This window comes from Bacillus sp. AR2-1 (assembly GCF_008368755.1).
GTDB classification, from domain to species: Bacteria; Bacillota; Bacilli; order Bacillales; family Bacillaceae_G; genus Bacillus_A; species Bacillus_A wiedmannii.
Genome location: NZ_QORY01000018.1, coordinates 57,672 through 115,342, shown reverse-complemented (window position 1 = coordinate 115,342; position 57,671 = coordinate 57,672). Strand labels below are relative to the sequence as shown.

Genomic DNA, 57,671 nt, shown 5'->3' with positions numbered 1-57,671 from the left:
AATCTCTTTACTTACAACTTGGCTCATAGAGAATTCCTCTATTGCATTTGAAATGGGTTGCTGTATGTCCTCGACATGATATTCCGCGAGACCATATAGTTTTTCAGTATTCGTACTATACAACTTCTCTTTTTCATTCCATTTTTCAAGCCAATCATACGTATGCTGTTTCACTACAAATAAAAATAATTCTTCTTTACTTTTAAAGTGATAATAAATGCTTCCTTTACTTCGCTTTGTAATTTCACAAATCTCTTCCATAGATGTAGCTGCATAACCCTTCTGTGAAAACAGACTTTCTGCTTTATATGCAATTTCTTTCTTTATCTCTTCTGCACTTCTTCTCATATTTACACCTCTTTAAACCGACCGTTCAGTCTAATAATAACAAATTAAAAACCTCTATTACAAGAGGCTATATTCCTTATTTAAGAAAACGTACTTTCAAACCACGTTCGAATCATATGTATTATTCCAATTTTAAATCCTAATTTAACAAGAAATACGCCTCCCGCAGCTAATAAAAATAACACTACTTTCCCCTTATTTTTCACTTTCGGTTCCCTTTTCATTTCTATTCCCCTTAGTACGTTAAAAATATTAATCAAACGTTTGTTTAACTGTTTTTATGCATATGTAAGCCAACTAATCAAACGTTTGTTTAAAAAGAAATACGCCTATATAAGGCGCATTTTCATCAATCACCGCCACCTCCGCCGCCATCGCAGCTGCCTCCGCTATCTCCACCGAAAGATCCTCCACAATCATGTGAACCTCCATGCGAGCTATCATTATCAGATCCAGCAAAGAAAAATAATGGTGACGAACTGTTAGATGAATTATGAATGTTATTTTGTTTCGTAAGATTTACCTTCTTTTTGTTTGATCGAACTGCCGTTACGATCGTTCCAACTACAACAAATAATAGTATGACAATAATAAATTCCATATAAAAGCCTCCCTTAATCTTCGAATAATTGAATGGTTCTCTCTAAATTTTCAAGTGAAATGAAGCGCGATTCACGAAGGATCTCTTTTCCATTATAAAATAATAAAACTGTTGGCCCTGTAAACACTGCATAACGCCCCGCAATCTCTTGCATGTCTTGTAGTAATATTTCCACTTTCTCTACGTAATCATAATTCTCTAATAGACCATTTACTTTTCTTAGCATAACATCACAAACACCACAATTTTCCGTTTTAATAAAGAGCAGTACTAATTGTTGTTCTTCAATATGTGTCGCTAATTCTTCTATCGTTTCAAATTTATTCATCTTATCCCTCTTAGCGTAATTTACGAAATACTTTATCCTGATACATACGAAAAGCTGAACTCTCTTTAATCTTTCTCTTTTCCATTACCTGCTGAAAACGCAGCATTTTTGCCGTTAACTCTTCTTGTAATTTTTTTCTCTCTGCTTCATCATAACAGCACGCAATTAAGTCTTCTATTTTTAATATATCTTTTTGTAGTTCCATTTCTGGTGGAATCATACCCGCATTTTTTAAGGTTTTATAACTCATTCTAAGTTCTGGAGGTACCATTGAAAGGTCTTCTAATTGTAGTGGTTTTCCTTTTCCCGGAATATGATCAATGTCTCCATTCCGTATTGCTTGTCGAATTTTTTCTTCAGCAATGTTCAAAAAGACATCCACACCATTCGCTCCTTTACATATTTTTACTATTATTTTACATGATATTTTCTCATCTTGCTACGCTATTACAAATTGACTTCATACAATTTTTTCTCAAATTTAATTACAAGAAGCCTTTTCCTCCCTAATCAATATTTTATTTCCATGTGTAGTCTGTGTTAGAGCCATTTCATATTGAGAAAATCTTTTTGAATCAAATAAAGCGTTTACACTAAATCTTACATTTGCTACGATTTAATCACCCCCAGCTCCCTTGTATAGACTTCGTGATGTCTTATCATTTTTATCCCGCTTTAATGGGCAGTAAGACCCCCACCTCAAAATTTAGCGAAAGCAAAGAAGTTAGGTGGGGGATCAACTGCCCATAAAAGTCCGATTGGTGAGGGCTGATAATCAGTGGGGGATGAAGCCCCCCACTGATTAAAGTTTCACTTTATCTAGACGTTTCATACGTCTAGATTCACTTTGGTTTATTGGCGCATGCCTTTAAATATATCTTTTATTTTGAAAGGAGAAATGACTATGAGCTCCAAAAAATTCACACTGCTATTACTATCCCTACTACTCTTCTTACCTCTTTTTCTTACAAACTTTATTACTCCAAATGTTGCATTAGCAGATTCACCAAAGCAAGGTCAAAAAATTGTTGGGTATTTTCCTTCATGGGGCATTTACGGACGTAATTATCAAGTTGCAGACATTGATGCATCAAAGCTAACTCATTTAAACTATGCTTTCGCTGATATTTGCTGGAATGGAAAACATGGAAACCCTTCTACTCACCCCGATAATCCAAATAAACAAACGTGGAACTGTAAAGAGTCTGGTGTACCACTGCAAAATAAAGAGGTTCCTAATGGCACTCTCGTACTCGGTGAACCATGGGCTGATGTCACAAAATCTTATCCGGGATCAGGTACAACTTGGGAAGATTGTGATAAATACGCCCGTTGTGGAAATTTCGGAGAACTGAAACGATTAAAAGCTAAGTATCCTCACTTAAAAACAATTATTTCAGTTGGTGGCTGGACTTGGTCTAACCGCTTTTCTGATATGGCAGCTGATGAAAAAACAAGAAAAGTATTCGCTGAATCTACAGTAGCTTTTCTTCGTGAATATGGATTTGACGGCGTTGATTTAGATTGGGAATATCCGGGTGTTGAAACGATTCCTGGTGGTAGTTATCGTCCTGAAGATAAGCAAAACTTCACCCTACTCCTTCAAGATGTTCGAAATGCATTAACGAAAGCTACTGCAGAAGATGGGAAACAATATTTACTAACAATCGCATCAGGTGCAAGCCAACGTTATGCGGATCATACAGAGCTAAAGAAGATCTCTCAAATACTTGATTGGATTAATATTATGACATATGATTTCCACGGTGGATGGGAAGCTACTTCTAACCATAATGCAGCACTATACAAAGATCCAAATGACCCAGCAGCGGATACAAAATTTTATGTAGATGGTGCGATAGACATTTATACAAATGAAGGGGTTCCAGCGGATAAACTCGTATTAGGTGTACCTTTTTACGGACGTGGATGGAAAAGTTGCGGAAAAGAAAATAATGGGCAATACCAACCTTGTAAACCAGGTAGTGACGGAAAGCTCGCTTCTAAAGGTACTTGGGATGATTATTCTACCGGTGACACAGGTGTGTACGATTATGGTGATTTAGCAGCTAATTATGTTAATAAAAATGGTTTTGTTCGCCACTGGAACGATGTAGCGAAAGTACCTTATTTATATAATGCGACTACAGGCACGTTTATTAGCTATGATGACAACGAATCTATGAAATATAAAACAGACTATATAAAGACAAAGGGTCTAAGTGGCGCAATGTTTTGGGAACTAAGCGGGGATTGCCGTACAAGTCCAAAATATAGTTGCAGTGGACCAAAATTGCTTGATACGTTAGTAAAAGAATTACTTGGTGGACCTATTACTCAAAAAGATACTGAGCCCCCAACAAACGTAAAAAATATTGCTGTTACAAATAAAAATTCAAACTCCGTTCAATTAAACTGGACTGCATCTACTGATAACGTAGGAGTTACGGAATATGAAATTACTGCCGGAGAAGAGAAATGGAGTACAACAACAAATAGCATTACAATCAAAAACTTAAAATCTAATACCGAATACACATTTTCAATAATTGCAAAAGATGCTGCCGGGAATAAATCACAGCCTACTTCTATCATTGTAAAAACAGATGATACTGATACAACACCCCCTGGTGGAAATGGTAATGCTACCTTTTCAGTCACTTCAAATTGGGGAAGTGGTTACAACTTCTCGATTGTAATTAAAAATAGTGGAACGACCCCTATTAAAAACTGGAAATTAGAATTTGATTATAACGGCAATTTAACACAAGTTTGGGATTCTAAAATTAGTAGTAAAATAAATAATCATTACGTAATTACGAATGCAGGATGGAATGGTGAAATTCCTCCTGGTGGATCCGTTACAATCGGAGGGGCAGGAACAGGCACTCCCGCCGAACTTGTAAATGCATCCATTAGCGAAAACTAAGCGTAACCTCCATTAATTATTTCACTAAAGTTTGAATTTAGGTTTGAGTGCTCTATCCTAAATTCAAACTTTTAATGTTATGAAAAATCACCAATTATAATTACAATAACCTATTATAATTATAATTGGTTTCTAATATGAAGTTCGTGTGAAGTTCATCTGAATTTTACATGAATTTCCTTTAAGTTCTATTGTCTTCCCATACTAATCACATTATCCTTTACATATAGGAATTATTTTCATTCCATTTCAAACTATCTATATATACAAAGAAAGATAGTCGCCTATTAGGGAAAGGCATCTAAATATAAACATAACATAAGAAAAAGCACGCTTATAAGCGCACCATAAGAGTGCTTCTTCATACAATTCTCATGTAAGAGTTCTCGAAAATCATGTTAATCACAAAGAAAAGGCATTAGCTTATACAAGCTAATGCCTTTTCTTTATTCATATCGTTCAGCATCCCATTCTTCTATATTCCATACTTTTGTTATCCATGCTTCATAGAAAGAAGGCTCATGTGAGACAAGTAAAACTGTTCCTTTATATTGTTGTAACGCTTCCTGCAAAGACTTCTTTGTTTCTATATCCAAATGATTAGTCGGTTCATCTAAAATTAAAACATTGCTTTTCGTTACGATAAGTTCACATAAACGTACTTTCGTTTGTTCCCCGCCGCTTAATAAACGAATAGGTTTTAATACATGTTCTTCTTTCAATCCACACTTTGCTAATGCTTGGCGTACTTCTTTCTTTGTCATATCTGGTCGTTCTGCCCAAACTTTTTCTAATGGTGTTGTTTCTGAAGCAAACTCTTCCTGCGCAAAATAAGCAGGATTTACTCGTTCTCCAATAGAAATTGAACCGCTTAGCGGCTTTATTTGACCTAATAACGTTTTTAACATTGTCGTTTTTCCAATCCCATTATGACCAACAATCGCTATCTTTTCTCCTTTTTTCACTTGCAAATTCAATTCTGGACATAACGGAGAACTATATCCTATCCTTAGTTTTTCAGCCTGTAATATGCGACTAACTGGCTCCTCATAAACATTGAAATCAAAACGGGATCGAGGTACATGATTAACCTTTTCAATCCTTTGCATTTTCTCCAATACTTTCTCTCGACTTTTGGCCTGTTTCGCTTTTCGAATTTTATTTTTTTGAATAAATGTTTCTAACTGAGCAATTTCTTTTTGCTGTTTCGCATGCGCCGATTGTAATTGTTTCCTTTGCAATTGATAACTTTGCACAAATTTTTCATAATTTCCTACGTACCGCTTCACTTTCCGTTCTTCTAGATGATAAATAACATTCGTAATACTGTTCAAAAATACTTCGTCATGTGAAATGATCACATAAGCTTTTTCATACAGTCTCAAATACGATTGCAACCATTCTATATGGGCTGTATCTAAATAATTTGTTGGCTCATCTAGCAATAAAACATCAGCTTTTTCTAAAAGGAGCTTCCCAAGTAATAACTTTGTTCGCTGTCCTCCACTTAACTTTGAAACATCCTTTTTCAACCCTATTTCAAATAAACCTAAACCGATTGCTACTTCTTCAATTTCTGTATGAATTTGATAGAAATTAGAGCTTTCCAATATAGTTTGTAATTCTCCATACTTTACTAACAGTTTTTCTACTTCTCCTGCTCCATTCATTTCTTCAGCAATTTTTAACATTTCGCATTCAATCCTATACAAATTAGAAAATGCACTTTGTAAGTATCCTTCAATTGTTATCCCCTCTTGTAAATCCATATGCTGCTGTAAAAAACCTATCTTCACATGTGGAAACCATTCAATGTTTCCGTCATCATGTATAAGTTCTCCTGTTAAAATCCTTAACAATGTTGATTTTCCAATTCCATTTTTCCCAACTAACCCAACATGCTCGCCCTTTAATAGTCGAAAACACGCATTATATAAAATGGTTTTCTCACCATATGAATGACTTAAATTTTCTACTGTTAATATACTCATTTTTTTCTCTCCTCTACTTATGGTTCATAAGCTAAATAGAGAGCAACAGTAAAAAGCCTTATTTAATTGTGCATATAAAAAATGGGTAAGGTGAATACACCTTACCCATTACATATTATCGTAAAAAAGGATTAAGGTTCTTTACCTGCTGTCTTCAATTTAGCTTAATCGTTAAAAATGGGCAGACTTCTCCCGTATCAAGCTAAAACCATTTGAAGAACAGTTGATAAAGTCATTTTATCCTTTCACTCCTTTAACATTTGTTATATTAAGAGTATAAACTACTCTGTTATATTCTATTCTCTATTTTTTCTTTTGTTCCTTCTCATTCTTTTCATGTTCTATAAAAAAAAGCTCTTACCAGCAATTATATTTAAATCTGGTAAGAGCTTTTTCTATTTTTTCATATAAGGAGCTAATACTCTCAGAATTTCTTCCTTATCCTTCTTTAACTCAAGTGATGTTAACATATCCATCGTTCTTGGTCTAGGTAATTTCACTTGTACCTCTCCAACTATTGATGCTGGTCTTTGAGATAAAATAAATACGCGATCCGAAAGTAAGATTGCCTCATCTAAGTCATGTGTAACCATAACGATTGTTTGCTTCTCTTGGTGCCAAGAGTTTAAAAGCCAGCTATGTACTTCCATTTTTGTAAAGGCATCTAATTTTCCAAAAGGCTCATCAAGTAGCATAATTGGCTTTTCACATAAATATGTGCGCAAAAAACTAATTCTTTGACGCATACCACCAGACAATTCATCTGGATAATGGTCTGCATATTCATCTAGTTCAAATTGCTTTAATGCTTCCATTCCCTCTGTCAGCCTTTGTTTTTTCGGTTTCCCTTCGATTTCCAATGGAAGAACTATATTTTGCAAAGCTGATCGCCAAGGTAGTAATAAATCCTGCTGCGGCATATAACTTACAACATTTTGCTCTTGTACGTGCGTATCCTTATACGTTACATTTCCACTTGTTGGTTTCTCAACATTTGCAATCATATTTAATAATGTGCTTTTCCCGCAACCACTCGGTCCTACAAAGGAAACGAACTCTCCCTCTCGTATAGAAGCACTAATATTTGCTAATACATTCTTTCCATCAAAAGCTTTTACAATCTCTTTTATTTGTAATCCACTCATTTTTCACTTGGAAGGAACTCATTTGTAAAGGCATCTTTCACATCAATTTTCTTCTTAATAACTTTGTTATCATATAAGAAATTCATGTAATTCGTCCAAACTTCTTCCTTCTGTACTCCCCACGTTTTTGCATCATCTTGATATTTCGTACTTAACCATTTTTGACTTTCTTGTACTAATTCTTTATTCACATCTGGAACTGCTTTAATTAAAATATCAGCAGCTTCTTTCGGTTCTTTAATTGCAAAATTATAACCTTCTGTCGTTGCACTCATAAACTTTTTCACAAAGTCTTTATCTTGCTTCGTATGTTTTTCACTCGTAATAATAACAGGACTATAGAAATCAAGCGCTGGGTCTAAGTCTTTCACCATAATCGTATTTAACTCTTTTCCTTGGCGCTTCGCTTCAATTCCATCCCATCCGTAATATATCCATTCAAAGTCTGCATCACGACCGATTGATTTAAAGAAATCTGTTTGTCCTAAGATGATTTTTTCAACTTTATTAAAATCAGCTTGATGCTTCTCCATGATTGTCTTCAACGTCGCTTCTTCTGCTGGTCCTCCCCAGCCGCCGTAACGTTTACCTTCAAAATCTTTTGGTGACGTCATATTATCTTTTTTAAGTGATGCAAAAGCTGAAGTATTATGTTGGATGATTGCTCCTACAGATACAACAGGAATACCTTCCACACGAGCCAACGTTACATTTTCTTGTGCGCTTATTGCGAAGTCAGCTTTTCCGGAAGCTATCATTTGCTCCGCTGTCACATTATCACCTGGCTGAATAATCTCTACATCTAATCCTTGCTTTTTATAATAATCTTTCGTTTGCGCTACATATAGGCCAGTATGATTCGTATTCGGAAACCAATCTAATACTACTTTTACTTTTTGATCTTTACTTGCACTTTCTTCTTTCTTCGCCGGATTACATCCAGCTACACCTACTGCTAATAAGGCAGCCAGCATAACTTTTAAACCTTTTTTCATTTTCTGCCGTCCTTTCTATATATCCATGGTGCTGTTATTCTTGCCATAAACTCCACGATAAAATACAGACATAATGTCACCATAACAATAATTGCCGCCACACCAAATACTCGGGCTGTTAGAAAGGATTTTGTAGCTCTTGTAAGCATAACTCCTAACCCTTCGCTTGCACCGAGCCATTCCCCAATAATTGCTCCCATTACGCTATATGTAACTGCAATTTTTAAACCTGAGAAAAAGTATGGCAGCACTGCTGGAAACTTTACTTTCTGGTAAACTTGCCATTTCGTTGCCTTCATCGTTTGCAACAACTTCAACATATTTTTATCTACCGTTTGAAAACCTTCTAAAATGCTGAGCGCAATCGGGAAGAAACAAACGAGTATTACTACCATTACTTTCGGTAGCATTCCATATCCAAACCAAATAATAAATAACGGTGCAAGTACAACGATTGGAATCGTTTGCGAAATAACAAGCAACGGATTTATTAAAATACGAAATAAAGGGATAACATCCATAATAATTGCAATACTTGTCCCAATTAAAATCGCAAAAAACAGTCCGATTAGAACCTCTTGTAACGTTTGCATCGTATTCGGTAATAGTAAATCTTTCATTCCAATTAATTCTTGAACAATGGCAGAAGGCTTCGGTAAAATCCACGGTTCAATTTTAAATAATGAAACAGATCCTTCCCATATCGCTATGAGAAGGATAAGCCAAATTGTTGTAATTATTTTAGATTGCTTCTGGTTTTGCATATTCATCACGGTACTTCCAAACCTTTTCATCTATCGTTACACCAGTGCTTGGACGATAATGGATTTTAATAGAAGTAATCACTTCTTCTGCTCCAGCATCCACACAAGCTTGTTGCGCACGTTTAATGATATCAAGAAGTACATCTAATTCTCCTTCCAGCGTTGTTTCCATTGCCCCTACTTCATAACGAACTCCCGATTGTTGTACAACTTCAATTGCTTTATCAACAACAGAATACACATCTTTGTTCTTCGCTTGTGGTACTACTGAAAATGAAATTGTAACTTGTTGTGACATAGTAAAATCCCCCTTATAAAATGAAATATTAAAACAAGAAAAGGCTTTCCTACTGCGTAGGAAAGCCTTGTATGCAAGTTATTATAGAATAACATATGCTACATCACTTTAAGTAACTCCCTACGCTGGCATTATCCAGATCAGGTTGAGGGTCGATGTTTGTTTACATCCTCTCAGCCAATTGGCTCCCCGGTCCTTAATTCGTTTTCATTGTAGCATGATTTATTTTATTGAACAAACAAAAGCACGTATAATCATTGCATTTAACTTTTGAATTCCCCTATTAACTCTTGTAACTCCTGTGAAAGCCAGCTTAAAGAACTAGCTAATTCAGCAATATCTTGTACAGACATTTCCTGTTCTTTCATACTTTCTTCAATATTATTACTACTATTTGCATACTTATTTGCAATAAGTGATAGTTCATTTACAACACGAACAATATTTTGGCTATTTTTCAATATATCACTTGAATTGCTAGAAACAACTCTAACTTGATTTGTAACAGATTGTGCTGATTTTGAAATTTTTTCAAAGAAAGCACCACTACTTTGAAAAAGTTTAATTCCGGATTCTACTTCTTTTGAAGCTTTTTGTATTGAAACAACAGCTTCTTCCGTTTCAACTTGTGTTTCCCCTATTAATTTCGCTATATCTTTTGCTGATGCTTCCGTCTGCTCTGCTAATTTACGCACTTCATCAGCAACAACGGCAAATCCCTTTCCGGTTGCCTCAGCACGTGAAGCTTTAATAGAAGCATTTAAAGCTAGCGAATTCGTTTGATTTGAAATACCTGTAATTACATTTACAATATCACTAATTTCTTTTGATCTTGTTTCCAAAGAATGAATGATAGAAGATAAATCTTGTACTGCATTTTGTATTATGTTCATTTGATTAATCGTCTGTTCAATAACACCATTTCCTTTTACTGAATGATGCGTCGTACCTTCAGACTCTTTCGCCATTTGTTTTGCAATATTAGTTATCTCTTCCATCCTATCTTCCATTTCATATACAATACCTAAATACTTTGGTACTGAAGTTTCTTGTGATTGAACGCCAGCCCTTAACTCAACTATAGAACTTACGATTCCTTGGACTGCCATGCTATTCTCTTTCGTACTCACTGACAATTCTTGCGAAGATGAGGAAACCTGTTCTGCTGTCTGCTTCACTTTATCTATAATTCCTTTAAACTTCTCAATGGTATTATTAAAATACGCATTAATAATACCAATATCATCTGGTCTTTCCTCTAATTTAATACTTAAATCACCTTCACCGACTCTGCGCAATCCTTCACGTAAATCCCGCAATGGAGCAAGTGCGTTACGCACAATTAAGAATTGAATAAAAGTTGCAATTAAAACAGAAATACAAATAAACATTAAACCTTGTATAATGAACTTTTCTTTTGTACTAGGAACAATAGAAGCATCTACATCAGCTGCAACAAGTGCCACAATATTACCTTCTCCATCCTTAATTGGCTCTAATATCGTTACCCATGTTCCTAATGCGTCTTCATATACTTCTGTCATGTTTGCTTTTTTTGTGCTCATTACTTTATCATATGCTTTCATCCAAAGGTCTGGTTGTTTATAATATTCTCCCGGCCTTACTTCAACAACATTTGCTAAACCTGTAGATAAATCAATGATTTGTAGCTCACCTTTTTCATTTTTTTTCGCTCCAACAATATAGGTTTGTCCAACACTGTTCAATTCTTCCGTTGATTCATCTAATTTCTCTGTTAACTTCTCTCTCTTTTCTCTTTCTGCCGTTGGGTCTTTTGCAACATCTCTCAATATTTCTGCGTCTAATTTATGTAATACCGTATCTCCTGTTTCAAAAGAATGCCTTTCAAATATAGACATCATGCTATTTTGAAACATGTTAAAACTTAACGCTCCCATAGTACCGACAAGCGTCAAAATAACTAACACAGTTAACAATACATTTTTTTGAAGAAATGATAGCTTATGCCAATATCTTCTCATTAACATCACCTTTCTTAATTAACTTACTATAAAGTAACGCTATTAAAATATACACTTTATTAATAAATGATAACGGCTCTCATTTGTTTATAAACAAAAAAAAGACCAATGAAAAGAGCATTGGTCAAGACCAACCCTATCCGTCCGGTAACTGGCTAGCATAGCCTTTCGACCTTAGCTCCTGTAGTTTTGCGTCCTAATGTTTCCATCAGTTTGCCTTTCTCGCTGAACGAGTTGAACGATATGGGAGTTCTATGAGAATTAAATTATTCTCTATCAAAGATTACAACATAAGAATTAAAATGTCTACCTATTTAGAGATGCAAATGTAAAGTTTCAAGGTATTATTTTTTCGAAATAATTTAACAAAGTTCGTGAATGTTACATTTCTTGTGTTATATAATAAAAAATGTATATAACACAAGGATTATTTTGGGTATTTGTTTTAATTTTCGTTCAAATTAAATTATTCAAATATATCTTAACTAATGAATTCCGGAGGTAGTTTATCATGTTTTGGCTACAATTTCTTACGTTACTACTCTGCATTTTTATTGGCGCACGCCTAGGTGGAGTTGGTCTAGGAGTAATGGGTGGCGTTGGTATGGCAATACTTGTTTTTGTCTTCCACTTACAACCTACAGCTCCTCCTATTGATGTAATGCTTATGATTTTAGCAGTAATTACAGCTGCCGGTGCACTGCAAGCCGCTGGAGGAATGGACTACCTTGTTCATCTAGCTGAGAAAGCATTGCGAAAAAATCCAAAGCGCATTACATTCTTTGCTCCAATTGTTACTTATTTATTTACACTGTGCGCAGGAACTGGTCACGTTGCTTATTCTGTACTTCCTGTTATCGCAGAAGTCTCTCGCGAATCTGGGATTAGACCGGAACGACCAATGTCAATTGCCGTAATCGCTTCCCAACAAGCAATTACAGCTAGCCCTATATCAGCTGCAACAGTTGCACTTTTAGCAATGCTAGCTGACTATAAAATCACCTTATTAGATATTTTAAAAGTAAGTATTCCTTCTACCTTCATCGCTTGTATGGTAGCTGCATTTGTTGCTAGCAAAATGGGGAAAGAATTAAATGAAGACCCTGAATACTTGAAACGTTTAAAAGAAGGAATGATTCCTAAAATTGAAGAGAAGAAAGAATTTTTTGGTTTAAAAGGCGCTAAACTATCCGTTATCCTTTTCTTAGTAGGAACTTTCCTTGTCGTACTTCTCGGTTCATTTGAAGCACTTCGTCCAGGATGGATGGTTGACGGGAAGTTAATTCGTCTTTCCATGCCAAACACAATTGAAATGGTTATGTTAACTATCGCAGCTCTTATTATTATTTTCTGCAAACCAAATGTAGAAAGCATCGTGTCTGGTAACGTCTTTAAAGCGGGGGCAACAGCTGTTGTTGCTATTTTCGGTATCGCTTGGATGGGAGATACTTTCTTTAACGGAAACTTAAATATGATTCAAGGATCAATTCAGCACCTAGTAACAAGTGCACCATGGCTATTTGCCATCGCATTATTCATTCTATCTATTTTACTATATAGCCAAGCAGCAACAGTACGTGCTTTAATGCCTCTTGGATTATCACTCGGTATTCCACCAGCACTACTAATCGCAATGTTCCCTGCAGTAAATGGATATTTCTTCATTCCAAACTATGGAACAATCGTTGCTGCCATTAACTTCGATCGCACTGGTACAACAGGTATTGGTAAATATGTTTTAAATCATAGCTTTATGATTCCAGGCCTAATCGCAACATTCACCTCTATCGGAATTGGAATGCTCCTAATATCAATTATGTTTTAAAGAAAAAGCACAAACCGACAATTTTAAAGGGTTTGTGCTTTTTTAATCAAACGTTTGTTTAAATATTTTTAACGGTCCATTATGTTTTTTACTATTTTTGTGAAGTTCCGTTTTCCTACAAACCCCTATTTACTTCCTCAACTAGCTTCTTCGTACTTTCATACGCAGATTCCGCTAAACTAATCGCGGAAATAATAGAAACGCCGTCCGCACCTGCTTCTATAACTGACGCTGTATTTTCAATTGTAATGCCACCAATCCCGACGATCGGTATTGTAATTCCTTGCTCTCTAAAATAAGCTAAACCTTTCGTTCCTTGAACTGCTTTCGTATCTTTTTTTGTACTCGTTGGGAAAATAGGGCCAACACCTAAATAATCAGCTCCGTTTTCAATTGCCCAGCGTGCTTCTTCAATTGTATGGGTAGATACACCAACAATTTTATCACCCATTTTTTCACGAACAGAAGTAATTCCTTCATCATCTTGGCCAACATGCACGCCATCTGCATCTAACTCCATAGCTAGTTCCACATCATCATTTACGATGAATGGTACACCGTACTCTTTACAGACTGCTTGTAGTTCTTTCGCGAAACAAATACGTTTCTCTCCCGTTAAAGCCCCTTCCCCCTTTTCACGAAATTGAAAAATTGTTATACCGCCTTCAAGTGCATCTCTCAATACTTGTAGTGGCTCCTTCGCACAATTGTTACTTCCCATAATAAAATATACTGATAATAATCTAGACATTTCAGCCTTTGTAATACAGGGCATCTAGTTCCCCTCCTTACTATATAAGCTCAATCTTCCCATACTTCTCAATATCACCCGAAGTGGTATTCGCTAACTGATTTAAAAATTCAATTTGGAAACTACCAGGTCCCTTTTCCACTGTCTTAGCAGCTGCCAGTTCCGCAGCTACACCATAAAACGTTAATGCCGCTACTGCTGCCTTTACATAATCCTTTTCTACTGCTACAAATGCTCCTATTACAGAAGTTAGTAAACAACCAGTTCCCGTAACTTTCGTTAAAATAGGGTGACCATTTCGAATAAGGATCGTTCGTTCTCCATCTGTAACAACATCTTCTTTTCCAGTAATCACCGCTACTGTATTTAATTCATCCGCTGCCTGCCTTGCAATACTTACGACATTGCCATTTCCAACACCGGCGTCTACCCCTTTAATTTCCCATCTCTCATTAATAACGTTCGCTATCTCAGCTGCATTTCCGCGGATAATCGCTAAATCAATTTCAGCCGGAATATGTCTCGCAACTTCTGTTCGATACGATGTTGCTCCTGCACCAACTGGATCAAATAGTACTGGTACATTATTCACATTTGCTGATTTACCAGCAAGTAACATCGCTTCTACCTCTTCAGGACGAAGTGTACCCATATTTAAAACAAGGGCTCCCGCAATGCTAGCCATTTCTGCTACTTCTTCTTTTGCATACGCCATTACAGGTGATGCTCCTAACGCTAACAAACCGTTTGCTGTAAAATTTGTTACAACAACATTTGTAATATTATGCACGAGTGGATTAGACTCTCTCACCAAATCCACTACTTTACTAATTTCTTTCATATTCATCCTTTTCATCTCCTAACTATAGTGATGGGAGATACACAAAAAGGCACTTTGCGCGTACGCAAAGTGCCTGAACATGTGCTTTTACACTCTCCCTACGCTGGCATTATCCAACAGGTTCAAATGGTCAATGACGGATTAGTCATACTCTCAGTTTGCATCCACAAACTCCCATGTGTTTATTATTCATCTACTTCAAAGTCTACTCTTATTCTAGTAAAATAACAAGTTCTTTACTTTTCTATTTCATATAGAAGCAACTGATAAAACAATACGCATAATAAAGTGAAACTTTAATCAGTGGGGGTTTTGTTCATCCCCCACTGATTATTAGTTGAACCAATCAGGCTTTTATGGGCAGTTGATCCCCTACCTAACTTCTTGGCTTCCGCTGAATTTTGAGGTAGGGGTCTTACTGCCCATTAATGCGGGATAAATAAGTATCTATTTCTCATAGTCTCATCATGGCGCATATTATGTTCTGTCGCCATCATTCACCCTCAAACAGATGTTATCCCACTAAAAAACGTTCAAATCTGGAGCGAAACTGAATCTCAAGAAGATGTATGCTATAGTTAACGTATGGAAATTTGAAAGGATGTTTTAAATATGGTAAAAAGCGTTGTAATCGCTGAAAAGCCTTCCGTTGCACGTGATATTGCGCGTGTACTTAAGTGCGATAAAAAAGGAAATGGCTACCTTGAAGGTAGTAAATATATTGTAACTTGGGCTTTAGGTCATCTCGTTACATTAGCTGATCCAGAAAGCTATGATGTGAAATATAAACAGTGGAATTTAGAAGATTTACCGATGCTACCTGAGCGCTTGAAATTAACGGTTATTAAACAAACAGGGAAACAATTTAATGCTGTGAAGAGTCAGCTACTTAGAAAAGATGTAAATGAAATTATTGTAGCGACAGATGCTGGACGCGAAGGCGAATTAGTCGCACGTTGGATTATCGATAAAGTTAAAATACAAAAACCTATTAAGCGTTTATGGATTTCATCTGTTACTGATAAAGCAATTAAAGATGGCTTCGCAAATTTAAAACCAGGTAAAGCATATGACAATTTATACGCTTCGGCTGTCGCACGTTCAGAAGCTGACTGGTATATCGGCCTTAATGCGACTCGAGCATTAACTACTCGCTTTAATGCTCAACTAAATTGTGGTCGTGTCCAAACACCTACTGTCGCTATGATCGCTAATCGTGAAGATGAAATAAAGAACTTCAAAGCTCAAACTTACTACGGTATCGAAGCACAAACAACGAATCAGTTAAAACTAACTTGGCAAGATGCAAATGGTAATAGCCGCAGTTTTAATAAAGAAAAAATTGATGGTATTGTAAAAGGTTTAGATAAGCATAATGCTACCGTTGTGGAAATTGATAAAAAACAGAAGAAGTCATTCTCTCCTGGTCTTTACGATTTAACTGAATTACAACGTGATGCAAATAAAAAGTTCGGTTACTCTGCGAAAGAAACATTAAACATTATGCAGAAATTGTATGAGCAACATAAAGTTCTAACGTATCCTCGTACAGATTCACGCTATATTTCATCTGATATCGTTGGAACACTTCCAGAGCGTCTAAAAGCATGTGGCGTTGGAGAATACCGTCCTTTAGCACATAAAGTATTACAAAAGCCTATCAAGGCTAATAAATCATTTGTTGATGATAGTAAAGTAAGCGATCATCACGCAATTATTCCGACAGAAGGATACGTTAATTTCTCCGCCTTCACAGATAAAGAACGTAAAATTTATGATTTAGTTGTAAAACGTTTCTTAGCCATTTTATTCCCAGCATTCGAATACGAACAACTAACGTTACGCACAAAAGTTGGCAATGAAACGTTCATTGCACGAGGAAAAACAATTTTACATGCCGGCTGGAAAGAAGTATATGAAAACCGCTTTGAAGATGATGATGTAATGGATGACGTAAAAGAGCAACTTCTACCTCGCATTGAAAAAGGCGATACATTAACTGTAAAGTTAATTATGCAAACATCAGGTCAAACGAAAGCACCTGCACGTTTTAACGAGGCAACTTTACTTTCAGCAATGGAGAATCCTACAAAATATATGGATACGCAAAACAAACAACTTGCTGATACGTTAAAATCAACTGGTGGATTAGGTACTGTAGCGACACGCGCAGATATTATCGACAAGTTATTCAATTCGTTCTTACTTGAAAAACGTGGTAAAGATATTCACATTACTTCAAAAGGCCGTCAGCTACTTGATTTAGTGCCAGAAGAACTGAAATCTCCTACACTAACTGGTGAATGGGAGCAAAAACTCGAAGCAATTGCAAAGGGTAAACTGAAAAAAGAAGTATTCATTTCAGAAATGAAGAACTATACGAAAGAAATTGTTTCTGAAATTAAATCGAGTGATAAAAAATATAAACATGACAACATTTCAACAAAGTCTTGTCCAGACTGCGGTAAACCAATGCTAGAGGTAAACGGCAAAAAAGGAAAAATGCTTGTATGCCAAGACCGTGAATGTGGTCATCGTAAAAATGTATCTCGTACAACAAACGCTCGTTGTCCGCAATGTAAGAAGAAGTTAGAATTACGTGGTGAAGGTGCAGGACAAATCTTTGCATGTAAATGTGGCTATCGCGAGAAATTATCCACATTCCAAGAAAGACGTAAAAAGGAATCTGGAAGCAAAGCTGATAAACGCGACGTTCAAAAATATATGAAACAGCAGAACAAAGAAGAAGAACCATTAAACAATCCGTTCGCAGAAGCATTAAAGAAGTTAAAATTTGATTAAACAAAAAGGTTCCTACCACTATCGGTAGGAACCTTTTATTTTTAATGAATAATTTTACTTCCTTTTGCGTTCTCAACAAACTTTTCACTTGATTTGTTAATTGGTGTTTTCAGTAATAATGCAGCAACAATCATAACTACTACGAAAGCACTTAACACAAGTAAATCTCTAGTTACTATATCCCAAAGCATTCCACCTACTGTTTCACGAATTGCACTAATTGCATATGTGAACGGTAAGAACGGATAAATTGCTTGGAAGAACGCTGGTGTCATTTGAATTGGGAATGTTCCGCCCGATCCTGCTACTTGCAGTACAAGTAGAATGATCGCCATCGATTTCCCAACGTTTCCGAAAATAGAAACGAGTGAGTATACGATACAAACGAAGACCCCGCCAATAAATAAACTAAATAATACAAACCAGAACTTATCGACTACGTACGTACCGAGTAAGAATATATCTCCCATCGATACGATAAACGCTTGTGAAAGACCTATCGTTAAGAATGTTAATAAACGTCCGAAGTAAATTTCATGGCTCTTATAATTCGCGCCTTCTTCATGTACTTCTACTGTTAATAATGAAACCATTAATAATGCGCCTACCCATAATGCAAGCACTGTATAGAATGGTGACATCGCTGAACCGTAGTTTGGCATCGCAAATAACTTATTCTCTTTTAAATTTACTGGATTCGCGAAGTAATCACTTTGCTTTTCAACATCATTTTTCAATAAGCGTATGATGTCTTTTATATCCTCTTCAGATTCAAAATCACGAATTTTATTTGCTAAGTCCTTAATCTTTTTCTCAGTCTCCGGCATGTCAGCCTTAATGTCTGTTAATTTCTTTTTACCGTCTACTAAGCCTTTTGATGAATCTTCTAGTAACTTTTTAACATCTGGAAGCTTTTTGTCTGCATCATTTAAAATTTGAGTTGTATTTTTCGACATCTCTTTTGTACGAGCGATTGCTGTATTGAAGTTAGGTACAATTTCTGAATCATACGTCGATAATACATCTGTTAATTGAGCTGATCCGCCCTTCGCAGCGTTGTTAATACTTTCAATTACATCTTTTGTAGGTTTCTGTCCATTGTTAAGAAGTGTAATCCCCTTATTCGTTGCCTCTACACCTTTTTGCAGACTACTTTTCGCTTTATTTAATTTTGCAATTCCATTATTAAGATTTTTATCACTATTTACATCTGCTAAAACCTTATTTGTACTTTCTAGAACTGGAATCATATCATCAATTAAACCAATTCCAGATTGGAATTGACCATTTAAGCTATTTAAAGCTACTTTCGTTGAATCTAAACCATTAATACCTCTATTTTGTACATCTTCTTTCGCCTTTTGTAAATCTGCTTTTGCACCTTCAAGGCCATTTTTTGCTTTGTCGTAGTCTGCTTTTGCATTATCATATGCTGCATTCGCATCAACTTTAGCTTGATCTACTGTGCTAACTGCTTTTTTATAATCTGCTACAAATGTTTCATTGTAATCTTTTTCAGCTTGATCAATTAATGAATTTGCTGCATCTAATTTTTGATTCGCTACATCTGTTACATCTTTCTTTACTTCTTGCCCTGTACCAATAACATTTACGATATCTTTAATACCGTTATTTGCATTTTCCATACCTTTTTTAACATTAGTTAAGTGATCCACTCGCCCTTGGAAAAAGCTTTGACCAAAATCAGTCGTCGCCGATTTTTGAAGTTCAGTAAAGAAATTAATAAGATACGAAACACCATCTGTACCAGTTTGCAATCGATCTGATACCGCATTTAAATCTTTCTTTGCTTGTTCAGGATCAAATTGGCCATTTTGTAAGCCATTTAAAACACTTTTTCCATAGGCTGTTCCTGCACGTGATGAACTTAAAACATTATTTACTGTTTGATTAATATTTTGCGCTATACTCTTATAGCCATCACTATTCAACTTAGAAAGATCTGGTCTCGCTGGGAATTCAGGTAATCCATTCATTCCAGACAAGTCAGGAATATTTAATTCTACACCTGGATTCATTAAAAAGTCAGTAAATGCAGCCGCACTATCCATAACGCCTTTTGCTGCTACTAAATCATTTCTTATCGTCCCTGGAGCATTTTTTAATGTTTGATCTTGTCTTGCAAAGAACTTATCTAAATTCGCTAACGCTTCCTGTCCATCATTTATTACACTCTCTACAACAGGTAAATCTTTTTGCGCTACTTTCACAATATCCTCTGCTCGAGTTGCATCATCTAACGCCTTATCCATTAATGTATTCATTTCTGGGAACTGCGCTTCTAACTTAAAGACAAGGTCTTTTACTTTCTCGATACTTGGTAAGTTTGTTTCTAAATCGATTCCAAGGTCATTGAAGATTTTAAAAATCTCACCGTTTGCTGTTTTAACGAAGTTTTTACTAATTTCTTCCGTAATACCTGATGCACCTTTTGCTGTAATTTTCGGTGCAATCGCATTTACTTTTTCATTTACATAGTAATCAAGTTCTGGCTTTTGTGGATTTTCATCCAGAACAGTTGCAATTTTTTCAGAGAAGTCTTTTGGGATTGTAATACTTGCATAATAATCCCCACGCTCAACTCCGTAAATCGCCTGCTTTTGGTCTACAAATTTCCAACCAAGATTCTTGTTTTTCTTTAGAGAATCTACAATCTCGTCCCCGATATTGATATCTTTCCCTCTTAAATTAGAGCCTGCATCTTGGTTAGAAACTGCAATGGGAACCTCTTTTGTATTTCCATATGGATCCCAAGAAGCTTTAATGTTAAACCATGCATATAACGATGGTAAAATCATTAATCCTAAAACAATAACAATTGCAGCCCAATGTTTAGCCACATTCCGTAAATCTGTCTTATAAATACGCCAAATTTGTTTCATAGAAGTTATCACCTAATTATATATTTTTCCTTCTTTAGAAAATGATACATACATTTTGCAATTATATCACTTTCTACATCGTGGATTAAACGAAAATACACTATTTTTCCCATTAAATATTTCACTTACTTCATTATATAACGAAGTAAAAAAAGTATGCATACAAAATGACCAAATTAGTTTTACATTCAATAATAACAAATATATAGGAAATGTCATAAAAAATACAAGTATTTTATCTTGGCAATACTTGTATTCCTCAAAAAAATCCTCACAGCTTTTCATCATCTGTGAGGATTTCTTCTATTATATATCTACTTGTACTTCTACACCGAAATGATCTGAAATTACATTTCTGTTCGTACCATTAAAAATGACTTTTGAAGAACAAACTTTTTCACTTTGGTTACACAATATTAGATCGATTCGTAAGTTATGTTTATTTTCATCCCAACCAGCAATCTCACCTTGGACAGTTGTTCCTTCATCCTTCTCTATCGCTAGTTCATATGTGTCATACAAACCTTTTTGCATCATATATTCATAGCCTTCACCTTGTAAACGAGCGTTATTATTAAAATCACCCATTAAGAAGGAAAGTTCATTACTCTCTACACGCCCCATCAAACGATTAACTTGATCTTTGAATGATTCTTCTTCATCATTCCACCAACCGAGGTGGCAAGAGTAAAACGTGATGTTCTTATCATTATAAGCAATTGTCGCACTTACAATTTTGCGTGTTTTCCAATACGTTGTATCCTTATTTTCTGAAATAAAGAACGTATCTTCTTTTACAACATTATGCTTCGTTATAATCGCTAATCCTTCTTCATACACATCATAACCAATATGAGAGAAATCCCAAGTAATATTGTAATCTTTTACATGTAATGCTTTTAACTCTTCTAATAGTAAAAGTCCAAAATTATCTTCTTTCTTGTTACCGCATACATTTTCAGCTTGTATCGACTGACTTACTTCTTGCAATGCGATGACATCGTACTCTTCTTCTTGAATGACTTTAGCAAGATATTTTATCTTTTCCAGTTGATTCTCTTCTTGCCAAGAGTGACAGTTTAAAGTTAGCAATTTCATCTTATTACGCACCTAACATATCTTGAATGTCTGACTTTAATACGTCAGCTTTCGGACCATATACTGCTTGTACACCTTTATCTTTTACGATAAGTCCTAAAGCACCATTTTGTTTCCACTGTGCTTCTGGTGCAACAACATCTAAATCTTTTACTGTTACACGTAAACGCGTCATACAAGCATCTACGTCAGCAATATTTTCTTTACCACCTAATAAATCAATAACTTTTGTTGCTAATGAACCATCCTGTACATTTCCTGTTCCTTCTGATGACTCATCTTCATTATCAATATAGTTACCTGCACGTCCTGGTGTTGGTAAATTGAATTTTTTAATTAAGAAATTGAATAATGTAAAGTTCAGACCGAAGAACACTAATGAAACGATAACGAAATTGATTAAATCTCTTGTTAGTCCTGCATTAACCATCATCGGTGTACGAGTAATTAATTCAATAAATCCAAATGCGTGAACACGTAAGTTAATTAAATCTGCTAATGCGAATGCAAGTCCTGTTGTAATTGCATATACAACATATAATACTGGAGCAATAAACATGAACATGAATTCAATTGGTTCTGTTACACCTGTTAAGAATACTGCTAATGCAGCCGATAAGAACATTGGTTTATATTTTGCACGTTTTTCTTTATCAACATTACGGAACATCGCGAAAGCAATACCCATTAACGCTGCTGTTGAGCCAATAACTTGTCCAGCTTTGAAACGAGCTGGTACAACGTTATTTAATAAATCGTTATATGCTTTCGTATCTCCATTTGCTAGTAAATTATTTAAGTCTGTAATCCATGCAAGCCATAAAGGATCTTGTCCTGCTACAATTTGTCCAACTTTTGAACCAGTTAACATCGTATATGTTCCGCCTAGCTCTGTGTAGTTCATCGGAATCGTTAACATATGATGTAAACCGAATGGTAATAGTAAACGCTCTAACGTTCCATATACAAATGGTGCAACAACTGGTGCACTATCTTTAGATGCTGCAATCCAGCGACCGAATTCATTTAATCCACTTTGGATGAACGGCCATAAAAGTGATAATACAATTGCAGTGACTGTAGACCAAACAATTACAACGAATGGTACGAATCGTTTTCCGTTAAAGAATGCTAATGCCTGTGGTAGTTTATTATAGTTATAATATTTGTTATATAGAGTAGCTCCTAAGAAACCTGTAATAATCCCTACGAAAACTCCCATGTTTAATGCTGGTGCACCAAGTACAGAAGTAAAGTAATCTTTTACAACTAAATCTCCTGCTAATACTGAAGAAACTGTCGCTTTTGAATCCGCTAACATTTCAGCGTTTACGCCAAATATAGCTCCTGTAATTCTGTTTGTTAAGACGAATGCTAATAGCGCTGCAAATGCACCACCTGCGCGATCCTTCGCCCAAGATCCCCCAATTGCTACTGCGAATAAGATGTGTAGATTTGTAATGATTGCCCAACCGATGTCTTCCATTACGCGAGCGATTGTATGAACTGCGTTAATATCCCCAGCAGACATCCCAATTAACTTACCGATAGAAATCATTAAACCAGCTGCTGGCATTACAGCTACAACAACTAATAATGCTTTCCCGAACTTTTGCCAAAAATCAAAAGACGTAATTTTCATCTGTTCTTCCTCCCCTTTATTTATAACAACATAATGATTTAAATGATAATTTCTGTTTCTATTATGAAAACGATTCCTTACGTTACTTTATTTTTATCTTTACGCAACCGTTTTCATAAATCTATTTTAATAAAAGCGTTTTCACTTTGCAACAGAAATTTATTTTTTTTCATAAAAAAAGATGCTCTAAGAGCATCCTTTTTTATTATGAAATGCGATAAACCCTTGTTTCATAAGGTTTTAACGTGATTGAAGTTACTTGTTCATTTTCCGCAACTTTATAGTTATTTAAAAGCAAACGTTTGCGTTCTAGTGCAAATGAACCTTCATTATACACAGCTACCTCTTTTGAGATATTACTAATTACAACGATTTTTTCATCGTTTAATGTACGAGTATATGCATAAATTTGCGGATCATCTTCTAAAAGTAAATCATACGTACCGTAATTCAGTACATCGTGCTCTTTTTTCAAGGCAATCATTTTCTTATAGAAATTGAAAATAGAGTTCTCTTCATTCTTTTGCTTTTCAACATTAATTTCTTTATAGTTTGGATTCATACCAAACCAAGATGCACCTGTTGTAAAGCCAGCATTCATCTCATCGTTCCACTGCATAGGTGTACGTGAATTATCGCGGCAAGAAGCCCATATAATTTCCATCATATCTTGATGTGATACGCCCTCTGCAATTTTCTCTCGATATAAATTTTTAATTGCTACATCATCATAATCTTCAATATTTGGGAATTGAACATTTGTCATCCCAATTTCTTGTCCTTGATAAATAAACGGTGTACCGTGCATAAAGAAATACATTGCTCCAAGAGCTGTTGCACTTTCACGCCAATATTGTTTATCGTCTCCCCAAGTTGAAACGATACGTGGCTTATCGTGATTCTCAATATATAAAGCATTCCATCCTTTATTTTCTAACCCTTTTTGCCATTTCGTTAATACCTTTTTCAAACCTACAACATCAAGATCTTTCTTCTTTTCTGCATCCCATAAACTTAAATGTTCGAATTGGAATACCATATTGAACTTACCTTGCTCTTCTCCAACCCAAAGCTCAGCATCTTCAATCTTAACGCCATTCGCTTCACCAACAGTCATAATATCATACTTAGAAAACGTATTTTCTTTTAACTCTTCTAATAAAGGTTGAATACCATCCACATTCATATGTTTATCAAAAGATGGTACATACTTTAGTTCTTTTGGATTTGGCATATCTTTGAAACCATCTTCTTTTTTAATATGGCTGATTGCATCCACTCGGAAACCATCAATTCCTTTATCAAGCCACCAATTAACTGTATCGTATAACACTTCGCGAACCTCTTTATTCTCCCAGTTTAAATCTGGTTGTTTACGCGAGAATAAGTGTAAATAATATTGTCCTGTTACTTCATCATATTCCCATGCCGAACCATTAAAAATACTTTCCCAGTTGTTTGGTTCCGCACCATCTTTACCATCATGCCAAATATACCAATCACGCTTCGGATTGTCTTTAGATGAACGTGACTCAATAAACCATGGATGTTCATCACTCGTATGATTAATAACTAAATCAATAATAAGCTTCATATCACGCTTATGAACTTCATCTAGTAAAGCATCAAAGTCTTCCATCGTACCAAATTCATCCATGATATCTTGATAATCACTAATGTCATAGCCATTATCATCATTAGGTGACTTATACATTGGACAAATCCAAATTACATCTATACCTAAATCTTTTAAATAATCCAGTTTTGCAATAATACCTTGTAAATCTCCAATACCATCACCATTTGAATCCATAAAGCTACGCGGATAAATTTGATACGCAACCGCTTCTTTCCACCATGTCTTTTTCATAGTCATTCTCTCCTTTTGCATCCCATCATAAATTTATGCAAACGTTTTCGTAACACTATCATAACAAAATATGAATAGTTTGCAACTGTTTTCATTGAACTCTATGTAGATTCCTTATTCTTATGCTTTATTTATTTCTCACAAAAGCAAATCTCATTCCTCACCTGCTCTTGTCCACGCACGTTACATATGCTCGGTTAAAGATTTACGAGAAAGCTTTATCAATTGGCCCGATATCGACATTAAAAATTGGCAAACTAGTTATTACGGCCCTAACTTTCAAAGATTGCGTAAAGTGAAAACCATATATGATCCTTGCAATGTTTTTCGTTTTCAACAAAGTATCCCACCCTTTCATACGTAAAAAGGAAGAACAGAATGCTGTTCTTCCTTTTTACATTGAAAATCGTTCAATTGTTTGTTTCAAGTCTGCTGCTTGCTTTTCTAAATCCTTTAACAATTGATCGATTACTACCATATTTTTAGATTGTTGCAACGTCACACGTGCTACTTCTTGTGAACCAGCTGATGTTTCCTCAGCAATTGCTGCTACAGCCTTCGTCTGTGCTCCGGTTTGATGAATGTGACTCACTTGTTCGTTCATATAGCCACTAATTTGCTTCGTTGCATCGGCAACTTCCATAATACTTGATGACATTTCTTTTAAAATTAATTCAGTAGCTTCCCCACGTTTCGCCTCTTCTTTAGCCGTTTTCACTTGCTCTGTCATTTTCAATGCGACTTGTTGCACTTCTTCTTGCATATTCCGTAATAACTGCGATATATTTCTTGCAGAATGATCGCTTTCATCGGCAAGTTTACGTACTTCTTCAGCTACAACTGCAAAGCCCCTTCCATGCTCTCCAGCACGAGCTGCCTCAATAGAAGCATTCAGTGCTAATAAATTCGTTTGACTAGCAATCTCACTCACAACAGAAACAATATGTTCTACTTGTTTCATTCGTTCTTCTAATTTCTTTACATTTTGCATCGAATTTTCATTTTCTTTTGCCAATGTTTGAATACCTTGAATTAAAGAAGTAAAGACTCGTGTACTTTGCCCTAAAGCTTGAACCATTTCTAAAGACAGCTCGTCAGACTGTTTTGCTTTTTCTTCTACTTCACTCGCAATAGAAGTTGTTGTATCAACAGCAGAAACAATCGCCTGAATGGAAGCTGCTGATTGCTCGGCGCCAGAAGAAATTTCTGCAAGGGTTTCAGACACACCTCGTGCTTGCTTTGTTGCTTCCCCTGTTTGCCTTCTAATTTGCTGAACTTGATTATTTGTATACGAAAATGTAGTATCAATATTTTTTACCATACCTCTTAAGTTCCCTAGCATCATATTAAATGCAACACTTAAAGATTTAATTTCATCATCTGCTTTTGGTAACGGGACATCTTCACGAATATCGCCATCGGCCGCTTTCCTTGCAGCCTCCTCCAACTTTCGAAGTGGTTTAATTAAAAAGATTGCTGCTCCATACGCTAAAATTCCAGACCATACTACACCTAATAACATAACGATAATATTATAAACAGTTTGACTTACATAACTTTGAAAATAATCGTATATCACGTAAATAAAAAATATACTTGTTGAATATGTAATAAAAGCTAAAACTGTAGTAAATAGCATAAGTTGTGTACGTAAGCCAAAGGAAAATGTCTTCCTTTCTTTTTCCATCTCTTCTTTCCCCCTTTTTATAAGCAACATAAGTACTACCTATATATTATTATCCATATTTTCGTTATAGAAAGATATAGGGATTTTTAAAATCATTATTTCTTTGAATATCAAATTACCCGAAAAAAATAAAGGATTCTGACAATTTATGACTAATAACAGAAATAAGGGGCAACATTTGTAAAATATATTTTGACTGGGGGTTTTGTATGATTCAGGTTCGAAATCTAGTAAAATCATTCGGCTCGCTTGATGTTTTAAAAGGAATTGATTTACAAGTAAAAGAAAAAGAAGTTGTTGTTTTAATTGGTGCCAGTGGTTCCGGTAAAAGTACATTACTTCGCTGTCTTAACTTTTTAGAAATGTACGATGAAGGTGAAATTCACTTACAAGGTGAACGAATTGATCCACAGCATTCAAATTTAAACAAAGTCCGTGAAAATGTCGGAATGGTTTTTCAGCACTTTAACCTCTTTCCTCATATGACCTCACTAGAAAACATCATAGAAGCACCTATCCATGTAAAAAAATTAGAAACAACAAATGCAAAGGAAATTGGAAATCAGCTTTTGCAAAAAGTCGGTCTACAAGATAAAGCAGATGTAACTCCCCACCTCCTGTCAGGTGGTCAAAAGCAGCGCATTGCCATTGCACGAGCTCTTGCCATGAATCCTAAAATTATGCTATTTGATGAACCTACCTCAGCCTTAGACCCTGAACTTGTTGGAGAAGTATTGCAAGTTATGAAAGAACTTGCTGAAGAAGGAATGACCATGGTTATCGTTACTCATGAAATGAATTTCGCAAGAGATGTAGCTGATCGCGTCATATTTATGGATGACGGAAAAATTGTAGAGGACGCTCCGCCAGCACAATTCTTTTCAGCTCCATCACATGAACGAGCAAAACAATTTTTACGCAACGTTTTATAATGTAACTTCTGTTTCAAATGAAAAGAAATACATTCATACGGTGCACAACTAATTGTCCAAATAAAATATCTCAGTAACATACTTAAAACCATCCGTATGATCAATATATAGGAGGGGTTTTATGAAAAGAAAACTATTAACCATTGTTGCGAGTATTACATTATGTACATCCTTCATACTAGGAGCCTGTAGTAAGGAAAGTGCTACTACTTCTTCAAATGGTAAAAAAGAATTTCGTTATGCGATGAGTGGCTTATATAAACCTTTTAACTATAAAGAAAATGACGGAAAGCTTGCCGGTTTTGATGTGGAAATTGGTGAGGCACTTGCGAAAAAAATGAATATGAAACCCACTCCTATTACAAATCCATGGGAAACGCTAATTCAAGGTCTACAATCGAAAAAATATGATGCTATATTGGGCAGTATGGCAATTACAGAAGAACGCTTAAAAGCTGTTAGTTTCTCAAATCCTTATTATCGTTCTGGTGCCCAAATTTTTGTGGCTAAAAAGAATACATCTATCTCTTCTCCAGAAGATTTGAAAGGTAAAAAAATTGGTGTTGTAAAGGCTAGTACCTTTAAAGACCTTGTTGCAAAACATACAGATCAAATCACAGAATATGACAGCGATATTACTGCACTTATGGACTTAGAGCCTGGACGTATTGATGCAGTAATCACTGATCAAATGGTTGGTTTACGTATGATCAAAGAAGGTAAATCAAATATAAAAGAAGCTGGAAAACCATTAAATCTTGATGAAATGGGAATTGCTATTCGTAAAGATGATAAAGAAATGGTTGAGAAAGTAAATAAAGCTTTAGATGAAATCATTAAAGATGGTACGTATGAAAAAATCAGTAAAAAATGGTTTGGGCGTAATATTCTCGGCGAAGAGGAAAAAACGAAGTAAATTAGCTAGTCAAATGTTTCATACATTATGCCCCACTTTTTATGTGGGGTATTTCATTCCCTACCAAAATCCATACAATATGAGGTGACACATATGTTTGAAATTTTTATGTCTACTTATCCCACACTCTTAAAGGCTACTATTGTCACATTACAATTAACACTAACATCCCTATTACTTGGTTCACTAATTGGATTACTATTCGCTTTTTTTCGAATCTCTAACAATAAGATTTTAAATAGTATTGCTCATGTATATATCGCCATTATTCGTGGTACACCTTTAATTGTTCAAATTGCCATTCTCTATTTCGGTATTACATCGATTATTGTCTTCACTCCTTTTTGGGCAGGAGCAATTGCTTTAGCAATCCATAACGGTGCATATATTACTGAAATTTTCCGCGGTTCCATTCAATCTGTCGACCGTGGACAATTGGAAGCCGCTCGTTCTTTAGGTATGCCTTATCCTTTAGCAATGCGCCGTATTGTATTACCGCAAGCATTTCGTCAATCTCTTCCTCCTTTAGGAAATCAGTTTATTATTGGATTAAAGGACTCTTCTCTCGTTGCATATGTAGGATTGTCCGAATTATGGGGATCAGGTTTATCAATTGCTGCAAGTAACTTCCAACAATTAGATACATACATAATCGTTGGTTTATATTACCTCGTACTTGTTCTTCTATTTACTTATTTTGTTAATCTTTTAGAGAAACGATTACAAAGAAAAGAAACAAATTCAGTTCAATTTAGCAAAAAGAATAAAAAAGAAGTCTCTTTATAAAAAAAAGCAAGCCTGAAATGGCTTGCTTTTTCACTGCAAAATATATCAATTTTTATTGATTTACTTTTTTAATACTCTCTTCTTCCTCTATATGTTCCTCACGATATGAAATATTATGAGGATCTAGTCCATTTCCTAAAGAACCATAGAAATGCTCTCTATGCGGATCCACTAATTCACTTCCTTGATAATACACACGTGGTGTATTCCATAGCGCTGCCAAAGCTTTTGTCATTGGCATCTCATGATAGCGTTCCGGCCACATTTCTTTAATTTTCTCTTTTACTAACGGATAGTATTTAGAGCTCATAGCAGGGAACAAATGGTGTTCTGTATGATATGAGAAATTGAAATGTAAAACGTCTACCCAGCGCGGCACTGTTACTGATAAACAGTTCGCTAACGGATCATTTACTGGAACAATTGGATTTAAGCGATGATTTGTTGCGATATATGCCATTACAATAAAGTTAGCAATTAACAATGGAATTACATATGCAAATAACCATTTTCCAGGTCCCATAATAAACAATAAACTAATCCAAACAGTCCAAGGCAAAAGAAGTTGAAGCCATACAGATTTTTGATTGGATGACTTAAATTCCTTTATAAAATGAAAGAACATTCGAGTCGAATGTAACGTAAATTGAATGGTTAGTGACAGAAAACTAAAGAATGAACGAACATGAAGAGGCATGCGATATACCCACCTTAAAAACTTACTCTTTTTCAGTTTCTCAAGTGTAGGCCATGCATCTGGATCATTTTCTTCATGTTGTGTATGAACATGATGCGTTGCATTATGCCACTTTCTCCAAAGCTTCGGGCCAGTTGATAATGGCATAAATGCTATCGCGCCTAAAAAATCACGAAGCCATGCTTTTCTTACAACAGTTCCATGTAAAATTTCATGTCCTAAAAATCCAAGTGAAGCAAAACATAATCCAAGAACAATCGCAATTCCTAGATTCGCCCACACATTCAATTCAAATACACCAATCGATATTAACCCCGCCAATGCCACAAGCAAATAAGCCAGTCCACCAAATAAACGTGTAGGAACTGGTTTAAATGCTTTTTTCGGCAAATGTGGTGATACACGTGCTGCATACCACCCAAACGTATGAAGCTCCTTCATCCTTTTGCCCCTTTCTTATGCCGCGTCTTGCGCAACTTACATATATCAATTCTTGCTTCCAGATTGATTTTACTAGCTGATTAAAAAGCATCTATGTATAAGGAAAATATACTCACTCTATCGTCACTTATCTTTTCGCTTTTATTATCAATGAAAAACATTTCTCTTTTTACTCTCTATCAACCTTTCCACATGATGAATCATATCAATAGAATTTCCATATTGTCAACAACTTTTATGACCTAGTAATAAAAGTTGGTTATATTTTTATAATCATACTTTATTCCACTAAAGAAAAAACATAGATTTTATAAGGTTTTACCCATTATGCATATATATATGCTGACATACTATAGACTCTATCTTATTCAAGAACTCTCTGTGTAAACAACAAATAAACTCACCTGAATCTAGCTTTGCACAACTCCTATCTCTTCATACCGACAACACCAAAATTATATTAAAATAATTTTATCTTTCTTTTAATAAAAATAGGCTCTCTCTAAAACAGCACACATGAATTTCATATCTTATGGAAATATTAAAAGGAAAATTGTTCTAAAATCGGGAGGTTTCTATAATGACAAGCGATACATTTCCACAATTCCCATTATCTTATTGGATTGAATCTACTCAAATCCCTGCTTTTCCCCCTTTATCTGAAAATATAAAGACAAAAGTTGCCGTTATCGGTGCCGGTATTACAGGTATTACTACTGCCTATTTACTTGCGAAAGAAGGCATCGATGTTGTTTTAATTGATTCTGGTCTTATTTTAAATGGAACGACTGGGCATACAACAGCAAAGGTAACAGCACAACACGATCTTATTTATGATGAATTAATAAATCATTTTGGTTTGGAAAAAGCGAGGCTTTACTATGAATCAAATAATCATGCTCTACAATTTATAAATGAGACGGTGAAAACATATAAAATCGACTGTAATTTCTCAAATGAAGATTCATATTTATATACAACTACTGATAATGGATTAAGAAGTTTATCAAAAGAATATGAAGCCTATCAAAAATTAAATATACCTTGTGACTATGTTCAATCTCTATCGATTCCGATTCCAGTACAATCTGCACTTGTCATGAAAAACCAAGGACAATTCCATCCCCTCCTTTATTTGAAAACACTTTTAGAAAAGTTTGTAGAGATGGGTGGAAAAGTTTATGAACAAACAACAGCTATTGATGTGGAAAAGGGTGATTATCCACAAATCATTACAAAGAGCGGACATCGCATCACTTGTGAATATGTTGTCTCTTGTTCACATTTTCCTTTTTATGATGCGAATAGCTTTTTCTTTACACGAATGTACGCAGAACGCTCTTATGCTCTTGCCATTAAAGCAAAAACAGATTATCCAGGTGGCATGTATTTAAGTATTGATGATCCAAAACGCTCCTTACGCTATACAACAAACAATGGAGAACAATTAATTTTAATTGGCGGAGAAAGTCATAAAACAGGACAAGGAATAAACACGATGCTTCATTACGAAGCACTGTATTCTTTTGCGGAAGCAACGTTTGGAGTAGATGAAGTTCCCTATAGATGGTCAGCACAAGATTTAATCACGCTAGATAAGCTTCCTTATATCGGACATATTAACGAAAGAAATCCAAATATATTTGTTGCAACTGGATATCGTAAATGGGGAATGACAACTGGAACTGCTGCCGCTCATTTACTGAAGGACTCCATTCTAAAAGTCCACAATCCCTATAAGGAGCTGTATGCACCATCACGCTTCCATGCAAATCCAGATATAAAAACATTCCTCTCCCAGAACATTGATGTTGCGAAACATTTAATTGAAGGAAAGATTGAAACCGCATTACGTAAGCCAGAAGATCTCGAAGTTGGTGAAGGATCTGTCGTACATGTTAATGGGAAACGAGCAGGTGCTTATAAGGACAAAGATGGGAAATTACATATTGTCGATACAACTTGTACACATCTCGGCTGCGAAGTTGAATGGAATAATGGTGATTGTACTTGGGACTGCCCTTGCCATGGTTCCCGCTTTTCAATTGAGGGAGATGTTATGGAAGGTCCAGCAGATCAACCGTTAAAACGAGTTGATAATGAGTAAACAAATAAAGAAGTTCAACAGGATTCCTGTTGAACTTCTTTATTTGTTATAAAACCTTTTCAGATAAACTTCGACATAAGAAGGGAAATATTAACATCAAATACCATCAGATCAACCGTTAAAACGAGTTGATAATGAGTAAACAAATAAAGAAGTTCAACATGTTGAACTTCTTTATTTGTTATAAAACCTTTTCAGATAAACTTCGACATAAGAAGGGAAATATTAACATCAAATAAAATAATATATTTATCTATAAATAAAAGGAGGGAATACTATGCAAACTTCAGCTCCACCTCATCTAGAATCTACAAAAACTATCTTTTCAAGCTCTATTACAAAACTTGTTGTTTTTATTTGTTGGCTAGCCATTCTAGCTGATGGATATGATTTAGGTATTTACGGTGCCGTTCTGCCAAAGCTCCTAGAAGACAAAAGCTGGGCACTTTCACCGGCACACGCTGGTACAATTGCTAGCTATGCTTTATTTGGGATGTTTATTGGCGCTATTCTAGTTGGAACCATTACAGATCTAATTGGACGAAAATGGACGCTTATATGCTGTTTAGCACTTTTCTCCATCACAATGGGCCTTGCTGCACTTGCTCCTTCCCCTGAATTATTTGGTTTATCTCGATTTATCGGAGGAATCGGATTAGGCGGTGTTATTCCAACAGCTTCAGCACTTACTGTTGAATATTCACCAAAAAAGCGACAATCTTTTATTTATGCTCTTATGTTTACTGGCTATCCTTTAGGTATCGTGTTAGGTGCTATTTTGTCTATGTTTATGTTAGAAGATTTCGGATGGAGAATTATGTTTGGCATCGGAATGATTCCACTACTCCTCATTCCTTTCATCATTCGTTATTTACCTGAATCCATTCAATTTTTGTTATCACGTAATCGACAAGAAGAAGTGGAACAAATCCTTAATCGTTTTCAAATTGAATTCAATGCAAAAGAGGAAACTCATCAAGCCCCACCTAATATACGAAAGAAAAATGGATTTCTTACGTTATTCTCAAAAGAGTACATAAAAGCGACGCTGCTTTTTTGGATTACTTATATAATGGGAATGTTTTTAATATACGGTTTAAACACTTGGTTACCGCAGATGATGCGCCAAGCAGGATACCCTCTTGGATCTAGTCTATCATTTTTACTTATGCTAAATATTACTGCCGCTATCGGTGCATTATTTGCTGGAGCAATCGCGGATCGTATAGGGGCTAAAATTGTTATTAGCATCTCCTATCTTATGGCAGCTATATGTATTGGACTATTAACAATTAAACCATCTGTTACAATCATTTATCTTTTAATCGGCCTTGCTGGAATTGGATCAGTCGGTATTACTCAAATATTAAATGCATATGTAACACAATACTTCCCATCCCATATCCGAGCTACCTCCTTAGGCTGGGGACTTGGACTTGGCCGAGTTGGTGCGATTGCTGGTCCTATTCTTGTCGGTATTATTATGACAATGCAATATGACTTAGCATGGAATTTTTACTTATTCTCATTCGCGGGTCTTCTTGCAGCTATATCTGTTTTCTTTATTCCTACAAAATAAAAAAAGAGCACAAACTCACTTGTGCCCTTTTTCATATACTTCAAACAACATATCTCGAAACAATGTATTTAAACTCTCAATATCGATTCCTGATCCCTTTTCAATTCCTTTTACATATTGCTGATAGTAATGAATTTGTTCTTCTAAAAATTGATTCAACACCTCAATTTTTAATCCAACATCTAATTCAGTACCTGCCTTTTTCTTTATTAACAACTGTTCAATTTCATCTAATACGCTACGTTCTAACGATAATTCTGTAATCAATCGATCGAATTCTACAGGTGGTAAAGTTGTTTTCTCCTCTAGCCACTTACAAGCTAAAATCGGACGCAATACATAAAAGTATTTTTTCAATTTTACGTTCTCACCTTGCAAAAATTCACGATAATTTTTTGAAGCCATATGTAAGTAATGATATATCGTTGCTTTTGGATCAAAGTGCTTATCACTCATTTGCTGAAGCTGTTCTGGAAAATGAGAGTTTTTCGAATAGAAAATCGGTGATCGAATCCATTCGAGTAAAGCTGGGTTTGACTTTGCGAATAACTGTAACGCCTTTTTAATATCCCACCCGCTTATATCTAAATCATCACTAATCGGATACTCAATTACATCTCGTTTATCATGAATTGATAAATACCACTCTACCGGATGCATATAAACAAATCTAACATCATAATCACTATCTTTCGATGGAAATCCCCAAGCACGACTCCCTGATTCCACTGCAAATAAAATTTTCACATCATTCTCTTGTTCAATTCTTGCTAACTCCACTCTAATTTTCTCTCTCATTTCATACCCTCTCCGTTTTTTGATTATTTCCTTGGAAATTCGACAAATATACTGCTAATTTTACTACATACTAAAATAGCTGTCAGAAAATTCCCGACAGCCTACTAAAATCCTTTATTTTTTACTTGTTCTTTTCTGTTACACTAACCGCAATTCGTTCAAACTCTTTTTGAATCTCCTCTTTATATGCATCTACTTTTGAAAAATCCATAGCAGCAATATATATTCGTTCTAATTTATCACGAACTGATTTCGCTTTCGCTAAGAAAGACATCGCCTCATTCATTTTTGCTTTATATTGAATCGACACGTCACGAATTTCTGTCGCATACTTCTCATCTGTCCCTGGTGTCACAATCAAGGCATACATATCTATAATTTCATCACCTTCGCGGCTCGGAAAATATTCATGTGGTGCGGTGCTATCAAAAATTGCAAACCCTAATTCTCTTACGATAACCATATCAAGACTATTTGGATCAAATCCACAATGATATACTTCAACTTCAAATCCTTTTTCTTCTGCTGCCTTAGCTAATTTTTTAAGCATTGTTGATTTCCCAGATCCTGGGCGTCCTTTTATAAAATAACGATGTGGTAATCCCTCTGTTAAATTAGGAACAAAATCAACTGCTCCTTTCGGTGTAGCTGCCCCTAAAAACCGATGTTTCACAAGCGATTGTTTCCCACCTTTATCTGTAAATAACTTCTGAATCAGCTGATCGGTTAGTTCATTTGCTTTATTAAAATCAATATTATTAATATATATTTTCTCCCACTCGTCATGTATAACTAGTGCCTCGTTAAAACAAGCGTAAGCAGTTTGAAAAGCCTTGCTTGCTTCTGAAACAAATCGTTCAATTTCCACCTTCTGCTTTCTTAATTTATCTGAGTCCCAAGCAACCCCTAAATTAATATACTCTTCGACAACTCCTGGCATTTTCGGCTCAATAACATGCGGTGATGTTCCATCAACAATTCCTACTTTTAACTTCGGGATAATTACACCATCAACCGATTTATTATCAGAAGAACAGTGTAAAAATTCAATATCATATCCTTTTTCAACCCACTCGCGACCTATTGCTTTGATTAAAGAAGATTTCCCGGTTCCAGGACCACCCTTTAAAATAAATAACCTGTTTAGCCCTTTTAAATTCTCATCGTATAAATTATGAAATCCTCTAGCTGTATTTCCACCAGCGTAATAATTCAATACATTCCCTGTCACTGCACTCACTCCTTCGCAGCATTCTATTTACATAAGCTACAATATGCGAGCAACTTTATTTGGGTGAATACCTATTTTGTATTGCACGAAAAAAGGAAATGAATTACAATTTAAAAGTAGTGAATATTCAGAAACGAAAACTTAATATGTCTTTATCAAGAGAGGCAGAGGGACCGGCCCTTTGACGCCCAGCAACCTCAGTTTATACAAACTGAATAGGTGCTAATTCCTGCAAAATGCATTGCATTTTGAAAGATAAAACGTAACTATTGTGTACAAAACTCATCTTTCTTGATTATGAAAGGTGAGTTTTTTTATTTCAAAACATATATTGGAGGTATTTAAAATGAAAGTAATTGACCTATCACAAACATTTGAAAACAATATGTCCCAATTCCCTGGAACACCAAAAATCAATTTAGGAGCCATTACAAGCGTTGAAGAGACAGGCTATCAAGTTACAGATTTTCATTCTGTCGTTCATGTTGGCACGCATTGTGATGCTCCTGCTCATTTCATTTCAGGCGCAACGACTATTGATCAATTACCCCTAGATCAATTTGTAGGCGAAGCTGTTCTTATTGATGTAACTCATGTACAAGAACGAAAACTACCTAAAGAAGTATTACACAACGCTGACATAAAAGAAGGTGATATTGTCATTTTCCATTCCAATCTATCTACGAAATGGAATACAGAAGCATATGAGAAAGAAGCTTTTTATCTTTCTGAAGAATTAGCTGAAGAACTAGTTCAATTAAAAGTAAAATCTGTCGGTTTAGATTTCATCTCTCCTGATGAGGTAACGACAGAAACATCGCCAATTCATCACATACTACTTGGGAATAATATTTATTTAATCGAAAACTTAACAAACTTAGATGCAATTAACACGAAACGTTTCTTTTTCTCAGCGGCACCTTTAAAAATTAAAGATAGCGACGGTGCTTTCGCAAGGGCATTCGCTGTAATTTTTTAAACAAACTATACAAAAAAGCAAAGATCATCATTGACCTTTGCTTCTATTTTTTTTATTTAAACTAAGAAAGAATTGCTCAACACGAGGACGTAACCAAGCTAAATAATCTTTCTCTTTCTTCTTTGTACAAGCTATTTCTTCGCCATCTACCATTCCGACAAGCTCTAGCTCTAACAGTTGCCTCGTAAATGCTAACATATTTATTTCTTCGTCTGGATACTCTTCTTTTAATTTCTCCTCAATTTCCCCCAATAAAAAACCGTCACGCATCATTGCCAATGCATCAATCCAAAGTGGCGGCATTTCATATTTTTCTCCTGTAATTGTATCTTTTACAATATAATTCTTTTGCTCTTTTCGAAATTGAATCGTGTGTAAACATACAGTCGAATTTAATGTTAATTCCATCATACCACCTCTTTCATAATATCTGCATAGAAAAAAGGATGCGCGTGCACCCCTTCTTTCTCTAACACTACCGAACCGTTACATGAATAACAAATCTCATGTCGATATTTTCCTCCATTATAAACGAAGTATTTTATAAAAAAAACCCTTCTTGAAACATTTTATAAAATGTTTATATTTACACAACAAGAACACTTTTCTGAAATTTTTTCTCTAGCACATTATGCTGTCGGTAAAAAAATTTCCTCTTTCGTTCCTATTCCCATGCTACTTTGAATCGCGATACTTCCTTGATGTTCCTCAATGATTTTATATGTAATCATTAACCCAAGTCCCGTACCATTCTCCTTTGTTTTGTAAAAAGCTTTACCGATTTTCTCTAACAAATCCGTTAATTTTTTTAAATAATTTAAAAGCTTCTCTTTCCTCATATATCAAGCTTTTAAATTTGTTCATATAAATACTCCTCATACTCAATACAAAAGCTCTACATATTATCTCCTTAAATTATAAGTATGAAATTGCTTTCAGGGTAAGATGTAACCTTATCATACGAAAAGGAAGGAGATTTCCCCTTCCTTTTCGTCACAACTTATATCCATCTTACCCGATCATGTAGCAATCCATCCGTAAAGTCATTTCCGCCCACTACAAAATCCTTCATATATAAATTCAAATATTCTCCGTACTTACTCTCTGTATTTAATAATAATTCCTCTACATAATAGGCACCTTGTTTAAAGTTATCGAACAGTAAACTACACAAGCCAGCATAAATTCCGCATCCTACTTGGAAGTAAGTCGCATTCGTTTTATATTTATGAAAAACTTGACTGCTATTCATCACGTTATACATATATGTCTCACTATTTTCATAAACGAGTAATACACCTACTAGATCCTCGCCGGCAATCTCTTCTTCGGCTGGATTAAATACTTTACGATTCCAACTCCATAAATCTTCTACTTGATCTAAGTTCTGTCTAATTACATTAGTCGTATACTCATTAATTCGGTAAAGAAAACCCACTTCCATATTGAAGTTTTTTCCTAAAATTAAAACTTCCTCATGTGGCATTAAACAGCCATAAAACTCTTTCTCTCCTAACTTTACTTTATACTCTGAAGCATATACATCTTCATAAAAATAAAGAGGACGATGATGACTCATATACATCGGATAACTCCATATCGCTTCATCTAGAAATCGCTCTACTGCCCATGAAGCATAAAGTGTATGAGGCTTTATAAGTGCTGTATCATTTAAAAATGACGTATCATGTTCTACTATATAACATGCTCTTGGCTTTTCCTTTGGACGTTCCTTCATAAGTTCAACAACCATCCATTGAACAACACCTGGATTCATACCTGAGCCTATAATTGCTTTTGTATTTGTAAATTTCTCTTTCTCCTTCTCAAACCTCGTATATCTTTCCGTAAGCTGAAAACCGATTAAACTATCGTCCTGATCTACTTCCTCATTTTCCAAAGCTGAATTAATATAACAAATTCCAAGTTCATTACAACAACTTAATACTCTGATTGTATCTGCCCCCGAAACATCAATAACAACACCCGTGCTTTTTTCTTTCAAATGTTGTTTGAATTTCACTACATCTTGAAGGTCAATTTCATATAAAAACAATTGATCTTTCAAATTTGGAAACAACTCACCATAATAAGCCCTATCTTTTTGTTTTATGTCAACCAAATGAAATGTAACATTCTTTATCGCTTCATAAATCGGGTCTTTTTCATTTGCTATCGCTTGATTTAAAATTGCTAAAACTGCTTTTGCTGCTCCACCAGCACTACCAAGTAATGTAATCGATAACGAATTTGGAAACTGCTCCACAAACAAAACCCCTTTAATATATTAGTTGAGCAGTTCTCCCACAAAAAAATAAATTGAATATATAAAAAATGGCTCGTACATATTTTTTATAATTTTGCACAAGATTTCCTCTTCAAAGGTCACACTAACACATTTATATTCAATTCATTTTCCCTCTCATATTCAAATCGAGCTAAACAAATAGGCTCGACCTTTTCTTCTGCATATAAAAGAAAAAGCCAGCCCTTTCAACTAGATTACGGACAATGGACAGATTTCACATGTTGAATATTCACATACATTTTTGCATCACGTGCTTTTAATATTTCAATATGCCCTTCATCAATCTTTGCCATCTTTCCGATTTTATTAGATTCCTCACCTAAATCGAACACCATGATTTTGCCGGACATTTTAATAAGCTGTTCTTCGAATGTTCTAGCTAACGTAATATTTAATGGATTCACGGGGAGTTCATTTTTATTGAGGGCGTACGGGACTTGGTTTTCTTTATACGGAATTAACCATTTCAAATGCTTTAAAGATATATATACTGTTTTATAAACTGGGCTATAAAAAACAATATAATCGTTCATTACACTTGTAACATAACCATGTATTGGAGCATTTCCTGCTACATAAACCTCTGTAAAAATCCCTTTAGAAGTGCTTAATACTTTTCTTAAAGAAATAGAAGGCGATTCCCTCTTAATTACAGAGTCAACATCTGGTTTTGATATTTCCTCATCATATGGTCTTAAAAATTTATAATATTGTACATGGTATAAAGATATATATACGTAGTCTTGTCCATTGTAAAGAACAACAATATCATTTCCTACGTCTATTAATACACCTTTAAATCTTTTTTCACCGATTAGTTTAACATATATATTTTCTCCAATACTTTTGTTTAACTCATTCATCTATATCCTCCTTCCTATAAATTTTTTGCTTTCCTATTCTCCATTCAAAAAAATAATCAGGGGCAATGTTCCGTCTTAATAGTAAAGACTTCCTTTTCATACTATCCGAAATAAGAAATCGTTCTTCACCTTCAACCATAATGCCCCTCTTATTTATCAAACATTATTCTTCTTCATTCTTTTTACATTTCACTACTTGGCTCACACTCTTAATATGAGACTTAATTACATAAATAACTTCATCGCAGTTTACTAGTGTAATACAGTCATGGTGTACCTCACTTAACAAACCTTCTACACATTCTGGACCGCCACGATTAATCTTTACCCACTTATACTTCAAGTCACGTAATACATCGACAAAAGTATCATCATCAGAGCAGAAACTTGAAACATAGCAATCGCCACATTTACTTTCTTTCACTTTCTTAACTAGACTCTTCACATGCTTTAGTTGGTAATATACTAATTCACCAAGAGGAAGTTGTAATGTAAGGTAATCTCTTCCTAACGATACAAGTACCCCCACTCGACTCTCTGGTCCACGAAGATTTACTTTTACAGTCTCACCGACTAAACACTTAATTTGCTCACAGCATAATATGCTCTCCAATTTCGTATCCCCCTTTCTTATTATCTTCCTCTACTTGATTGTCTTTGTGCACGAGCGCGACCTGAATTATTGCTACTGCTTTCCTTACTACTACTATCGTCGCTCTCATCGCTCTCTCCGCATGCTAATGCATTATAGTTAACGCTTTTAATATGCTTTATTGCAACTAATATAATTTCTTCTTTTACGATCAATGTTACGAAATCACACGAAACATCTTGTAAGATGCCTTCTACTTTCTCTGGACCACCGCGATTAATTTTCACCCAGCAATATTTGAAGCTTTGAAGTAGTGCTTCAAAGTCTTCTGCACATGCACAATCTTCCCAATCGCAATCACTTGATCCACAGTCTTTCGCATTTTTTGTAATACTTTTTAGATGACTAAGTTGATAGTAATAAAGCTCACCTTTTTCATTCTGCAATACGAAGTAGTCCGGACATACTGATATTATTGTTCCTTTTTGAGATTCTGGACCACCCCTGTTTACTCTCACAAAAGATCCAATTAAGTCTTTCAAAAAATCACAATGAAATAAACTCACGAGAAAACCCCTTCCATTAATTTATAAGCATTTGCACTGATAGTATATGTATCTGTACAGGTTACGTTCTCTATGTTTGTCCTAGCTAGAAAAAAATATGCTTTTAACATGGTAGACTACTACCTATCAAAATTCGAAGAAATGCTAAACGCTCCTTAGGCTTTTAATATCTTTAAACAAAAAATCCCGTATGAAGATACATTTCTGCATATCTTCATACGGGATTTCCCATAGTTTAATCTTCGTCTTTAACATCCATATCTTCTGGAATTGGTTCATTCAATATATCTTCCACTAATTGCTTATATTTCTCCATTTGTTCTAAATGTGTATTGAATTGTTCTTTATTTAATAAATATTGCTCTCCATCAAATAGTGCACGAATTTTCTTTTGCTGAATTAGCTCTTCAATATACGACTTTGGTAAATTCAAATACTCCGCAGCTTCTTCTACTGTTATATACAACGCGTTCATTCCTTTATTATTTTTTCATATATACTGTATCTTACTTTATTTTTGTAAACAAATAAAAAAGATTTTGTAAATGCAATTTAAAAAGAAGGTGGATGCATTCCATATATTGTATAATAATATAGTAAGGATTTTTTAAATATAGAATGGTATTACCCATTTACACAAAGGAGAGTTAACATATGGCTACTCGTCACATCATTACAATGTTAGAAAAAACATTACAATTTGAAACAGAAAACACAATTTCTCATTTAACTACATCTTTATCTGATCGTATTCTTTCTCAAAGCGCAGCAATACATGAAAACAATTGTTACCATACAATTGGGGAATGGTACAAAAATCATTTTTTATTCCAACAAGATGATTTCCTTTGGGCTAAATACGCTTTCTATGACGCATATTGTGAAGCTATAAAGGAACAAGGACATCTTACAAAACGCGTCCGTCAAATATTAGAATCATTAGCTCGAATGCATGGAAAACAGTACATTGCCTCCATATTAAATATGCCATTTCCTAACGAACGAGCTAAAGGGACAGCATAATGTAATACTGTTCTGCCGCAGTAAAACATAGATTCATTGTTTTCTAGGAAGATTTACAAATAAAACGTTCATATCACATGAACTGATGAAACCGGTGTCATTACAATGATTGAAAATATAGTAAACAGGAAAACCCCCATTTACCTCTCTCGTCACTCGAGAAGAGAAGTAAATGGGGGTTACTTGTTTCTTTATCCCGCTATTAGTGCGCGGCCATACTCAGCTGGGAATAGCCCCACTGATTACAGTTTAACTTTATTATTTCATCATCTGCTTGATCAATTCACGATTTCTCTTCTTAAATACTTCATTATGCGAAGAAACCATTCCGTACTCACTTGCATCTGGTTGAATAAATTGTTTCGCTTTATTTACAGCATTTCCAGCATCTTGGAATGCTCCCGCAATTAAGTGTAATTTCCCTTCGTGCTTTAAAATATCTCCCGCAGCATATAATCCATCTACAGAGGACTCACTATTCGCATTACCTGCAATATAATAATTATCTATAATTGCAACGTCTAACTCACTATTTTCTAATAACGTAATGTCACGTTCATATCCATGGTTAATAATCACTTCATCAATAGGTAAATGTGAAATTTCACTTGTTTCATGATTCGTTAATTCTACATATTCGATCGCTTCATGATTATCACCAGCAATGAGTTTTGTAATCGATGTATTAAAGAAACACTCCGCCGAGCTGTTCAGCAGTTGTTTTACTTGTGCTTCATGACCAGATAATTCTTCTTTTCTATATGTTACATACACTTTTTTCGCAATTGGTTCTAATTCATTTGCCCAATCAACAGCAGAATTTCCTCCGCCGGAAATAATGACCGTCTTACCTTTGAAACGCTTTAAAGATTTCACTGTATAATTTAAATTAGATACTTCAAATCGCTCAGCACCTTCAATTGATAACTTTTGAGGTTTCAATATACCACTTCCAGTTGCGACGATAACTGTTTTTGAAAAATGTTCTTCTCCAGTGCTTGCTTTTAACGTAAAAGTGCCATCTTCGTTACGAATAATCGATTCTACTTTTGTATTTAATACCACTTCTGGCTTAAATGTTAGCCCTTGCTGTACAAGTTGTTCAATTAATTTATCACCTGTAACTGGCAGCAGCCCTCCTACATCCCAAATCATCTTCTCTGGATAAACATGTATTTTTCCACCTAACTGTGGTTGAAATTCTATTATTTTCGTTTTCATCTCTCTGAGTCCACTATAAAAAGCTGAATAAAGCCCTGCAGGCCCTCCGCCTATCACAGTTACATCAAACAATTCTTCTTGATTCATTCGTGTCACTCCTCAGCTACTAGTCATTGATTATCATTCTCAATAAAATATAACCTGTTTCCGCAAAATTTACAATCAAAATTACTATTGACAATACACCTATATAAAATTATATTATTTAAAGAATCAATAGTGATAATCATTATCATTTTGTTAATAATTAGTAAATTTGAGATTACATCTTCTTTTATTAATATGGTTAATACTATATTGTAGAATCTCATATTCAAGATTTTTAATAAGCATTTTGCATTACCACTACTCTTTCAAAAAGATTGCAGTTAAACAAATTATTATATACAAATATCATCTATGTTAAAGGAGAAAGACAATGAAAAAGTTATTTATTTCACTAACAGTTCTTTTCGTTCTTGTTATGAGCGCTTGTAGCAATGGCTCTACAGACAAAAAGAACGATGCAAAAGGTAGTAAATCAGAAACAATTACATACCAATCTGAAAATGGTAAAGTAGAAGTTCCTGCAAATCCAAAACGTGTTGTTGTTTTATCATCATTCGCTGGTAACGTAATGTCATTAGATGTAAATCTTGTTGGGGTAGATTCATGGTCTAAACAAAACCCACGCTTTGATAGCAAACTTAAAGATGTTGCTGAAGTATCAGATGAAAACGTTGAAAAAATCGCTGAACTAAATCCAGATTTAATCATTGGTTTATCAAATATTAAAAATGTTGATAAGTTAAAGAAGATCGCTCCTACTGTAACGTACACTTACGGAAAAGTTGATTACTTAACACAGCATTTAGAAATCGGTAAATTATTAAACAAAGAAAAAGAAGCAAAAACTTGGGTTGATGACTTCAAGAAACGTGCACAGGACGCTGGTAAAGAAATTAAAGCAAAAATCGGTGAAGATGCAACAGTTTCTGTTGTAGAAAACTTCAACAAACAGCTTTATGTATACGGCGAAAACTGGGGCCGTGGAACAGAAATTCTATACCAAGAAATGAAATTAAAAATGCCTGAAAAAGTAAAAGAAAAAGCATTAAAAGAAGGTTACTACGCATTATCTACTGAAGTATTACCTGAGTTTGCTGGTGATTACTTAATCGTAAGTAAAAACAAAGATACTGATAACTCATTCCAAGAGACAGAATCATATAAAAACATCCCAGCAGTAAAAAATAATCGCGTATACGAAGCAAACATGATGGAATTCTATTTCAATGATCCACTTACATTAGATTTCCAACTAGACTTCTTCAAGAAAAGCTTTCTTGGTAAATAATACAAACATGAGGAATTCTTAATTTAAGAATTCCTCTTCCTTTATTCTATGAACAGAAAAGATGTGAAACGAATGACAAAAGATCACGACAATCCACGTTCTATAGCTTTTACATACAAACTAATTTTGAGCATAATTGCATTCTTTCTTATTTTTATGGTAGCAATGGTATTAGGTGCTGCAGATACTTCAATAAAAGACGTATGGTTAGCACTTACTTCCTCCGCTAAAGGGGACAAAATATCTATTATTCGCGAAATACGTTTGCCACGTGAAGTTGCTGCTATTTTTGTAGGAGCTGGACTTGCTGTTTCTGGAGCAATTATGCAAGGATTAACACGAAATCCACTTGCAGATCCTGGATTATTAGGGCTATCTGGTGGAGCAAATGCTGCGCTTGCACTGACACTTGCTTTCAATCCTTCCATCAGCTATCTTTACTTAACATTTGCTTGCTTTATTGGTGCTGCAATTGGCGCAATTATGGTATTTGGAATTGGTATGGTGAAAAAAGGCGGGCTATCCCCTCTTCGAATTGTATTAGCCGGTGCTGCCGTTTCAGCATTTCTACTCGCAATTTCAGAAGGAGTCGGCATTTACTTCAAAATTTCACAAGATGTATCACTTTGGACTGCTGGGGGCGTAATTGGAACTACTTGGAGCCAATTAAAAATTATTATTCCAGTCATTTCAATTAGTATCTTTATCGCTATCTTACTAGCAAAAAAATTGACAATTCTTAGTTTCAGTGAAGAAGTGGCTATTGGACTAGGTCAAAAAATTATTGTTATTAAAACCATTCTATTTATCATTATTATCTTACTTGCTGGTGCTTCTGTAGCGCTTGTCGGAAATATGGCATTTATCGGTTTAATGGTACCTCACATGGTACGCCCAATTGTCGGTCCAGATTACCGATTTGTTATACCGATGTCAGCAATTGCTGGAGCTTCCTTTATGCTACTTGCAGATACAATCGGACGTACTATTAACGCTCCATACGAAACACCAGTTGCCGCTATTGTCGCAATTGTAGGGCTGCCATTCTTCCTATTCGTTGTACGTAAAGGAGGAAAAACATTCTCATGATGCAATCTATTCTAAGAAAACAACGTCTTATTATACTCGCTTTACTAATACTGACCATCACCACCATTGTAGTTGGAATGGGACTTGGTTCAGCATCTTTATCTTATGATCAACTACTCCCAACATTAATGGGACAGGGGACTTTTAAAGAGGAGTTTGTTTTATACTCTTTAAGACTACCTAGAATTGTTATTACATTATTAGCTGGTATGGCTCTCGCTTTATCAGGGGCTATTCTGCAAGGAATTACTCGAAATGATTTAGCTGAACCTGGTATTCTCGGAATCAACTCTGGGGCCGGTGTTGCTGTTGCTATTTTCTTTTTATACTTTCCAATAGATGTAGGTTCATTCCTTTATTTACTACCTGTCGTTGGATTTATCGGGTCTTTTCTGACAGCTGTTCTAATTTACGTATTTTCATATAGTAAATCAACTGGACTTCAGCCAATACGATTAACATTAACTGGTATCGGTTTTGCATTTGCACTATCTGGAATGATGATTGTCCTTATTTCATCCGCTGATCGTATGAAAGTGGACTTTATTTCAAAATGGATTGCCGGAAATATTTGGGGAGATGACTGGATCTTCGTTTTAGCAATGCTCCCATGGTTAATCGTATTAATTCCGTTCGTTTTCTATAAAGCAAATCGATTAAACATTCTAGCATTAAACGAGCCAGTCGCAATCGGTGTTGGAATTGAAATTGAAAAAGAACGCAGATACTTATTAGTTGCAGCCGTTGCGCTTGCAGCTGCAGCTGTTTCCGTAACAGGAGGAATTAGCTTTATCGGACTAATGGCTCCTCATATCGCGAAATCTTTAGTAGGTCCAAGACATCAAATTTTCATGCCTATCGCCGTTTTAATCGGCGGATGGCTATTGCTATTAGCAGACACAATCGGACGAAACATCGTTGATCCTAATGGCATCCCAGCAGGTATTGTCGTTGCTTTAATTGGTGCTCCTTACTTTATGTATTTGTTGCTTAAGAAGGCATAGAAACACCCTCAAGAGTGAAATCTTGAGGGTGTTTCTTCATTTACTGCTGCCCATACCCTTCAAACTTCTTCGCCAAATTCGCCATCTCATCTTCTGGCAATAGCTTCGGCTCTCCGACGCTTTTCGTTTGATAATAAATTTGCGCACAAAACTCAATTTCTTCTGCAACAGTAAACGCCATTTTTATGTTATTTGCACCTGCAATTAAACCGTGGTTCTCAAGTAAAACGGCACGGCGATCAATCATGCCTTCAAAAGCAGCATCTGCTAATTGCTTCGTACCAAATGTTTCATACGGTGCACAGCGTACATTCGGGCCTGCGAAAGCAATTAAATATGATACAGCAGGAAGCTCCCACCCTAATGATGCAATTGTCTTCGCATAAGGTGAATGTGTATGCACAAGCGCATTTATATCTTCACGATTTCTATAATATATAAGGTGCATATCGAGCTCGCTTGACGGTTTTCTCTCTCCCTCTACCACTTCACCATCTAAGTTTAATATAACTACATCTTCAGGTTTTGTTTCATAATACTCTAAACCACTTGGGCTAATCGCAACAAGACCTTGTTCACGATTGAAAATACTAATATTGCCGCCTGTCCCCTTTGTTAAACCGCTAGAAATCATTTTCTTTCCATACGCTACAATTTCTTCTCTTTCTTTTTGTAATAACATATACATCCCCCTAAGTATGAAGCTTATGATGACTGACTTTTTAAATCTATCTACTTATTGAAATAGCTTTTTTAAGTTCTCCGTAAACGGTGCTTTTACAATCCCTTTTTCCGTAATAATCGCTGTTACATTTTCATGTGGTGTGACATCAAATGCCGGATTATATACTTTACTTTCTTTCGGAGCAGAATATTGTCCGAAGCGATTAATCACTTCAGAAGCATCTCTTTCCTCGATTGGAATTTCTTTTCCTGTCGGTGTTTTTAAGTCGATTGTCGGTGTTGGTGCTGCTACATAAAACGGAATGTTGTAGTATTTTGCTAAAATAGATACGCCTAATGTCCCAATTTTATTTGCTACATCACCGTTTGCTGCCACACGGTCGCACCCAACGATTACCGCCTCAATCTTCCCTTGTGACATGACCATAGCTGCCATATTATCCGTAATGACAGTAACATCAATCCCCGCTCGCTGTAGTTCTAATGCTGTTAACGTTGAACCTTGTAATCTAGGACGTGTTTCATCCGAAAAGATTTTTAAGTCCCATCCTTTTTCTTTCGCTAAGTACATTGGAGCTGTCGCAGTCCCATACTTAGTCGTCGCTAACGCACCAGCATTACAATGTGTTAACACTCCCATTCCATCATGGAATAACGTTAATGCATGTTCTCCGATTTGACGGTTAATTTCTTCATCTTCTCTATGAATCTCTTTTGCCTCTTCTAGTAATCTATCTTTCAACTGGCCGATTGATAAATGTGAGTTCTCTGTCGCGACTGTCTCCATTCTTTCAAGTGCCCAAAATAAATTTACTGCTGTTGGCCTTGATGTTGCCAAATATGCACATACCTTTTTGACTTCCTCTATAAAGTCTTCCATCTTACTTTGAATAACTTCCTTTATTCCTAAACACACACCATACGCTGCCGAAACACCAATCGCTGGTGCTCCTCTTACTTTCATTACTTGAATGGCATCCCACACGCTTTCAGCTGTCTTGAAAGATTCATAGACAACCTCATTCGGTAATAATGTTTGATCTAATAAAATTAAAGAATCATCTTTCCACTGAATGGGTATTAATTGCTCTTCCATCATCTTCTCCCCTTACTTCGCGTAGTGCATTGACTGTTCTTTTAACGTTTCTACAAAACTTGTGCCTGTTTTATATTGATTAGCCCGTAAAATAAATTTCTTCGCTACTTGAAGACAAATACGTTCTGCTCTGGCACGTGCTTCCTCATTCTCGATACAAGTAATATCCTTTACTTTCGCTAGCCCAACAATACGACGAATTAACTCAAGGCCCGTCACTGCAGCTGTATCCTCTAATACAGATTGTAAATATACTTCGTTAAAGCCTTCTTCCTTCGCCATAATCTCGGTCACATGAATATTCCAAGCATTTAAAAACTTCTTCTTAAATAAATCAATTACCTCTACCATTGTCGATTGTAGCCAACCCATATACGCATCTTTCTCAGCCCCAGGCTTCATAGTCGCATCTGCATTCACCCAAGCAAACATTAAATTCGCCATTACATTCCCAACGTCATATCCCATCGGTCCATAAAAGGCAAACTCAGGATCAATAATCTTCGTGGAATCATTTTTCACAAAAACGGAACCAGTATGCAGATCACCATGAATAAGTGCCTGTGCATTCGTCATAAAAGAAAACTTACGTTTTGCTACTTCCATACGAAGCTCTTTATCACTATAAATATGCTCTCTAATCCATCCTTCATTTAGCGGAAATAACTCGTTACGCTTATTATGATTTGTAAATGGCTCAGCGTATACGAGGTCTTCTGTAATCTCACATAATTCAGGATTTATATAGTTTTTTACAAGCTCCTTCTTCTCTTTATGATTCATTACAACATCCGATGTTAATAAAAGTGTGTTTACCAAAAAAGTCGTTACATCGTCAGCAAGCCTCGGAAATATTTGATGATTTATAAGTGCTGTACGTAATATTGTGTGGTCTGATAAATCTTCCATTACGCAACAATTCATCACACTATCAAACAAATATACCTTTGGAACAAGCCCAGGTGCTAACTCCTCCTCTAACTGCAAAACATCTGATTCTATACGAATACGATTCGTCGACAACTTAAACTCATCTGAAATCCTTGCTGTATCCCCAGCTTGCTTTACAATGACAGAAATATTCTTCTGCTCATCCCAAACGCGGAATACATAATTTAAATTACCATCGCCTATTTCTTTACACTGTAACCCCTTTGCATCCTCAAACTCACATAATTTCTCTTTCACATATACAATCACATCGTTAGCTTCCATTAAAAAATACTTTGTGAACTTAGACATGGTTTCCCCTCCACACTAATTGTAAGCGTTTTCTAAAAGCTATAAAAAATAATAGGTTGAAAAATTTTTATCCTATATTATATCTTCTTCTTTTTGAAAGGTATATCTAGATTTTATTATATCTTGTTAACATCTTGAGTCAATGTTTCTATATCACTGCAATATGCTTCCTAATTATATATTTTAGATGACAAAAAATGTTCAAAAAGATTCTAATTCATTTTATTTTATTTATCGCACAATTCTTTGTAAAATAGAAATAAGCAATCCCTTTTCAAATCCACAACTTCTAAGAAATATTCCCTTCCTAACAATTTATACTTACACCATGTCTCTAACATACGCACTACTCTTTTACATACTCGTTGAAAATCGATTACATGAAAACTACCTTTTAATTCTCTAACAACCTTAATTGAGAATAAATATTAATTAAATTGATATAAAGTTGGTTTATTCTCTTGACAAAATAACCACTTCTATATGATAATTAATATCGAATTAGAATTATTATAGTTAATTAAAAAATATATTTTATGAGCACACTATTTTTTGATGCTCAAAACCAACATTTAGGAGGAATTTTAATATGTTATTAATCGGCACAGAAGTAAAACCGTTTAAAGCTAATGCTTACCATAATGGAGAATTTATCCAAGTTACTGACGAAAGTTTAAAAGGAAAATGGAGTGTAGTTTGTTTCTACCCAGCTGACTTCACATTCGTTTGCCCAACTGAACTTGAAGACTTACAAAACCAATATGCAACTCTTAAAGACTTAGGCGTTGAAGTATACTCTGTATCTACAGACACTCACTTCACTCACAAAGCATGGCATGATAGCTCAGAAACTATCGGCAAAATCGAATACATTATGATTGGTGACCCAACTCGCACAATCACTACAAACTTCAACGTTTTAATGGAAGAAGAAGGTCTTGCTGCTCGTGGTACATTCATCATCGATCCAGACGGCGTTATCCAATCTATGGAAATCAATGCTGACGGTATCGGCCGTGACGCAAGCATTCTTGTTAACAAAATTAAAGCAGCTCAATACGTACGTAACAACCCAGGTGAAGTTTGCCCAGCTAAATGGCAAGAGGGTTCTGCAACACTTAAACCAAGCCTTGACCTTGTAGGCAAAATCTAAGGAGTTCGATCAAAATGATACTAGATGCAGATATAAAAACACAACTATCCCAATACCTTCAGTTAATGGAGAACGATATTTTACTTAAAGTAAGCGCTGGAGACGACGACGTATCTAAAGATATGTTAGCTCTAGTAGACGAATTAGCTACTATGTCATCTAAGATTACAGTAGAAAAAGTTGAATTAGAGAGAACACCAAGCTTTAGCGTAAATCGCCCTGGTGAAGACACTGGTGTCGTATTCGCTGGTATTCCATTAGGACACGAATTTACTTCATTAGTGTTAGCTTTACTACAAGTAAGTGGACGCGCTCCAAAAGTTGAACAAAAATTAATCGATCAAATTAAAAACATTCAAGGCGAATATCATTTTGAATCTTATATCAGCCTAAGTTGTCATAACTGTCCTGATGTTGTACAAGCTCTTAACGTAATGAGCGTTCTAAACTCTGGTATTACACATACTATGATTGATGGCGCTGCATTCAAAGAGGAAGTAGAAAGCAAAGACATCATGGCAGTACCAACAGTTTTCCTAAACGGCGAATCTTTCGGAAGCGGTCGTATGACACTTGAAGAAATTTTAGCTAAAATGGGTAACGGTCCAGATGCATCAGAGCTTTCTGATAAAGATCCATACGATGTTCTTGTTGTTGGTGGCGGCCCTGCTGGTGCAAGTGCAGCAATTTATGCAGCACGTAAAGGCATCCGCACTGGTATCGTTGCTGAGCGCTTCGGTGGTCAAGTAATGGATACTATGGGCATTGAGAACTTCATCAGCGTAAAACGCACTGAAGGTCCTAAGCTAGTAGCAAGCCTTGAAGAGCACGTAAAAGAATACGACATCGATGTAATGAATCTACAACGTGCAAAACGTTTAGAGAAAAAAGAACTTATTGAAGTGGAACTTGAAAACGGCGCTATTCTGAAAAGTAAAAGCGTAATCGTTTCAACAGGTGCTCGCTGGCGTAACGTTGGCGTACCAGGTGAAGCTGAGTTCAAAAATAAAGGTGTAGCATACTGCCCACACTGTGACGGTCCATTATTCATCGGAAAAGACGTAGCAGTTATCGGCGGAGGTAACTCTGGTATTGAAGCAGCTATCGACTTAGCAGGTATCGTTAAGCACGTAACTGTTCTTGAATTCATGCCAGAATTAAAAGCTGATGCTGTATTACAAGAGCGTCTTAACAGCTTACCAAACGTAACTGTTCTGAAAAACGTTCAAACGAAAGAAATCACTGGTACTGATAAAGTAAACGGTATTTCTTACATCGATCGTGAAACTGAAGAAGTTCATCACGTTGAATTACAAGGTGTATTCGTACAAATCGGTCTTGTGCCAAACACAGACTGGTTAGGCGAAACAGTTGAACGCGCTCGCGGTGAAATCGTAACAGACAAGCACGGCGCTACAAACGTACCAGGAGTGTTTGCTGCAGGTGACTGTACAAATAATCCGTACAAACAAATCATCATCTCTATGGGTTCAGGTGCAAACGCAGCTTTAGGTGCATTTGATTACTTAATCCGTAACTAATTATATAGACGTGAGTAAAAAAAAGCAGGTGCCTTGGCACCTGCTTTTTTTATAATCTTAATGTATAAACTAAAAACCTCTCATTCCCATTCTTCTCATAAGCACCTGGCAACCTTACTTCTCTCTTCAGCTCAAACGTAGTCTGGTTCTCTAAGAAGAAAATATAATCTTCAGAAGGATAGTATAAAATAATATCTACTTCTCTCTCTGTTTCCTCTACCGAAAGCAAAATGTTATTTACTACGTTCATAAACACTTGTACAGAAAATGGATTAAAAAAATAAAACCGATTATCACGTGGATCAATCTCATATTCTTGCGCTAAACAGCATTCAAACCCAATTTTATCTTTACTGTTTCTTACCTTTCGTGCATAGCGCTCAAAATTATCCATTGCTTCTTTATAAAACTCTTCATTCATTTCAATTCCAACTGCTGAAGCACCACACTTATGGTGCATGTAAAAATTTAATCGTCCTTTTCCGCATCCAAAATCTACAACCCGGTCGCTACTTCTTATTTCATATTGATTCAATAACTCATCTAATCCGCTATATGGCGTCGGTTCATAACGGTGATAATGCATAGACTTGTTAAAACCCTTTTGCTCACCGACAGTTTTTATATGTAATACTGCATCGTAATATTGTTCGTTCATTCGTCTTCTCCTATTAGAAAATGGTACTTATTATTATACACCATGTACTGAAGACTCATTTTGCATCAAGTTAACTGATACGTGAAATTATATGAATGATTTTCTGAATATATCTATCGTAACTTAGAATATATCAACGATTTTTTCAATATATCGACTTAACGACACATTCCTACAAAAAAACAGGAGCTATCTAGCCCCTGTCCTCTAATACTTTCAATACAGTTTGTTTCAATATTTCTACTCCATCCATAATACAACTATGATCGAACTTCATATACGGATGGTGTAATCCAGGTTGTAGGTTGGCACCTAGTCCAAGCATGACAGCTTTTAAATGTGGTCTCTTCACTGTGTAGTAATGGAAATCATCGCTTCCTGTCGTATACAGTGGTCCAGTGCATCCCTCTTCCCCGTACACTTCAAGAATGCCTTTTCGCATAAAGCGCTCAGCTTCTTCTGACACTTCAGCTCCTGGTGCAAGGTCGATCCATTTGTATGAAGTTTTCGATCCCATAGATGCGGCCGATTCTATTACATGTTCTATTTTTTTCTTCAATTCTTCTAATAATGTATTACTCTCTGCCCTAACATCTAAGCTAAAATGGCCGTTACCCGGAATAATATTCAAATTATCCCCGCCAGCCTGGCACCTTGTCATCTTCACTGAATATGAGCTTTGCGGTGGTAGCCATATATTTTTCAAACCGATATTGATCATAGAAATGACATCAATTGCATTTATCCCTTGATGTGGGCGTGCCCCATGTGCATCATCTCCATGAATCGTTCCTTCTAAAAATCCTGCCGCTCCGTGACGAATAGATGGGGCAGCTTGTTTCAAAGGTAGTTCTTCAATCGGTCTTAGATGAACACCAAATAAGAAGTCAGCATCATCCACGGCACCCTTCTCTACCATCTTTAAAGAACCATTTCCTTTTTCCTCTGCCGGCTGAAAAATAAATCTAACCGTTCCACTATCCCATCTCATATTTTTCAATTGTAAAATAAGCCCCATCACAATTGTCATATGAGCATCGTGACCACATGAATGATTCGCTTTAAACTCTCCGTCCACTTCTTGCCAAAGTGCATCCATATCGGCACGAATTGCAATAACTGGATTTCCGCTTCCAATTTCAGCAATCACGCCTGGGCAATCATCAAATATTTTATATGAAATTCCTTCTTCTTTTAAAAAGTTAGTAATATACGCTGTCGTTTCATACTCTTTCCAACTCACTTCAGGGTTTTCATGTAAATGCTGAAAAATTTCAGTTAACCGCTCTTGTAGTTCTAATGTTTTCAAAGCTACATTCTCCTTCCCAAATTCCAAAACCATTCAGGTTAATTATACTTATGAAAAACAGATGTTTTTATGAACATATTGAATTTTAAGAAAAAAGTCAATTATTTATTTTTAAATACGATCGACAACTTATTTCCACTCACTTTATAACGATAGAACATTCCTTATTTTCTGTTTTTTATTGACGCTCATATCAATTTTTAGTTATTATAATTTAATAACGTCTATTTTGCGACAATTCTAAAAATACAAACATACATAATGAGGAGGCAATTTATGAAAAAAGAAATACCTTTTGGCGTAGCAATAATCCCTATTATCATTACAGTTGCAGTTATGATGGTTACAATTGTTGTATTAAAACAAAGCCCTCACGTCCCACTTATTATCGGTACAACCGTTGCTTCTATCGTCGCTTGGCGTTACGGTTACAAATGGCACGATATTGAAGAAGCAATGTATAAAGGAATTCGCCTCGCATTACCCGCTATCGTTATCATTATTCTAGTAGGTTTAACGATTGGTGCTTGGATTGGCGGCGGAATCGTCGCAACAATGATTTATTACGGTTTAAATCTTTTAACTCCATCACTATTTTTAGTTTCAATTACAATTATTTGTTCTATTGTTGCATTAGCTATCGGTAGCTCTTGGTCTACAATGGGAACAATTGGTGTTGCAGGAATGGGAATTGGCCTAAGTATGGGAATCCCAGCTCCAATGGTTGCCGGTGCTATCATTTCCGGTTCTTACTTCGGCGATAAAATGTCACCGCTTTCAGACACAACAAACTTAGCCGCAGGATTAACAAATACAGATTTATTCACACATATTCGTCATATGTTATTTACTACAATTCCAGGTTTAATTATTACTCTTATCGTTTATGCATTCTTAGGAAGAAATTTTGGCGCTAACAATATTGATGCAAAAGGTATCGATCAAACGTTACAAGTATTGCAACAAAACTTTGTTATCTCCCCTTTCCTACTAATCATACCTGTAGTCGTTATGGTATTGGTCGCTAAAAAAGTTCCTGCTATACCAGCTATTCTCGTAGGTATAATTTTAGGATTTTTATCACAAGTCTTTATTCAAGGTGGTTCTGTCTCCGCGTCTGTCGGTGCACTCCAAAATGGATTTGTCATAGACACTGGCAACAAGCTAGTAGACGAACTCTTTAACCGCGGTGGCTTAAATTCGATGATGAATACAGTTTCGATGACAATTGTCGCTATGACCTTTGGAGGAGTATTAGAACATACTGGTATTCTTCGCGCAATTGTAAATCAAATTTTAAAATTAGCGACATCAGCAAAAGGACTTATCGCTTCTACTATCGCATCTTGCTTTGCAACCAACCTTACTTGCTCTGAACAATATATTTCGATTGTTGTTCCTTCAAGAATGTACGCAAATGCATACACAGAAAAAGGACTACATTCTAAAAATTTATCCAGAGCATTAGAAGATGGCGGAACATTAACTTCTGTTTTCGTACCTTGGAATACATGTGGTGTATTTATACTCGCAACACTTGGAGTTGGCGCATTCGAATATGCTCCTTATGCTATATTGAATTTCATCGTACCTATTATTTCAATCATTTACGGCATAACTGGTCTCACAATTACGAAACTATCAGACATTGAAAAAGCGGAACTACTAAAAAAACAAAAGGCTCAACTAGAAGCTTAGAGATACCGGTAAATTCATTTCATATATTGCGCGAGGGCGCCCTTGTTGATAGGGCATTTCCTCGCCGCAAATATGAGCATACCCATAATCAACTAGTTTCTTTAATAACCTTTCTGTTGATCGGCGAGTCACTTGTAAGTATTCAGAAAGATCCGCTGCTGTAAACTTCAATGATGGATGTGATTGACTAAATTGAATAATTTTTGACAAGTTGGCTGGACTAAGTTTCGTTTCCTTCGCTATTTTCATGAGTTCTGGGTTGTCATTCTTCAAACTTTGTACTCTCTGTTCTTTCGGGAACGGACCAAATAGTTCTTTATCACTTGTTAGTATATAAAAACAGTGGTCTATTGGATTATTCTTCGCGAAACTTTGAGCAATTTTAGCATTTTGCTCCGCTTCTTTCACAGTTTTTCCGTAACCAAATCCAATAGCTATTGTTCCTTCTATACTCGCAAATAAATTATTTATCATATTTGTTTTTATAATCGATTCAATATCACCACGAGTCGTATACAAAATGAACGTCATTTCATCAACTTTTTTAAATGAACCCCGTAGTTCTTTTGAAATAGCATCTAATTGCTCAAGCAAACCTTCTCGTAATTCTAAAGAAGAAATCATACAAGCACCAACAGTAGCTGAATGGCTTTTTGCTAACTCAGCTTTTATTTTCGCATCTTTTAACCCATGTATAATGGATTGCTTCGGATCTATCATACGCTCTGAAGGAATACCTATTTTTTGAAGTTCATCATAGACAGCGTGAATACTAGTTAAAGCTAAATGAGCATCTCCAGATTGATATTTAGCTACATGAAAATCAATAACTCTATTTATTTCATCTTTACTCCACAGCATATTTTCATAATCTAACACTTGTGGATTTTCTTTTATACCGATATCATGGAACACATTTGTAATGAATGAGCGGTCTACTAAATCAATTGAAATTTTATGTGGTTGAATACGTTGGTGATACATGACAGAAAGAATGGAAG

50 protein-coding genes, 3 pseudogenes and 4 riboswitches (2 of these 57 cut by a window edge) are annotated in these 57,671 nt (G+C 35.5%); of the genes and pseudogenes, 17 read left to right on the top strand and 36 right to left on the bottom strand.

The window, feature by feature from the left end; all coding sequences use genetic code 11:
• From DT250_RS21270 to DT250_RS21250, 5 genes are all read right to left on the bottom strand, one after another.
• A protein-coding gene (locus DT250_RS21270) for a TetR/AcrR family transcriptional regulator (RefSeq protein WP_048541915.1) crosses the window boundary here: on the bottom strand, positions 1 to 348 show its 5' portion. It extends 234 nt beyond the left edge of the window; the window shows 348 of its 582 coding nt (coding positions 1–348); its start codon is at positions 346 to 348; its stop codon lies off the left edge, out of view.
• Positions 349 to 428: 80 nt separating this feature from the next.
• Positions 429 to 572 carry a hypothetical protein gene (locus tag DT250_RS21265; RefSeq protein WP_000817984.1) on the bottom strand — a complete coding sequence of 48 codons (144 nt, stop codon included), beginning with the start codon at positions 570 to 572 and terminating at the stop codon, positions 429 to 431.
• Positions 573 to 697: 125 nt separating this feature from the next.
• A complete protein-coding gene (locus DT250_RS21260; protein WP_060486913.1) occupies positions 698 to 949 on the bottom strand; it encodes a hypothetical protein in 252 nt (83 codons plus the stop codon).
• A gap of 13 nt (positions 950 to 962) precedes the next feature.
• A complete protein-coding gene (locus DT250_RS21255) occupies positions 963 to 1,277 on the bottom strand; it encodes a thioredoxin family protein (protein ID WP_088061614.1) in 315 nt (104 codons plus the stop codon).
• Between the two features lie 10 nt (positions 1,278 to 1,287).
• On the bottom strand, positions 1,288 to 1,659 hold the full coding sequence (locus DT250_RS21250; protein ID WP_149213684.1) for a DnaJ family domain-containing protein: 372 nt from the start codon (positions 1,657 to 1,659) through the stop codon (positions 1,288 to 1,290).
• Between the two features lie 522 nt (positions 1,660 to 2,181).
• Between DT250_RS21250 and DT250_RS21245 the strand changes: the two genes are divergently transcribed.
• Positions 2,182 to 4,206 (top strand): glycosyl hydrolase family 18 protein, encoded by a 2,025-nt coding sequence (locus DT250_RS21245; RefSeq protein ID WP_137036620.1) that lies wholly within the window; start codon positions 2,182 to 2,184, stop codon positions 4,204 to 4,206.
• A gap of 446 nt (positions 4,207 to 4,652) precedes the next feature.
• Here the strand turns inward: DT250_RS21245 and DT250_RS21240 are convergent, their stop codons facing one another.
• From DT250_RS21240 to DT250_RS21215, 6 genes are all read right to left on the bottom strand, one after another.
• Positions 4,653 to 6,197 (bottom strand): ABC-F family ATP-binding cassette domain-containing protein, encoded by a 1,545-nt coding sequence (locus tag DT250_RS21240; protein ID WP_060486909.1) that lies wholly within the window; start codon positions 6,195 to 6,197, stop codon positions 4,653 to 4,655.
• A gap of 395 nt (positions 6,198 to 6,592) precedes the next feature.
• Positions 6,593 to 7,342, bottom strand: coding sequence for an ABC transporter ATP-binding protein (locus DT250_RS21235; RefSeq protein ID WP_098133561.1), 750 nt, complete (start codon positions 7,340 to 7,342; stop codon positions 6,593 to 6,595).
• Complete coding sequence (locus tag DT250_RS21230) at positions 7,339 to 8,337, bottom strand: ABC transporter substrate-binding protein (RefSeq protein ID WP_088061610.1); 999 nt, start codon at positions 8,335 to 8,337, stop codon at positions 7,339 to 7,341. The genes DT250_RS21235 and DT250_RS21230 overlap by 4 nt, the downstream gene beginning before the upstream one ends.
• Positions 8,334 to 9,107 (bottom strand): ABC transporter permease, encoded by a 774-nt coding sequence (locus DT250_RS21225; protein ID WP_001057159.1) that lies wholly within the window; start codon positions 9,105 to 9,107, stop codon positions 8,334 to 8,336. Before DT250_RS21225 ends, DT250_RS21230 begins: the two co-directional genes overlap by 4 nt.
• The gene (locus tag DT250_RS21220; RefSeq protein WP_000082897.1) at positions 9,079 to 9,399 is read right to left on the bottom strand and encodes an MTH1187 family thiamine-binding protein; all 321 of its coding nucleotides are present in this window, start codon (positions 9,397 to 9,399) and stop codon (positions 9,079 to 9,081) included. The genes DT250_RS21225 and DT250_RS21220 overlap by 29 nt, the downstream gene beginning before the upstream one ends.
• A gap of 100 nt (positions 9,400 to 9,499) precedes the next feature.
• Positions 9,500 to 9,601: riboswitch (TPP riboswitch) on the bottom strand.
• Between the two features lie 61 nt (positions 9,602 to 9,662).
• Positions 9,663 to 11,402: a methyl-accepting chemotaxis protein gene (locus tag DT250_RS21215; protein WP_149213683.1), complete on the bottom strand. Its 1,740-nt coding sequence runs from the start codon at positions 11,400 to 11,402 to the stop codon at positions 9,663 to 9,665.
• Between the two features lie 143 nt (positions 11,403 to 11,545).
• Positions 11,546 to 11,630: riboswitch (cyclic di-GMP riboswitch) on the bottom strand.
• A 283-nt stretch (positions 11,631 to 11,913) separates the two neighbouring features.
• Here DT250_RS21215 and DT250_RS21210 point away from each other — a divergent pair.
• Complete coding sequence (locus DT250_RS21210) at positions 11,914 to 13,227, top strand: anaerobic C4-dicarboxylate transporter family protein (RefSeq protein WP_149213682.1); 1,314 nt, start codon at positions 11,914 to 11,916, stop codon at positions 13,225 to 13,227.
• 115 nt (positions 13,228 to 13,342) lie between these two features.
• Here DT250_RS21210 and thiE read toward each other — a convergent pair whose 3' ends face one another.
• Both thiE and thiM read right to left on the bottom strand, forming a co-directional pair.
• Positions 13,343 to 14,002 (bottom strand): thiamine phosphate synthase, encoded by a 660-nt coding sequence (thiE, locus tag DT250_RS21205; protein WP_137013141.1) that lies wholly within the window; start codon positions 14,000 to 14,002, stop codon positions 13,343 to 13,345.
• A gap of 16 nt (positions 14,003 to 14,018) precedes the next feature.
• The gene (thiM, locus tag DT250_RS21200) at positions 14,019 to 14,834 is read right to left on the bottom strand and encodes a hydroxyethylthiazole kinase (protein ID WP_097858171.1); all 816 of its coding nucleotides are present in this window, start codon (positions 14,832 to 14,834) and stop codon (positions 14,019 to 14,021) included.
• Between the two features lie 63 nt (positions 14,835 to 14,897).
• Positions 14,898 to 15,007, bottom strand: a riboswitch (TPP riboswitch).
• 424 nt (positions 15,008 to 15,431) lie between these two features.
• On the opposite strand from thiM, the gene topB reads away from it, so the two are divergent.
• A complete protein-coding gene (topB, locus tag DT250_RS21195; RefSeq protein ID WP_098856821.1) occupies positions 15,432 to 17,621 on the top strand; it encodes a DNA topoisomerase III in 2,190 nt (729 codons plus the stop codon).
• A 41-nt stretch (positions 17,622 to 17,662) separates the two neighbouring features.
• On the opposite strand, the gene DT250_RS21190 is transcribed toward topB, so the two are convergent.
• From DT250_RS21190 to DT250_RS21175, 4 genes are all read right to left on the bottom strand, one after another.
• Complete coding sequence (locus DT250_RS21190) at positions 17,663 to 20,524, bottom strand: YhgE/Pip domain-containing protein (protein WP_149213681.1); 2,862 nt, start codon at positions 20,522 to 20,524, stop codon at positions 17,663 to 17,665.
• A gap of 306 nt (positions 20,525 to 20,830) precedes the next feature.
• Positions 20,831 to 21,622, bottom strand: coding sequence for an endonuclease/exonuclease/phosphatase family protein (locus tag DT250_RS21185; protein ID WP_149213680.1), 792 nt, complete (start codon positions 21,620 to 21,622; stop codon positions 20,831 to 20,833).
• A 4-nt stretch (positions 21,623 to 21,626) separates the two neighbouring features.
• A complete protein-coding gene (locus DT250_RS21180) occupies positions 21,627 to 23,264 on the bottom strand; it encodes a PTS transporter subunit IIBC (protein WP_000705549.1) in 1,638 nt (545 codons plus the stop codon).
• 205 nt (positions 23,265 to 23,469) lie between these two features.
• Positions 23,470 to 25,134 carry a glycoside hydrolase family 13 protein gene (locus DT250_RS21175; protein WP_060486900.1) on the bottom strand — a complete coding sequence of 555 codons (1,665 nt, stop codon included), beginning with the start codon at positions 25,132 to 25,134 and terminating at the stop codon, positions 23,470 to 23,472.
• Positions 25,135 to 25,315: 181 nt separating this feature from the next.
• Between DT250_RS21175 and DT250_RS21170 the strand changes: the two are divergent.
• Positions 25,316 to 25,498: pseudogene (locus tag DT250_RS21170) on the top strand (BBE domain-containing protein); the annotation flags it as partial.
• Positions 25,499 to 25,528: 30 nt separating this feature from the next.
• Here the strand turns inward: DT250_RS21170 and DT250_RS21165 are convergent.
• Complete coding sequence (locus DT250_RS21165; protein WP_414017849.1) at positions 25,529 to 26,455, bottom strand: methyl-accepting chemotaxis protein; 927 nt, start codon at positions 26,453 to 26,455, stop codon at positions 25,529 to 25,531.
• A 15-nt stretch (positions 26,456 to 26,470) separates the two neighbouring features.
• A pseudogene (locus DT250_RS32825) lies at positions 26,471 to 26,656 on the bottom strand (HAMP domain-containing protein); the annotation flags it as partial.
• A gap of 374 nt (positions 26,657 to 27,030) precedes the next feature.
• Here DT250_RS32825 and DT250_RS21160 point away from each other — a divergent pair.
• From DT250_RS21160 to DT250_RS21150, 3 genes are all read left to right on the top strand, one after another.
• Complete coding sequence (locus DT250_RS21160; protein WP_064477213.1) at positions 27,031 to 27,753, top strand: amino acid ABC transporter ATP-binding protein; 723 nt, start codon at positions 27,031 to 27,033, stop codon at positions 27,751 to 27,753.
• 121 nt (positions 27,754 to 27,874) lie between these two features.
• Complete coding sequence (locus DT250_RS21155) at positions 27,875 to 28,669, top strand: ABC transporter substrate-binding protein (RefSeq protein WP_046953749.1); 795 nt, start codon at positions 27,875 to 27,877, stop codon at positions 28,667 to 28,669.
• A gap of 93 nt (positions 28,670 to 28,762) precedes the next feature.
• Entirely contained in the window at positions 28,763 to 29,455 is a 693-nt protein-coding gene (locus tag DT250_RS21150) for an amino acid ABC transporter permease (RefSeq protein WP_000461606.1), read from the top strand.
• 52 nt (positions 29,456 to 29,507) lie between these two features.
• Here DT250_RS21150 and desB read toward each other — a convergent pair whose 3' ends face one another.
• A complete protein-coding gene (desB, locus tag DT250_RS21145) occupies positions 29,508 to 30,593 on the bottom strand; it encodes a Delta(10) desaturase DesB (protein ID WP_064477210.1) in 1,086 nt (361 codons plus the stop codon).
• A 580-nt stretch (positions 30,594 to 31,173) separates the two neighbouring features.
• Here desB and DT250_RS21140 point away from each other — a divergent pair.
• Together DT250_RS21140 and DT250_RS21135 are read left to right on the top strand one after the other, a co-directional pair.
• Positions 31,174 to 32,700 carry an FAD-dependent oxidoreductase gene (locus DT250_RS21140; protein ID WP_088061589.1) on the top strand — a complete coding sequence of 509 codons (1,527 nt, stop codon included), beginning with the start codon at positions 31,174 to 31,176 and terminating at the stop codon, positions 32,698 to 32,700.
• Positions 32,701 to 32,977: 277 nt separating this feature from the next.
• A complete protein-coding gene (locus DT250_RS21135) occupies positions 32,978 to 34,279 on the top strand; it encodes an MFS transporter (protein ID WP_097889287.1) in 1,302 nt (433 codons plus the stop codon).
• Positions 34,280 to 34,294: 15 nt separating this feature from the next.
• Here DT250_RS21135 and DT250_RS21130 read toward each other — a convergent pair whose 3' ends face one another.
• Together DT250_RS21130 and DT250_RS21125 are read right to left on the bottom strand one after the other, a co-directional pair.
• Entirely contained in the window at positions 34,295 to 35,077 is a 783-nt protein-coding gene (locus DT250_RS21130) for a nucleotidyltransferase domain-containing protein (RefSeq protein ID WP_088061585.1), read from the bottom strand.
• Between the two features lie 121 nt (positions 35,078 to 35,198).
• The gene (locus DT250_RS21125; protein WP_000147454.1) at positions 35,199 to 36,308 is read right to left on the bottom strand and encodes a PRK06851 family protein; all 1,110 of its coding nucleotides are present in this window, start codon (positions 36,306 to 36,308) and stop codon (positions 35,199 to 35,201) included.
• Between the two features lie 149 nt (positions 36,309 to 36,457).
• Positions 36,458 to 36,570, top strand: a riboswitch (SAM riboswitch).
• Between the two features lie 84 nt (positions 36,571 to 36,654).
• Here DT250_RS21125 and DT250_RS21120 point away from each other — a divergent pair.
• Positions 36,655 to 37,287 (top strand): cyclase family protein, encoded by a 633-nt coding sequence (locus tag DT250_RS21120; protein WP_046958871.1) that lies wholly within the window; start codon positions 36,655 to 36,657, stop codon positions 37,285 to 37,287.
• A gap of 27 nt (positions 37,288 to 37,314) precedes the next feature.
• On the opposite strand, the gene DT250_RS21115 is transcribed toward DT250_RS21120, so the two are convergent.
• From DT250_RS21115 to DT250_RS21085, 7 genes and pseudogenes are all read right to left on the bottom strand, one after another.
• Positions 37,315 to 37,695 (bottom strand): hypothetical protein, encoded by a 381-nt coding sequence (locus DT250_RS21115; protein WP_000424111.1) that lies wholly within the window; start codon positions 37,693 to 37,695, stop codon positions 37,315 to 37,317.
• Positions 37,696 to 37,916: 221 nt separating this feature from the next.
• Positions 37,917 to 38,078: pseudogene (locus tag DT250_RS21110) on the bottom strand (ATP-binding protein); the annotation flags it as partial.
• A 209-nt stretch (positions 38,079 to 38,287) separates the two neighbouring features.
• Positions 38,288 to 39,553, bottom strand: a complete 1,266-nt coding sequence (locus DT250_RS21105) for an S-adenosylmethionine decarboxylase related protein (RefSeq protein ID WP_088061581.1) — start codon at positions 39,551 to 39,553, stop codon at positions 38,288 to 38,290.
• 236 nt (positions 39,554 to 39,789) lie between these two features.
• Entirely contained in the window at positions 39,790 to 40,458 is a 669-nt protein-coding gene (locus tag DT250_RS21100; RefSeq protein WP_001004279.1) for an LSm family protein, read from the bottom strand.
• A 163-nt stretch (positions 40,459 to 40,621) separates the two neighbouring features.
• The gene (locus tag DT250_RS21095; RefSeq protein WP_088061577.1) at positions 40,622 to 41,071 is read right to left on the bottom strand and encodes a spore coat protein; all 450 of its coding nucleotides are present in this window, start codon (positions 41,069 to 41,071) and stop codon (positions 40,622 to 40,624) included.
• Between the two features lie 20 nt (positions 41,072 to 41,091).
• Positions 41,092 to 41,616, bottom strand: a complete 525-nt coding sequence (locus DT250_RS21090; protein ID WP_088061576.1) for a spore coat protein — start codon at positions 41,614 to 41,616, stop codon at positions 41,092 to 41,094.
• A 235-nt stretch (positions 41,617 to 41,851) separates the two neighbouring features.
• Complete coding sequence (locus tag DT250_RS21085; RefSeq protein WP_002006755.1) at positions 41,852 to 42,091, bottom strand: helix-turn-helix domain-containing protein; 240 nt, start codon at positions 42,089 to 42,091, stop codon at positions 41,852 to 41,854.
• 179 nt (positions 42,092 to 42,270) lie between these two features.
• Here DT250_RS21085 and DT250_RS21080 point away from each other — a divergent pair, with 179 nt between their 5' ends.
• Positions 42,271 to 42,639 carry a hypothetical protein gene (locus DT250_RS21080; RefSeq protein WP_046953739.1) on the top strand — a complete coding sequence of 123 codons (369 nt, stop codon included), beginning with the start codon at positions 42,271 to 42,273 and terminating at the stop codon, positions 42,637 to 42,639.
• Between the two features lie 258 nt (positions 42,640 to 42,897).
• Here the strand turns inward: DT250_RS21080 and DT250_RS21070 are convergent, their stop codons facing one another.
• Positions 42,898 to 43,947, bottom strand: coding sequence for an NAD(P)/FAD-dependent oxidoreductase (locus DT250_RS21070; RefSeq protein ID WP_001070939.1), 1,050 nt, complete (start codon positions 43,945 to 43,947; stop codon positions 42,898 to 42,900).
• A 331-nt stretch (positions 43,948 to 44,278) separates the two neighbouring features.
• On the opposite strand from DT250_RS21070, the gene DT250_RS21060 reads away from it, so the two are divergent.
• Genes DT250_RS21060 through DT250_RS21050 form a run of 3 tightly spaced genes read left to right on the top strand, consistent with a single transcriptional unit; the run spans position 44,279 to position 47,289 of the window.
• Positions 44,279 to 45,196 carry an iron-hydroxamate ABC transporter substrate-binding protein gene (locus tag DT250_RS21060; RefSeq protein ID WP_000732569.1) on the top strand — a complete coding sequence of 306 codons (918 nt, stop codon included), beginning with the start codon at positions 44,279 to 44,281 and terminating at the stop codon, positions 45,194 to 45,196.
• 48 nt (positions 45,197 to 45,244) lie between these two features.
• Positions 45,245 to 46,285, top strand: coding sequence for a FecCD family ABC transporter permease (locus tag DT250_RS21055; RefSeq protein WP_142293504.1), 1,041 nt, complete (start codon positions 45,245 to 45,247; stop codon positions 46,283 to 46,285).
• Positions 46,282 to 47,289: a FecCD family ABC transporter permease gene (locus DT250_RS21050; protein WP_149213678.1), complete on the top strand. Its 1,008-nt coding sequence runs from the start codon at positions 46,282 to 46,284 to the stop codon at positions 47,287 to 47,289. Before DT250_RS21055 ends, DT250_RS21050 begins: the two co-directional genes overlap by 4 nt.
• Positions 47,290 to 47,329: 40 nt before the next feature.
• Here the strand turns inward: DT250_RS21050 and DT250_RS21045 are convergent, their stop codons facing one another.
• From DT250_RS21045 to mtnK, 3 genes are read right to left on the bottom strand one after another with little or no spacing between them, the layout of a single operon-like run.
• Positions 47,330 to 47,971, bottom strand: coding sequence for an L-fuculose-phosphate aldolase (locus tag DT250_RS21045; protein WP_000926561.1), 642 nt, complete (start codon positions 47,969 to 47,971; stop codon positions 47,330 to 47,332).
• A 54-nt stretch (positions 47,972 to 48,025) separates the two neighbouring features.
• On the bottom strand, positions 48,026 to 49,069 hold the full coding sequence (gene mtnA / locus DT250_RS21040; protein WP_141542812.1) for an S-methyl-5-thioribose-1-phosphate isomerase: 1,044 nt from the start codon (positions 49,067 to 49,069) through the stop codon (positions 48,026 to 48,028).
• 12 nt (positions 49,070 to 49,081) lie between these two features.
• Positions 49,082 to 50,311, bottom strand: a complete 1,230-nt coding sequence (gene mtnK / locus DT250_RS21035) for an S-methyl-5-thioribose kinase (RefSeq protein WP_088061569.1) — start codon at positions 50,309 to 50,311, stop codon at positions 49,082 to 49,084.
• A gap of 589 nt (positions 50,312 to 50,900) precedes the next feature.
• Between mtnK and ahpC the strand changes: the two genes are divergently transcribed.
• Both ahpC and ahpF read left to right on the top strand, forming a co-directional pair.
• Positions 50,901 to 51,464, top strand: coding sequence for an alkyl hydroperoxide reductase subunit C (gene ahpC, locus DT250_RS21030; RefSeq protein WP_000924420.1), 564 nt, complete (start codon positions 50,901 to 50,903; stop codon positions 51,462 to 51,464).
• A 14-nt stretch (positions 51,465 to 51,478) separates the two neighbouring features.
• A complete protein-coding gene (gene ahpF, locus DT250_RS21025) occupies positions 51,479 to 53,005 on the top strand; it encodes an alkyl hydroperoxide reductase subunit F (RefSeq protein WP_000599491.1) in 1,527 nt (508 codons plus the stop codon).
• A gap of 49 nt (positions 53,006 to 53,054) precedes the next feature.
• On the opposite strand, the gene DT250_RS21020 is transcribed toward ahpF, so the two are convergent.
• Together DT250_RS21020 and DT250_RS21015 are read right to left on the bottom strand one after the other, a co-directional pair.
• Complete coding sequence (locus DT250_RS21020) at positions 53,055 to 53,663, bottom strand: SAM-dependent methyltransferase (RefSeq protein ID WP_088061567.1); 609 nt, start codon at positions 53,661 to 53,663, stop codon at positions 53,055 to 53,057.
• A gap of 193 nt (positions 53,664 to 53,856) precedes the next feature.
• Complete coding sequence (locus DT250_RS21015) at positions 53,857 to 54,972, bottom strand: M20 peptidase aminoacylase family protein (RefSeq protein WP_088061565.1); 1,116 nt, start codon at positions 54,970 to 54,972, stop codon at positions 53,857 to 53,859.
• Between the two features lie 276 nt (positions 54,973 to 55,248).
• Between DT250_RS21015 and nhaC the strand changes: the two genes are divergently transcribed.
• Complete coding sequence (nhaC, locus tag DT250_RS21010) at positions 55,249 to 56,670, top strand: Na+/H+ antiporter NhaC (RefSeq protein WP_088061563.1); 1,422 nt, start codon at positions 55,249 to 55,251, stop codon at positions 56,668 to 56,670.
• Here nhaC and DT250_RS21005 read toward each other — a convergent pair.
• Positions 56,659 to 57,671 carry the 3' portion of a transcriptional regulator gene (locus DT250_RS21005; RefSeq protein WP_088061561.1) on the bottom strand. The gene runs 259 nt beyond the window's last position, so only the last 1,013 of its 1,272 coding nucleotides appear in the window; the start codon falls outside the window, past its right edge; the stop codon is at positions 56,659 to 56,661. The genes nhaC and DT250_RS21005 overlap by 12 nt on opposite strands.

Excerpts from the sequence above, each read along its gene's own strand:
- DT250_RS21265 (WP_000817984.1), bottom strand. The coding sequence starts at position 572 with ATGAAAAGGGAACCGAAAGTGAAAAATAAGGGGAAAGTAGTGTTATTT.
- DT250_RS21260 (WP_060486913.1), bottom strand. The coding sequence starts at position 949 with ATGGAATTTATTATTGTCATACTATTATTTGTTGTAGTTGGAACGATC.
- DT250_RS21255 (WP_088061614.1), bottom strand. The coding sequence starts at position 1,277 with ATGAATAAATTTGAAACGATAGAAGAATTAGCGACACATATTGAAGAA.
- DT250_RS21245 (WP_137036620.1), top strand. The coding sequence starts at position 2,182 with ATGAGCTCCAAAAAATTCACACTGCTATTACTATCCCTACTACTCTTC.
- DT250_RS21240 (WP_060486909.1), bottom strand. The coding sequence starts at position 6,197 with ATGAGTATATTAACAGTAGAAAATTTAAGTCATTCATATGGTGAGAAA.
- DT250_RS21235 (WP_098133561.1), bottom strand. The coding sequence starts at position 7,342 with ATGAGTGGATTACAAATAAAAGAGATTGTAAAAGCTTTTGATGGAAAG.
- DT250_RS21230 (WP_088061610.1), bottom strand. The coding sequence starts at position 8,337 with ATGAAAAAAGGTTTAAAAGTTATGCTGGCTGCCTTATTAGCAGTAGGT.
- DT250_RS21225 (WP_001057159.1), bottom strand. The coding sequence starts at position 9,107 with ATGAATATGCAAAACCAGAAGCAATCTAAAATAATTACAACAATTTGG.
- DT250_RS21220 (WP_000082897.1), bottom strand. The coding sequence starts at position 9,399 with ATGTCACAACAAGTTACAATTTCATTTTCAGTAGTACCACAAGCGAAG.
- DT250_RS21215 (WP_149213683.1), bottom strand. The coding sequence starts at position 11,402 with ATGAGAAGATATTGGCATAAGCTATCATTTCTTCAAAAAAATGTATTG.
- DT250_RS21210 (WP_149213682.1), top strand. The coding sequence starts at position 11,914 with ATGTTTTGGCTACAATTTCTTACGTTACTACTCTGCATTTTTATTGGC.
- thiE (WP_137013141.1), bottom strand. The coding sequence starts at position 14,002 with ATGCCCTGTATTACAAAGGCTGAAATGTCTAGATTATTATCAGTATAT.
- thiM (WP_097858171.1), bottom strand. The coding sequence starts at position 14,834 with ATGAAAAGGATGAATATGAAAGAAATTAGTAAAGTAGTGGATTTGGTG.
- topB (WP_098856821.1), top strand. The coding sequence starts at position 15,432 with ATGGTAAAAAGCGTTGTAATCGCTGAAAAGCCTTCCGTTGCACGTGAT.
- DT250_RS21190 (WP_149213681.1), bottom strand. The coding sequence starts at position 20,524 with ATGAAACAAATTTGGCGTATTTATAAGACAGATTTACGGAATGTGGCT.
- DT250_RS21185 (WP_149213680.1), bottom strand. The coding sequence starts at position 21,622 with ATGAAATTGCTAACTTTAAACTGTCACTCTTGGCAAGAAGAGAATCAA.
- DT250_RS21180 (WP_000705549.1), bottom strand. The coding sequence starts at position 23,264 with ATGAAAATTACGTCTTTTGATTTTTGGCAAAAGTTCGGGAAAGCATTA.
- DT250_RS21175 (WP_060486900.1), bottom strand. The coding sequence starts at position 25,134 with ATGAAAAAGACATGGTGGAAAGAAGCGGTTGCGTATCAAATTTATCCG.
- DT250_RS21165 (WP_414017849.1), bottom strand. The coding sequence starts at position 26,455 with ATGGTAAAAAATATTGATACTACATTTTCGTATACAAATAATCAAGTT.
- DT250_RS21160 (WP_064477213.1), top strand. The coding sequence starts at position 27,031 with ATGATTCAGGTTCGAAATCTAGTAAAATCATTCGGCTCGCTTGATGTT.
- DT250_RS21155 (WP_046953749.1), top strand. The coding sequence starts at position 27,875 with ATGAAAAGAAAACTATTAACCATTGTTGCGAGTATTACATTATGTACA.
- DT250_RS21150 (WP_000461606.1), top strand. The coding sequence starts at position 28,763 with ATGTTTGAAATTTTTATGTCTACTTATCCCACACTCTTAAAGGCTACT.
- desB (WP_064477210.1), bottom strand. The coding sequence starts at position 30,593 with ATGAAGGAGCTTCATACGTTTGGGTGGTATGCAGCACGTGTATCACCA.
- DT250_RS21140 (WP_088061589.1), top strand. The coding sequence starts at position 31,174 with ATGACAAGCGATACATTTCCACAATTCCCATTATCTTATTGGATTGAA.
- DT250_RS21135 (WP_097889287.1), top strand. The coding sequence starts at position 32,978 with ATGCAAACTTCAGCTCCACCTCATCTAGAATCTACAAAAACTATCTTT.
- DT250_RS21130 (WP_088061585.1), bottom strand. The coding sequence starts at position 35,077 with ATGAGAGAGAAAATTAGAGTGGAGTTAGCAAGAATTGAACAAGAGAAT.
- DT250_RS21120 (WP_046958871.1), top strand. The coding sequence starts at position 36,655 with ATGAAAGTAATTGACCTATCACAAACATTTGAAAACAATATGTCCCAA.
- DT250_RS21115 (WP_000424111.1), bottom strand. The coding sequence starts at position 37,695 with ATGGAATTAACATTAAATTCGACTGTATGTTTACACACGATTCAATTT.
- DT250_RS21100 (WP_001004279.1), bottom strand. The coding sequence starts at position 40,458 with ATGAATGAGTTAAACAAAAGTATTGGAGAAAATATATATGTTAAACTA.
- DT250_RS21085 (WP_002006755.1), bottom strand. The coding sequence starts at position 42,091 with ATGAACGCGTTGTATATAACAGTAGAAGAAGCTGCGGAGTATTTGAAT.
- DT250_RS21080 (WP_046953739.1), top strand. The coding sequence starts at position 42,271 with ATGGCTACTCGTCACATCATTACAATGTTAGAAAAAACATTACAATTT.
- DT250_RS21070 (WP_001070939.1), bottom strand. The coding sequence starts at position 43,947 with ATGAATCAAGAAGAATTGTTTGATGTAACTGTGATAGGCGGAGGGCCT.
- DT250_RS21060 (WP_000732569.1), top strand. The coding sequence starts at position 44,279 with ATGAAAAAGTTATTTATTTCACTAACAGTTCTTTTCGTTCTTGTTATG.
- DT250_RS21055 (WP_142293504.1), top strand. The coding sequence starts at position 45,245 with ATGAACAGAAAAGATGTGAAACGAATGACAAAAGATCACGACAATCCA.
- DT250_RS21050 (WP_149213678.1), top strand. The coding sequence starts at position 46,282 with ATGATGCAATCTATTCTAAGAAAACAACGTCTTATTATACTCGCTTTA.
- DT250_RS21045 (WP_000926561.1), bottom strand. The coding sequence starts at position 47,971 with ATGTTATTACAAAAAGAAAGAGAAGAAATTGTAGCGTATGGAAAGAAA.
- mtnA (WP_141542812.1), bottom strand. The coding sequence starts at position 49,069 with ATGGAAGAGCAATTAATACCCATTCAGTGGAAAGATGATTCTTTAATT.
- mtnK (WP_088061569.1), bottom strand. The coding sequence starts at position 50,311 with ATGTCTAAGTTCACAAAGTATTTTTTAATGGAAGCTAACGATGTGATT.
- ahpC (WP_000924420.1), top strand. The coding sequence starts at position 50,901 with ATGTTATTAATCGGCACAGAAGTAAAACCGTTTAAAGCTAATGCTTAC.
- ahpF (WP_000599491.1), top strand. The coding sequence starts at position 51,479 with ATGATACTAGATGCAGATATAAAAACACAACTATCCCAATACCTTCAG.
- DT250_RS21020 (WP_088061567.1), bottom strand. The coding sequence starts at position 53,663 with ATGAACGAACAATATTACGATGCAGTATTACATATAAAAACTGTCGGT.
- nhaC (WP_088061563.1), top strand. The coding sequence starts at position 55,249 with ATGAAAAAAGAAATACCTTTTGGCGTAGCAATAATCCCTATTATCATT.